This window comes from Sphingomonas sp. P3_C5 (assembly GCF_056402635.1).
This window is the reverse complement of sequence record NZ_JBFUHA010000011.1, coordinates 56,438-114,108: the sequence shown is the minus strand read 5'-3', so window position 1 is coordinate 114,108 and position 57,671 is coordinate 56,438. Positions and strand designations below refer to the sequence as shown.

The following is a 57,671-nucleotide window of genomic DNA, read 5'->3' as shown; positions in this document are numbered from 1 at the left end:
TCGTTGATCACGGTGGTGTGGGTGATGATCGTGCCGTCGTGATCGAGCACCGGGACCTGGCCTTCCGGATTGATCGCAGTGAACCATTCCGAATGCTGCTCGAACTTGTGCAGGTTCACATAGACGCTCTCGAACGCGAGCCCCTTTTCGAACAGGGGCGCCATCGATTTGAGCGAATTGGCGAGCGGTTCGGCGTGATAATATTTGAGCATTATGATGCTGCCTTCAGACGGTGAGGGTGTCGGAGCGGACAGTGCTCATCCCAGGCCGAGCACGCGCACTGCATTGTCCTTCATGATCAGCGGCAGGACGTCGTCGCGGAAACCGGCTTCGCGGGCCGCGTCGATCCATTTGTCGGGGCGGATCAGCGGCCAGTCCGAGCCGAACATCATCTTATGCTTCAGCTGGGTGTTGGCGTACTGGATCACCTGTTTCGGGAAGTATTTCGGCGACCAGCCGGACAGGTCGATGAACACATTATCCTTGTGCAGCGCCATCGAGAGGCTCTCGTCAGTCCAGGGCCAGCTTGGATGCGCGAGGATGAATTTCATGTCGGGGAAATCGACCGCGACATCGTCGATCAGGATCGGCTGACCATATTTGAGGCGGAGCCCGCCGCCGCCCGGCATGCCTGTGCCCATGCCGGAATGGCCGGTGTGGAAGATCGCGGGCAGCTTATACTCGGCGATCACCTCGTAGATCGGATAGGCCATGCGGTCGGCTGGGTGCGCGTCCTGGGCGATGCCGTGGAATTTGAACCCCTTCACGCCGTGATTCTCGACCAGATCGCGTGCCTCGCGCGCGCCGAGCTTGCCCTTGTGCGGATCGATCGAGGCGAAGGGGATGACGATGTCGTCATGCTCAGCGGCGATATCGGCGACTTCGTAATTGCTGATCCGCTTCGTCCCCATGCCGCACTCGGCATCGACGGTGAACAGGCAGAAGGCGATGTTGCGCTCGCGGTAATAAGCGATCGTCTCGGGGATCGTCGGGCGCTTGCGGTCGGCCTTGAAATAGGTCGAAGCAGCGTCGAAGAACTTCGCCATCACCGGATCCTCGGGATCGTGGCACGACACCTCGGCATGGACATGGACGTCGATCGCGACGACCTTGGTGGGATCGATCGGCATTATTTGGCTCCCTTCTCGAGTGCCTTGTCCTCATTGGCGCGGCTGATCAGATATTGGCGGATCGCCTCGGCGTCGTCAGCGGTGAGCGCCGATTTGAACGAGACCATGCCGTTCTGATGCAACGCGCCGTCGATGACGATCGAACGGATTGCCTCGGGGGCGTTGATCGCCCCTGAGTGGCGGAGATCGGGGTTGAGGCCGCCGGCCACCGCCGCGTCGCCGTGGCAGACGCTGCAATAACGGCCATAGACCTGCCCGCCATGCGCCACCTGTTGCGGCGTGCCTTTCAGCGCGGGCGGATCGAGCACCTGCTTCGCCATTGGCGGGGCTGGGGGCAGGGCGCCTTTCGCGCCGAGCTTGAAGACGAGCAGGCGGCTGATATTGCGCGTTGAGCCGGATTTTTTCGCGAGCAGGCCGGTCGCGATATCCCACACGCCGCCCCAGCCGGCGAGCACCGCGACATATTGCTGGCCGCCGATCGCATAGGTCATCGGCGCGGCGATGATCCCGGTCTGGGCCGGGAAGGACCAGAGCTTCTTGCCCTTGTCAGCGCTGTACGCGACGAACTCGCCCTGCGCATTGCCCTGGAACACCAGGTTGCCGGCGGTCGTCATCGTGCCGCCGTTCCATGGGCCGACCTGCTCGATCTGCCAGGCGGGTTTGCCGGCAATCGGATCCCAGGCGATCAGCGCGCCAGTCGTTGCCTTCATGGCGCCAGCGCGGACGGATTCGTTCGCGGGCATCGCGGTCGCCGCGCCATCGAGCGCGTTCTGGAAGCCGATCGCAGAGGGCTTCCAGTCCTTTGCCGCGGCATAGGGGAAGCCGGCGATGTTGGCGGGCAGATAGACCAAGCCGGTCTTCGGGTTGAAGCTCATCGGCTGCCAGCTATGCGCGCCGCCGGCACCGGGCAGACCGATAAAGGGCGTCGCGCTCTTCTCGTAGCGCGCGGCTGGATTGATTGCGGGGCGGCCGGTCTTCGGATCGAATCCGGTTGCCCAGTTCATCGGTACGAAGGGTTTGGCGGAGATGAATTGGCCGGTTTTGGCGTCGAGGACGTAGAAGACGCCATTCTTGGGCGCATGGAGCAGCACGTGGCGCGGCTGACCGTTCACCGTCAGATCGGCGACGGTGATCTGTGCGTCGCTGTCGAAGTCCCAGCGATCCTCAGGCGTCTCCTGGAAATGCCAGACATATTCGCCGGTGTCGGCGTTCACCGCGACGATCGACGAGGTGTAGAGAGTGTCGCCGGTGCGGCCCGTCGGCGCCGGGTTCCAGGGCTCGGCATTGCCGGTGCCGAAGAAGACGAGGTTGAGCTTGGGATCATAGGTGATCGAATCCCAGACGGTGCCGCCGCCGCCCAGTTTCCACCATTCGCCGCTCCAGGTCTTGGCGGCTGCCTCCATCGCTTTGTTTTCGAAGCCGGCGGCAGGGTTGCCCGGGACAGTGTCGAAGCGCCACGCCACCGCGCCGGTCTCGGCGTCATAGGCGGCGAGATAGCCGCGCGCCTTGTACTCGGCGCCGCCTGAGCCGATCAGGACGCGGCCCTTGACGATCCGCGGTGCGCCGGTGATCGAATAGTCGCTCTGGTTCGGGACGACGACCTTCTCCCACACGACCTTGCCGGTCGCCTGATCGAGCGCGACCAGCCGGCCGTCGAGCGTTCCGACATAGAGTTTGTCGCCGTAGAGCGCGACGCCGCGGTTTACGGCATCGCAACAGGCATGCGCGAGCGTGTCGCGCGGTACCTGTGGGTCATAGGACCATTTCGGCTTGCCGGTCGCGGCGTCATAGGCCTTGACCATGCTCCAGGCGGTCGAGACGTAGAGCGTTCCGTCATGCATCAGCGGCGTCGCTTCCTGGCCGCGCGCGGTGTCGAGATCGGCGGACCAGGCGAGGCCGAGCTGGGCGACGCTCTGATCGCTGATCTGGGTCAGCGGCGAGAAGCGCTGCTCGGCATAGTCGCGGCCATAGCTCAGCCATTCGCCATCGGGCACGGCTGCGATCAGGGCGTCGGTGACGCCGCTGGTGGCGAGCGTCGCCTGGTTTTTGTCGGGTGCCTTGCTGGCCTGGCAGGCGGCGAGCGTGACCAGCGCGCCGATCATGATTGCGCGGCAGCCATGGCCCATTGCTCGATCCATTCTCTGCATCCTCATGTCGCGCCGGATCAGTTCACCAGCCGGTCGCTGCGCCAATATTCAGTGCGCAGCGCCTTCTTGTCCATCTTGCCGGCGGCCGTGCGTGGAATCGCATCGACAAAGGCGACGCTTTTGGGCGCCTTGACCCCGCCCAGCCGCGCCTTGGCATGCGCGATGATCGCCTCTTCGCCGATCCCGTCAGCGACGACGATCGCGTGGACCGCTTCGCCCCATTTGTCGTGCGGGATGCCGATGACCGCGCATTCGCGGATCTCGGGGAGCTCAGTAACGGCGGCCTCGACTTCGGCGGTGAAGACGTTGAAGCCGCCGCTCACGACCATGTCCTTCTTGCGGTCGACGATGTAGAAAAAGCCCTGCGCGTCCCGGTAGGCGACGTCGCCGGTGTGATGCCAGCCGAATGTCCGCGCCTCAGCGGTAGCTTCGGGCAGTTCGAAATATTCCTTCGACACGAGCACGCCGCGTACCACGATCTCACCGCGCTCGCCATCGGGCAGCAGCCGGCCTTCGTCATCCATGATGCCGATCTGGACTGAGCGCGTCGCGCGGCCGCAGCTGGCCAGCCGCTCGGGATGATCACCGGCGGCGGCTGCGGCGACGATCTCGGGCGGCAGCCAGGTCGTGATCATCGGCGATTCGACCTGACCATAAGCCTGGCACATGCAGGGCCCGAACGCTTCGACCGCCTGGCGCAGCTTTTCGGGCGAGACCGGCGAGCCGACCAGGATGAAGAAGCGCAGCGATGATGTGTCCTGCCGGCCGAGTTCGGGCGAGCCGAGCAGGCCATAAAGTGCGGTCGGCGGCAGATACATGTGGGTCACTTTGTACTCGGGGATCGTGCGGAGAACTGCGTCCGCATCGAAGCCGGGCAGAATCACCTGCGTTGCGCCGAGCGCCAGCGTGCCGAGCGCGACCGGACCTGCGGCATGAGTGACGGGCGCGACGACAAGCGAGACGGGCTTGTCGACATCGCCGCCGATTGCGGCGCCGAGCGTCTCAAGCATCGTGCCCCAGCCGAGATTGGTCACCACCACGCCTTTGGACGGCCCGGTCGTCCCGCCGGTCGGGAACAGGCCGACCACGCCATCGGGGGCGCCGAACGGGTCGGAGAAATCGGGCAGCGGGGCAGGCGGCGCGGCCGCCACGAAGTCTTCGAGCGAGGGATCATTGCCGATGCGCCGGTCAAGGCAGATGACATGAGTCAGGCCGGGTACGCGTGCTCTGAGCGCGGCCACGTCGTCCGCCATGCTCGAATGGTAGAACAGCCAGCCGCAATGCACATAGTTGAGATAGGCCGCGTTGGCGTCGATCGCGTTGCGGGTGTTGACCGGCACCCACACGCCATTGGCGCGCCAGATCGCGAGCAACGCGACCATGATCGCTGCGCTGTTCGGGCCATAGAGCGCGACTGGTTGCTGGTTCTCGAACCCGGCGGCGTAGAGTGCCGCCGCGATCCGCTCGGTGCGCGCCTTCACCTCAGCAAAGGTCAGGTGCTCGCCGGCGGCGACGTCGACAAGCGCGGTGCGCGCCGGATCGAGATCGTGGCCGCGGTCGAAATAGTCGATTGAGCGCACCTCAGCCCCAGCGATTGATTTCGGGGCCGGGCGCCCAGATCGTTTCCGGGGCGGCCGTCGCGGCGAGCGACAGGGCGCGGGCCACTGAAGGCCGCGCCTTGACCCGGGCGAGCCAGGCGTTGGTCAGGGGCCTGTCCGTGAAGGCGTCGGCCACCAGCGAGGGCATGCCGGCGAGCCAGGCGTAGGTTTCGAGATCGGCTATGGTGAAATCGCCCATCAGCCAGTCGCGGCCGTCCGCCAGTTGCGCCTCGATCTTGTCGGTCGCTTGTGCGACCTTGGCGCGGCTGTCGGCGAGCTTGGCCTCGTCGAAGCGCCGCTCGACGGCTTCGCGCCAGCGTTCGGCGAGATCGATGCTGGCGATCCCTTGCGGCACCGTGGCGGGCGGCGCGGCGTGCAGGCCGAGATAGGATGCAGCGGGTGCGAGCCGCTCGATCGCGTAGCGGCACCATGCCATCATCTGCCAGCGCGCATAGGGATCGGCGGGGCGGAGCGCCGGGCCGGTGCCGACATCGTCTAGATAGCAGGCAATGAACACGCTGTCGGCCATCGGCGTGCCGTTGACGACCAGCACGGGACCTTCGCCTTCGATTGACTGATCGACTTCCATCGCGTGCGGCACCCGAGCACCGTGGCGCTCTCCGGCGACAAGATCGATCCGCTCCAGCGTCAGATCGACCTGCTTCTCGAAGGCGGCGGCGAGGATGGCGAGCGAGGGACCGTTGGGCTCACCGTGATACAGAATGCGCGTCATGCCGGCTCGCTTTCCAGGATCGCTACCCGTTTCGCCAGATCGGTCCGGCCCATTGCCCAGCATTGTTTGGTCGCTGGCCGGGCATAGATCGCGCGGAGCCAACGCAGGATATTGGGCGTCAATGCGTCGTTCGACAAATGCGGCTGCGACAAGGGCAGGGCATAAGCGAGGTTGAAGCCGTTGATGTCGGCGAGGCTGTAGCTGTCCGAGGCAAGCCATTCGCGCTTGCCCAGCGCTTCCTCGAGCAGGCCGATGCCGAGCGCGACGCGGCGCTTTGATTCAGCCATCTCCTCGGGGGAGAAATCGCCACTGATCGCCTTGCGCCACGCGACGCGGCGCTCGGGGAGCGGGATGCGTTCGATCGCCGCGTCGAGTTCGACCGGGTCGCGCTGGCGCACCGAAGGGCCGATGAACACGCTCCAGCCGATCATCGAGAAGCTCGACCCGAGCCATTGGTCCATGAACTTCATCCACCAGCGCACGCGCCATGTGTCGACAGGGTCGGCGGGCATCAGCCTCGGTCCGGGAAACGCCTCATCGACATATTCCATGATCGCGGTGGATTCGGTCAGCACCCGGTCGCCGTGAGTCATCGCCGGGATCGTGCCGAGCGGGTTGACCGCGAGATAGTCAGGCTTGTGCTGATCGAAGGACAGCAGATCCAGATAATGGCTGTCGAACGCCACGCCCTTTTCGAACAAGGTCAGCATCGGCTTGCCAGAATTCGCGTTCGGCTCCCAGTGATAGAGCGTCACGCGGCCGGTATCAGTCATAGTCATTCCCTGCGGCTGGGCAGGAAATGGCCTGTCAGCCACTCCCTGCCGCGCCCCCTTATAGCGATCAGAACTTCTTCTTGACGGTGAAGGCGAATTCCTGCGGGCTCCCCGGCCGGCCCTTGCGGAAACCGGCACCGGCCCCGCGCAGATCGAAGATCGTCAGCAGATAATATTTGTCGAAGAGATTTTGCGCCTCGACCGAGATGTCGAGGTCGCCGCGGTCATTGGTCCAGGTGATCCTGGCATTGGCAAGCGTGTAGGCCGGGATGAAGTTCAGGTAGCGCGTGCCGGCGATGACGGTCGGGCCGGTATATTGCTTGGCCTGGTAATTGACGTCGAAGCGCGGCGTCAGGCTCCCAGCGCTGCCGAGCGGGATCTTGTACTGAATGCCGGCGCTTGCCTTCCATGGCGGGACCGTCGTCGGATCATTGGCGCTGACGCCGCCCGGATTGGTCGGGTAAGCGGCCGCCGGATTGAGGCTCGATGCGTCATAGGCGAAGGTGAGGTAGCTCAGCGATGCGTCGAGCGACAGGCCGGGCACCGGGAAGGCGGTGAGTTCAGCCTCGAAGCCCTTGATCGTACCCCTGCCGGCATTCAGGCGCGCCGCGCAGGGTGCGTCCGGGCAGGTGCTGACCGGGATCTGGATGTCCTTGTACTTGTTGATGAACCCCGAGAGGTTGAAGCGCAGCTTGCGATCGAACAGATCGCTCTTCAGGCCGATTTCATAGGCATTGAGCTGTTCAGGCGCGAAGGCGATGACCTGGTTCGCGTTGAACGGTCGCGGGTTGCTGCCGCCGCCCTTGAAGCCGGTCGAGAAGCTCGCATAGACGAGCAGGGCCGGCGAGAAGCGATAGTCGGCGGTGAGGCGATAATCGACGCGGCTCGCCTTGTATTTCGCGGTGAGCCCGGTGAGCGCCCGCACGACGTCCGTGGTGCTGCCATTGTGATTGACGTCGAGCGTATCCGGCCCCGCATAGCCGGAGCCATAGGCAGCGCCGATCGGATCGACGAAGCGGTTGATGCTGCCGTTGAGGTTGTACCGATAATAGGTCTGGCTCTTGGATTCGTCGGTGTAGCGCAGGCCGCCGCTCAGTGTGAGATTCTCGACCGGCTTCCAGGAGAGATGCGCGAACACCGCCTTGGCGTCCGCGTCGGTGGGATCGGGCTGGCGGAACTGCAGCGGATAGACCGGCACATACCGGATATCCTGGGTCGAATCGTAGAGCGAATGCTGCTTGAAATAATAGCCGCCGAGCGTGAAGTTGAGCGTCTTCGCGAGCTCCACATTGGCGCGGACCTCCTGGCTGAAGCTCCAGTTGGTCAGATGGTTCTGGCCGAAGCCGTTGCTGGCGGGCGAGGCATCGTCGTCCGAATCGAACCGCGTATCGAACGCGCGGTACCCGCTGATCGAGGTCAGCGCGATCGCATCGTTGAGCTGGTAGTTGATCTGGCCGGAGACACCCCAGCCATTATACAGGCTGCGATCGGTGCCCGAAGTGGCCGCGAGCGGCGTGCCGGCCGCGCCATAGGGATCGACCGGGATCGGCGGCACCCAGACGCCGGCGGGCTGGCCGGTCGAGATGTAGTTGCAAAAGGGCCCACAGATGAAACGGCTATCATAGGGCACGCCGGGCGCCGGGTTCACGTTCGGCGAATTGATCGTCGATGTCGCGAGAAGTACTTCGCCGGCGATGGTATGCTCGTCATGCGTATAGTCGCCGATGAGGGTCACGTTGAGCGCGTCGTTTGGCTCCCAGCGCAGGATGCCGCGAACCGCCTGATAGCCGACGCCGCCGAGCTTACTGATCCGGCAATCGCCGGCGGACCGGGTCGAGGCGACGCCGCTCCCCGGGTTGGCGCAACCATAATCGAGCCGGTCGACAAAGCCGTCCTGTTGCTTGAATACGCCCGAAATCCGCGCGAACAGCGTATCGGTCAGCTTGAAATCGGCGGCGGCGCGCAGGCCGATCCGGTTGCGCGAGCCATAGGTCGCCTCGACAAAGCCGTCATTGTCGCCGTGCGGCATCTTCGAATAGATCTTGATCGCGCCGCCTTCGGAATTGCGGCCGGCGAGCGTGCCCTGGGGCCCGCGCAGGATTTCCACCCGATCGAGATCGAGCAGGTCGAACACGGCGCCGGTCAGCTGCGGATAATAGACGTCGTCGATATAGATGCCGACGCCGGGCTCATAGGCCGGGTTGAAGTCATTCTGTCCGACGCCGCGGATCGATGCGGAGATCGAGGGACCGAACGAGGCGCCTTGCGGCTTCAGCGACACGTTTGGCGCAGAGTCTGCGACCTGGGCGAGGTCGGTCTGGTTCTTCGCTTCCATCTGTGCCGCATTCACGGCCGTGATCGCGATCGGCGTGTCCTGCAGTTTTTCGCGGCGAAACTGTGCGGTGACCACGATGTCCTGCGTCGTGGATTCCGCATCGGGCGTCGCCGCCGGTTCGGTCTGGGTGCTCGCGGGCGCGGTTTGCGCCAGCGCCGGAGTGGCGAACACAAGCGCGGAAGCGGAAGCCAACAGGCCTGCCGTCAGGCGCGAACGGACAAAATGGTGCATCGAATTTCCCCTCCTGGATCAGGCCCGCCCTTGGTGGACGTGGCCTTCCGAACGGCGCGTTTGCGTGCGCCCATTGTAGGAAAGACATACGATTTCACGGCTGACAAGGAGTAGGGAAACTACCCCTATCGGCACTGCCAGCCTTGGGAACGAGCCTGTTCGAGGGGGCTTGCTCTCGGCCCATAGGCTGCGCCACACTGTGCGACAGGCATACAATTGCCGGCGGTCGGGAGCGGAAGGGCGATGGAGGCGATGATCAATTATGTCGCACGAGGGCAGGGCCGCATGCGGTATTTCGCGAACGACTCGAGTCGAGACACGGTCGTGCTCGCGCCGCAGCCGATGGTGATCCGCGAGTCGCGAGCGGAGGGCACCAGCCTCGATTGCGAAGGCTTCGCCCTGGTGCCGCATCACAGCGCGGTTGCGGATTTCGCGGATGCGGCTGAGGTGGCCCGGATCTACCCGGCCGAAATCGAGGCGCTGGTGAAGCAGGTATCGGGTGCCGACTCGGTGGTGGTGGCGGGTACTGGCGTGCTGCGCTTTGCCGAGAGGTCCGCGCAGTCGGGCGCGCTCGACAATTCGCGCCCCGCCCGGTTCGCGCATGTCGATGTGTCGGACACGACCGCGGCGCAATTCTCCCAGCGCTCGCTGCCTGACGACAGAGGCGGGGTCGCGCCCCGCCGCGTCGCCCATTACAATATCTGGCGCGCGATCTCGCCCGCGCCGCAGGACGTGCCGCTTGCCCTGTGCGATGCGCGCAGCGTCGCGCCCGAAGACCTGCTGCCCGCCGACGCCGTCTTCGATCGCGACGGGGTGGATGTCTGGTCGTTCGAGGGGCTCGTCGTCGCGCATTCGCCAGCGCATCACTGGCACTGGTTTCGCGATCTCGGGCGCGACGAAGTGATCCTGTTCAAGACCAACGACACCGATCCAGACCGCGCGCATTCAGTGCCGCACGTCGCGTTCGACGATCCCGATTGTCCGGCCGATGCGCCGCCGCGCGCGTCGATCGAGATGCGGGCGATCGCTTACTGGTTCCAGGCGCAGGCGCCGTCATGATCTCATGGCGAGGACATAGTGCGCAGTATTGGCCACGATCGTGGCGGGAGAGGAATCGATATGACCATGACCGGTAGCAAGGACCCGCGCACCATTGTCGATCAGGCGCCGATGAGCTGGCTGCAGATCGCCGCGGTGGCGATCACGGTCGGGTTGAACGCGCTCGACGGCTTCGACGTGCTGTCGATCAGTTTCGCCTCGCCCGGTATCGCCGCCGAATGGGGTGTCGAGCGCGCTGCCCTCGGCGTCATATTATCGATGGAACTGATCGGCATGGCGGTCGGCTCCGTGCTGCTCGGCGGTGTCGCTGACCGGATCGGCCGGCGGCGGATGATCCTTGCCTGCCTCGTCACGATGATGACGGGGATGGCGATGGCGAGCCGTGCGACGGGGATCACCGATCTTTCGATCTGGCGCGTGCTCACCGGGCTCGGCATCGGCGGCATGCTCGCGACGGTGAACGCAGTGACCGCCGAATTCGCCAATGCCGCGCGGCGCAACACCTGCCTCGCGGTGATGGCGATCGGCTACCCGCTTGGCGCGGTGGGCGGAGGGAAGGTCGCGGCGCTGCTGCTGAACGGCGGGGACTGGCGCGCCGTTTTCGAATTCGGTGCGATCGTTACCGCCTGCTTCATTCCGCTGGTCTGGGTCTTCGTCCCCGAATCCATCCATTATCTGGTCGATCGACGTCCGGAGGGCGCGCTGGCGCGGATCAATCGCACGCTGACGCGGATGCGTCACCCGACCGTCGATGGGCTGCCCGAGCCGACCGCCGCCGAGCGGAAACGGTCCGTCACGGACATCTTCAGCCCGGCGCTGCTGCGCACCACCATCCTCCTCACGCTCGGCTATTTCGCGCATTGCGTGACCTTCTATTTCATTCTCAAATGGTCGCCGAAGATCGTCGTCGACCTCGGCTTCATACCCAGCGCCGCGGCGGGCGTTCTGGTCTGGACCAATGTCGGCGGTGCGACCGGCGGGGCGATCTTCGGGCTGGTCGCGCAGCGCGTCGATCTCAAGCGGCTGACCTTGATTGCGCTGGGGCTGTCGAGCGTGACGGTCGCATTGTTCGGCGCGGCGGGTGCCACGATGCTGACGATGCTGTCAGCGCTTGCCTGCATTTCGGGGTTCTTCACCAATGCGGCGATCGTCGGATATTACACGATCTTCGCGCGCGCTTACCCCACGCATGTCCGTGCGACGGGGACCGGCTTTGTGGTCGGCGTCGGCCGTGGCGGCGCAGCGCTGTCGCCGATCCTCGCGGGCTTCCTGTTCGCCGGCGGCATCAGCCTGGCCGGCGTCGCGATCGTGCTGGCGTGCGGCTCGCTGGTCTCGCTGGCCGCCCTGGCGTTTACTCGCCTGCGCCTTGCCGATGTCGTGCACGGCGCAGAGGAGGTCGCGCCCGTCGCGGCCTGAGCGGATCGCTGCTTCTCCCTCTCGCGCTTAGCGAATTCGAGCGCCCCCAAAATCCTTCTCCCCTTGTGGGAGAAGGAGGGAGGAGCGAAGCGACGGAAGGATGAGGGGGAGTGAGGCTCGGTAGCGTCGACCCAAGGAAGAGTCCCCCTCACCCTTCCCACCGCTACGCGATGGGCCCCTTCCCTCTCCCACAGGGGGAGAGGGAGAAGAAGGGCGCGCGCGTTCCTCGCTGAAGACCATGGCGCCGCGTCAGGCTGCGTCCGCACGCTCCGCTTCGCTGCCGGTCATATCATAGCCCTCGCCATTATCCGGCCGCAGCACGACATGGCCGATCGCAGTATTGCTGCATGGGACATGGTAATGGCGGTGCAGCTTACGCGTACGCTTGCCGAGCGCGCCGCGCATGATCAGCCACATCACCATCTCGATGCCCTCCGATCCGGTTTCGCGGAGATATTCGATGTGCGGGATGTACCGCGCTGCATCGCTCTCGCCGATCAGTGAATCGAGGAAGCGATTGTCCCATTCCTTGTTGATCAGCCCGGCGCGCGGACCCTGGAGCTGGTGGCTCATGCCGCCCGTGCCCCAGACCTGCACGTTCAGGTCCTCCTCGAAGCTCGCCACCGCGCGCGCGATCGCCTCGCCCAGCGCCCAGCAGCGATTGCCCGAAGGCGGCGGATAGGTGACGACGTTGACGGCGAGCGGAATGACCCTGGTCGGCCAGGCCTCGGGCTTGCCGAACATCATCGACAGCGGAACGGTCAGGCCATGATCGACATCCATCTCGTTGATGATCGTCATGTCGAATTCGTCGAGGATCAGGCTCTGCGCGATATGCCAGGCAAGGTCGGGATGTCCCTCGACCTCGGGCACCTTGCGCGGGCCCCAGCCCTCATCGGCGGGCTTGTAGCGTTCGCCGCAGCCGATCGCGAAGGTCGGGATGACCTTCATGTCGAAGGCGGACGCGTGATCGTTATAGACCAGGATCACGACGTCGGGCTTTTCGGATTTCTCCCAGGCGCGGGTCCATTCGAAACCCTTGAAGATCGGCCCGAAATAATCGTCCGAATCCTTGCCGAAATCCGAGGCGACGCCGAGCAGCGGGACGTGGCTCGAGCCGACGCCTGCGGTGATACGTGCCATTTCTATCGGCCCTCCTTGATCGAGCGATTGCCCTCGGGGGACCTGCCGCCGGCGACCATCATCTTTGTGTATTCCTCGAAATTCATGTCGGTCATCGTCGAGACCGCCTGGGCGAAGCTCTGCCCGTCCGTCGAGAAGACCTTGGCGAGGAAATAGACATTGCCGCCAAGATCGAGCAGCCGGTTGTAATCGCGCTTGAGCAGCGCGTCCTTCTGCTCGGGCGTCAGTTTCCACTCGTCGATATAGGCGCTTTCGTCGGCGCGGAACCGCTCGCGATTCTCGTCCTTCATCAGGCTCATCGCGAACTGGTTGAGGTGATAGCCCTGCCGCGCGCGCTTCGCGGTGAACACGCGCGTGCCCGGGATATCCTCGAACTCGGCGAGATATGCGTGGATATCGCGAGGTCCGCTCACAACCGTCTCTCCTTCAGTCGACATCAAGCCGCGGAATGTCGCGGCGCGTTGTCCGGGAAAACGGTCGCGTGGGGCGGACCGTAACGCCAATCGGAATGCGCGTCCCGCTATTCGTTTTCCGGAATTCCGCTTCGATGACGCGCTTGTTTCGGGCGGCCTGTACCGAGATCGAGCCTATCTTGGACCCGTCTGGCGGACATAGTAAAAACTTATGGATTGGGCGCAGTACCAATTGGGTCGCCTCCGGCTCGCGGCGCTAGCCAAGGGCGAAAAGGGGAGACCGGATATGGCGCAGGCTCGTCGACCATTTGCAGCGGTTGCGCCGGGCCGATGAGCTATGCGCGTCAGGTCGAGGCGCTTGTCCGCCAGCTAAGGATCACGCCATTCCTCAATGATCTGGCCCGCGCCGATGCCGCAGCCGTCGATCTCGAGACCTGGGAAGCGATCGTCGATCAGGCGGCGCGCTTCGCTGAAGGGGTGATCGATCCGCTCGATGCGGCGCTTGATCGCCCCGGCGCGACGCTTCGCAACGGTCGCGTCGCCACGGCGCCCGGGCACCGCGAGGCCTGGGCGCGCTTCGCCGGCGATGGCTGGCTGACGCTCGCCTTGCCGCTGGATGCGGGCGGGCAGGATTTGCCGCTGCTGCTGACCAGCGCCTGCGAGGAATTGTTCAACCGGGCTTCGTCGGCGTTCACGATGCTCGCGATACCCAACCGGACCGCCGCCGCGATGCTGGCAAAGGCCGCCGACGCAGCGACGCGCGAGGCGTGGGGGCCGAAACTCGCCTCGGGCGAATGGACCGCGACGATCTGCATCTCGGAGCCCGATGCCGGTTCAGATGTGGCGCGCATCCGGACGCGCGGGACGCGTGGGGACGACGGTACCTGGCGCGTCACCGGCGAGAAATGCTGGATCAGCTATGGCGATCACGATCTCGGCGCGCGCATCGGGCATTGCATGCTGGCGCGCACCTCGGACGCGCCCGGCGTGCGCGGGTTGAGCCTGTTGTTGGTCCCCGACAGCCGTGACGACGGAAGCACCAATGGCGTCGCCGTGAGGCGGATCGAGGAGAAGCTCGGGCTGCACGGATCACCGACGTGCGTGATGGGCTTCGAGGATGCTGAGGCGATCCTGATCGGCGCCGAGGGCCGGGGGCTCCAGACTCTGTTCCATATGATGCTGCTGATGCGCCTGTCCTGCGCGCCGCAGGGTGTCGGCGTCGCCGAGGCGGCACTCGCGACCGCGCTTGGCTATGCGCAGGAACGGCGGCAGGGCGGCGATCCGGCTGCGCCGCCGGTGCCGATTACTGCCCATGCCGATGTGCAGCGCCAGTTGCTGCGTATGGCCGGTCGCGTCGAGGTGGCGCGCGGGATTGCGCTCACTTCGGCGGCGGTAATGGACCTGGCCGAGCGCGCGCCGGAAGAGGACCGCGCCGGCTGGCTGGCGCTCGCGCAGTTCCTGCTGCCGATCGCCAAGGATCTGTCGGCGCGACTGGCGTTCGACGTCTCGAGCGAGGCGCTGCAGGTGCTCGGCGGCGCCGGCTACACACGCGAATGGCCAGTCGAGCGGCGTCTGCGCGACGCACGCGTATTCGCGGTGTTCGAGGGCACCAGCGGGATCCAGGCGATCGATATGCTCCACCGCCGGCTATGGCGCGACGAGGGCGATGGCCTGAATCGCTTTCTGGCGGCGGCACGGAGTGACCTTGGCGACGATCCGGATTCGGCTGCAGTCGCGACAATGCTTGACCGGTTGGAGGCAGTGGCCGCGATGCTCGGCGCGTGGCGCGGTGAGGCGCGCGACGCCGAAGCCGGGGCCACCGCGTTTCTCGATCTGTGCGGACTCGTGGTCGGCGCCTGGATTGCGCTTCGCCTGTTGCGCTTTGCAGGCGACGACGAGGTGGCGCGGCGACTAAAGGCGGCGGCAAGCTTCCATCTCGCTGAACTGCCTGCGCGGGTCGAAGCCGAGGCCCGGCTTGCCACACTTGGCGCGGCGCGGCTCGACGGCTTCGGCGACTATATCGGCTGAGGGCGCTCAGCTATTCGTGGATACGGCGCAGCAAATTGACCAGCGTCGCGGTCTCGCGCTGCGTGAAGCGCGCCTTCAGCCACGCCTCATGTTCGAGAATGCTTTCGCGTGCGCTCACCAACGCCTCATGCCCCGTTGTCGTCAGGTGAAGCGTCTGGCGGCGGCGATCGCCGGTCGAGGCGCCGCGCTCGACAAAGCCGCGCTTCTGCAGGCGGTTGATAATCGCCATCACCGTCGCGCGGTCCATCTGCAACCGCCGCCCGATATCGGCCTGGGCAATATCGGGATGGTCGTCGATCAGCCAGAGCGTCGAGACCTGCTTCTGGGTGAGATCGAGATCAGCGAATGTCTCGGTGAAATGGCGATAGACTGCGCCATGCGCCAGGCGGATGTGGAAGCCCACAATCTCGTCGATGCCGCCAAGGTCCGGATCGGCGTCGACAGAGCCTATAGCGGCATCCTTTTTGACCGCGCTATTATGGGGGTAATTCATAGTAACGGCTTGAGCGTCTTGCGGCGCAGCGTCAATGCTTCCGCTTGAAAAATCGTTGGTCTTGCATACAATGCGCGCAAACAATGGACCTGAGAGGATCAGCCGTGGCGCAGTTTCCGGAAACCCCGTCGTTCACCGGTTTCAACACCCCTTCGCGGATCGAGGCGGATATCGCCGACCTCGACGTCAAGGGCGCGATTCCGCCCGAGCTCGACGGCGCGTTCTACCGCGTCCAGCCCGATCCGCAGTATCCGCCGCGCCTCGGCGATGACATCGCCTTCAATGGCGACGGCATGATCACGATGTTCCGCTTCCATGACGGGCGGGTCGATTTCAAGCAGCGCTGGGCGCACACCGACAAATGGAAGCTGGAGCGCGAGGCAGGCAAGGGCCTGTTCGGCGCCTACCGTAATCCGCTGACCGATGACGAGAGCGTGAAGGGGAAGATCCGCGGCACCGCCAACACCAATGCCTTCATCTATGGTGGCAAGCTCTATGCGTTGAAGGAGGATTCGCCGGCGCTGGTGATGGACCCGGCGACGCTCGAGACCGAGGGTTATACCTGGTTCAACGGTGCGATGACCGGACAGACCTTCACCGCCCACCCCAAGATCGATCCGCTGACCGGCGACATGATCGCGTTTGGCTATGCCGCCAAGGGCGTGCTGACCCTCGACATGACCTATTATGTCGTGTCGCCCGAGGGGGAGCTGAAGCAGGAATTGTGGTTCGAGCTGCCCTATTATTGCATGATGCATGATTTCGCGATCACGCCCGATTACGCGCTGTTCCATGTCGTGCCGAGCACGTCGAACTGGGAGCGGCTCGAAAAGGGCCTGCCGCATTTCGGCTTCGACACCACGCTGCCGGTCTATCTCGGCGTCCTGCCGCGCCGGCCCGATGCGACCGCCGAAGACATCCGCTGGTTCAAGCGCGACAATTGCTTCGCCAGCCATGTGATGAACGCGTTCCAGGAGGGCACGAAGATCCACTTCGATACGCCCGAGGCGAAGAACAACATGTTCCCCTTCTTCCCGGACATTCACGGCGCGCCGTTCAACGGCCCCGAGTCAGCGAGCTTCCTGACGCGCTGGACGGTGGACATGGCGTCCAACTCGGACGCGTTCGAGAGCCGTGAGCGGCTGACCAACATGATGGGCGAATTCCCCCGCATCGACGACCGGCGGACCGGGCTGCCCTATCGCTATGGCTGGCTGCTGGTGATCGACCCGACCAAGCCGGTCGAACTGAAGGGCGGCAGCCCCTCGGGCATGTTGATGAACACGCTCGGCCTGATCGACCACGAAACCGGCACCGAGCAGAAATGGTGGTGCGGCCCGCTATCCTCACTGCAGGAGCCCTGCTTCATCCCGCGCAGTGTCGATGCGCCCGAAGGCGATGGCTGGATCGTCCAGGTCTGCAACCGCCTCGAGGAGCATCGCTCCGATCTGCTGCTGTTCGACGCGGTGGATATCGCGAAGGGGCCGATCGCTGAGATACGGATTCCGATCCGGCTGCGGTTCGGGTTGCACGGGAACTGGGCGACGGCGGAGGAGATTGGGCTGAAGGAGGCGGCTTGATCCTGGGCGTCGCCTCAAATGGCTTGAGCGGTGAGCCAATAAATTGGGGATTCCAGTCCGCGTGGTTAGCTTCTTTTGCGCTTTGGCCTAGCCAAGGGGTAAAGCCATCTTGCGTGGAAAGGGTTGCAGACCCCGGTCTGGATTTCAGCCAATCGCGACCGGCCGCCGCCATCCGCCTCGCCCAACGAAAGATCGAGCGCGACGGTCAATCAGGTCTGATTGCATGGATGTCTCGCAGAGCACTCTGTTGGGCTATTCAGCACATCGAATCACGGGCGGTTAGCCAGTGCAGGCAAAATCCTCCTCCTTTCACGTAAGTCGAAGCGGATCAGTCCATCAAACGCACATTGACACTCGCTTCAGAAGGGCCACATACAATCTACTATGACAGCCAATGAACAAGCGGCCCAATCGTCGGTTGAGCAGCCAGACTCCGTTCAGCTGTTACCTGTCGTTCGAGATGCAAGCTTCGTCCGGATTGCCGCCGACGACATAATCGTCGTTCACCGGAAACGTGATGTGCAAATCAGTTTGATCGTTACGGGGCCAGACCCAATCAAACAGGCTATTCCTGGCGAACGGAAAAATGGTTTTGCGGTTCAAGAGATCCAATTGGCGCAAAGCTTTACCGAGATTGCTCGTGTTGGACTACCATCCGGGACTGCTTTCAATATGGCGATGAATATCATCGAGTCAGCGGTGCAATCAGGCAACGTCCCGATTGGCAGATTCCGTGATCGGTTTCTGGCCATGCTTGATGAGCACGAAAGCTCTGGCGAAAAGCAACCGGCGAAAGCGGCCGCTTCACGGCGGAAGCAATAAATGGCGACAGCAATCAAGGAATTCGCTGAAGATTGGATCGAAGCTCCGTCGCCCGAGGATTCTTGGACGCGCCAATCGTCGGTGGAAGCTGAGCCTACCACTTCTCGCGATGAATTCTTATTTATCATTAAGCGGCCAGCTTCTGAGAAGCAGTCAAGTCCGAGGTTGGGACATGATCGTGGACTGTGGAAACGTCAGCTTCTCCGCGATTATCTTGTCCTGCCGGCAAATCGCGATGATCCGAACTACGATGCGATAGAAGCGCAAATTCAAGAACTACGTCAGCACGCGGATGAGGAAGGCGAGGAATTTTCAAGCGAGTCCGCGACCGCGGCGCTACGATTCTGCCACGATCTTGCCGCGGATCATGAACCCGCAATCTTTCTCATGGCCAACGGCAATTTAAGGGCCGTGTGGCAAAATAAGCTGCGAGATCAGATTGGCATTCAGTTCATGCCGAATGGCCTCCTTCAATATGTGATCCTGCGCGATCGAGATGGCGCAACCTTGAAGGCCCTCGGCGAGGATGTCAGCTATAGCAAGGTCAGATACACGGTCGAGGTCCAAGAACTCATGGGACTTTGGTTCTGTGGCCAAGGGTGACTCCGTTGATACTAGCGAAGACGTCGTACGCCTAATCCGACACATCGATTTTAAGAACGGGATCGTCGGTGCCAGCGCCTTCGACCGTCCGGAGAAAGACCATGATGGCCTGTCGGTATCCCGCCGTCGCGTGTTCGCCCGAGACGATGAGGCCGATCTAAAGCGCATTCGCGAGGTGTTAGGCGCTTGGCGGACGCTGAAGGCAAGCAATCGATTGGCGCAGATCTGTGTTGCCGACATCCTGGCTGCAGGCGAGGAGGCAAAGCGTGCGCTCGCGGTCGTTGAAGACCCGATCGAGGCAGAGCCGCCTAAGCCCGCGAATGAAGCACACGCGCTGATCTGTGGGTTGCCGTTTGCGGGATCCGAGGAAGGAACTCTCGATGCGGTGACTGCAGGCGACCTGCTTGCGCGTAAGATTGACCCACAGAATATCTTCCCAGCTATTGAGCCAGCTGCTTAAACACAGGTAGCCCGTTCCATCAGCGCATCCTCGTCCCGCTACGCGCGCCCGGCGATCACCAGCATCAACACGACGATGGGAATCCCCACCGCATTGATGCTGAGCATCGACCAGCGCAGATCGCCCGTCGCATCCGACAGCAATCCGACGATAGAGGGGCCGATCGCAGAGATCCGCATTCGATTCGCCTGCGGTTCGGGCTGCACGGCAACTGGGCGACGGCCGAGGAGATTGGGCTGACGGAGACGGCGTGATCCGGCATTCGCCTGATTAGCGAACGCATAAGGCAGGAGCGTCGGATTCTAATGGCGAACGGATTCAGGAGATTTGCCTGGTTGGCTGATTAACCGAATATTCGGCGGGCAATCACAAACTCTTACTTGCCCTTGGGGGGGCGCGCGGGCTACCAGACAAGCACGCATTTACCGGGGGGGAATCATGAAGACACTATTGCGCGCGACCGTTCTGGTCGCTGTCGGCGCCTGCGGCGCTGCCGCGAATGCAAAAGACGTAAGCCCACAGAGCTATATCGCCGAGACAACGCGCGCAACGCCGGGCAGTGTCGCAGTGAGGGTCGAGGTCGCCCAGGGCGAGATCAAGTCGGACATCAATCCGTCCAACATTGCAGTCGCAACGGGTGGCGGTCTGTTCGGCGCGCTTGTTGGTATCGCGGTCGACTCTGCGAAGGCCAAGAAGGCAGAAATACTTATTACGCCTGTGCGGAATGCTTTGACCGGGTTCGACGTCGATGCGCTTGCGATTGATACGACCAAGGCGGAAACGGCCGATATCGCCTGGATGAGCCAGGACACGGCCACCTTTTCGAAGGACACGTCAACGGCTAGCGACAGCGCTTATCTTGATACGATCGTCGGGAACAAGCTCGCCCTGGTAAGCTATTCCTATGATCTTTCGCCCGATTTCGCGAGCGTCAGGGTCGTCGAGCACATTTCGATAGTCCGCAAGACCAGCACCAACAGCGCCGGCGCGGCTATCAAGCCTGTCGATCGCCTGTCCTACCGTAATCTGGAGTATAACCAGTCCGTGACCAGCGTAGTGACGCTGGCCAACGCGACGAAAGACAAGGATGCGAATGTCGCCTTGTGGGCAGCCGATGGCGGAAAACGGGCGCGCGCCGCGCTGGTTACTGCCTTTGCAGAAGTGAATCGCCTGGCCCACAAATCGCTGAGCCTCACGCCGGACACCATCAAGGCGATGAACGGCAAAGAGAATCAGCGCATCGTCGCAGGCGGTTATACGGGGCGCCAGGTCGCGGGCGAGGCTAACGGTACCACCCTCATCTGGGCGCCGGGCTTTGTGTCTGAACAGATGGCTGTCGACAGCACCACCAAATGAGCGCGCCTGCTCGGTTTGAAAAATGGGCGCGGTTGCGGCCAGGCAAGGGCGCGTTGCTCTTGTTGGCCGTTGCCGCGCCGGTCGCCACTTATGCCGCGACCCGGCCGGTGATGTTGGACCAGACCTATGTCGAGCCGACCCCGGTCGTCTCCGTCCTCGGGAAAAATGCTCCGCCTTGCGGCGTCCATATTGTGGAGCTTGTCGACGCTCGCCGGTCACCGGAAATGATCGGGATGCTGGGAGGGAAGCCGGTGTTGGCGCCGCAGGACAGAACGGCCTGGCTGATTTCCATCATCAGCGGACTAAAGGGCCGCGGCATTGCGGTGGATTTCAATAACCCTACCGTCGAGAGCCCCGAGACCGTCAACGCCCACATAACACTGCAAACGGCCTGGATTAATCCAGTCCAGGTCAGCTTTGATGCGAGTGTGGTTTTCAAGGTCCAGGCCAAAGGCACGGACACGAGAACGATCGATCAATATTATCGTGGCAGTGCTTCGCGTACGAACTGGGCTTCTGGAAACGGTGAAGTAAAAAACAATGTGAACATCGCCTTTTCGCGCGCGCTCGACGCCATGGCGCGCGATTTGGTGCGATTATGCGACGCGCAGAAAACATAGGCCCGTAATATTTTGTAGTCCGCTGACCGCCCGTGAATGAGGGATTCGTGTCGAAAAAGGGAAGCCTCCGCCGGGGCGGGCGAGCAGGATAAGCCGGCGTGCCGGACGCCCGAGACACTCCGAAACGGCCAGTGTGTCACTGCTTTAGCGCCCGATCTGTACATAGTTCTGTACATCGTGAAAAGTGTCACGATCCTCATGACATTTCCAACCGAAGCCGGTGCTGCGTCCGTTGCCGATCCTTCGATTCAACCGAAACCGCGTCCGCGCTATCCGGCATCCATCGCGCCGTAAAATCGCTGTCTCTCTGCTCATTGGTAGCGACAGAAATGTGGATCGACCTCGCGCATGAAACCGCCAAGCCCATATCAGCCGGCTACCACCGGTGAAGGAATCGAGGCGCAGCGCCGGTCAGCCACGCAGGGACTGCGCCGATTTTACCTGTGTCGCGCCGTCGCTACCTGCCGCGCTGCGCCCACCGCTGGTCTAGGCGCTGCCGGCCCGCTCGATCAGCGCATCCTCGTCGCGTTGCGCCCGCCGAGCGATCACCAGCATCAGGATGACGATGGGAATCCCCACCGCGTTGATGCTGAGCATCGACCAGCGCAGATCGCCCGTAGCATCCGACAGCAGCCCGACGACATAAGGGCCGATGCCCAGGCCGAGGATGGTCATCACCAGCAGGTACAGGCTCGATGTCATCCCGCGCATGCGTGGCAGCACCTGATCATAGAGGATCGCGTAGAGCGGCGGCAGCCAGCCGGTGAGCACCAGGCCGTAGAAGATGAAGCGGAAATAGAAATCGCCCACGCTCGGCGCGAGATAGACCCAGAAGGACAGGATCGGCGACAGCCCCATCGCGAACAGCGCGACCCAGGCGCGGCCGGCGCCCGGAAAACGCCGCTGCAGCAGATCGGAGAGCGGGCCCCAGACCAGCGGGCCGACGATCCCCATCACCGCCGCGAGCAGGCCGAACTGCCACGCCGTGTCCTTCATCGACTGGTGGTAGTAGCGGATGATGAAGCTCGGGTTGAACGCCATCATCCCGTAATTGATCACCGACTGGAGCGCCCCCACCATCATCGCCATCAGCAGGGTGGGCGACTTGACGATGACATTGAACGCCTGCGTGTCGGAGAGCCGCATCGACTGTACGAGGTTGACGATCACGAACAGCCCGAAGCCGATCACGCCCCATTGAAGCGCGTGCGCGCTGATCGTCACGCCGAGGAGCGAAAGCGGCGGTCGTGGCGAAAGGCCGTTCGCGACACGGGTGAGGACCATCATCGCGACGACGATCACCAGAAGGGCGCCGAGATTGAACAGCCAGCTCGACCGCGGCGCGTTCCGCCTGCGCATGCTGAGCCAGTGTGCGCCGGGCAGCACCGCGGCGAGAACCGCGCCGCTGGCGAGGAACGGGTGCGGATCGGGCGCGGTATCGATGCCATCCATCTCGCCGCGCACGGGCTCACGCAATCGCCACATCAGCAGCGAGAGCGCGAACCCCGGCATTGCGGCTACGATCAGCGCGAACTGCCAGCCGTGCATTGGCACCGGCGCGCGACCGGCTTTGGCCAGCCCGTCCCACCATTCGGCCGCGATCCCGCCGAGCATGAGCGAGCCGCCGATGCCGAGCGCGATCGCCGAGGCGATCACCGACATCACGAAACCGCGGCGGCGCTTCGGCCAGTAATCATAGATCAGGCTTGTGCCGGCGGGCTGGCTCGCCGCCTCGCCAATGCCGACGCCGAGGCGCGAGATGGCGAGCACCCCGAAACTGTTCGCCAGCCCGCCAAGCGCGGTCGCCGCCGACCAGAACAGCAGCGAGATCGCCAGCAGCCTTGTGCGGATCCAGCCATCGGCCAGCCGCCCGAGCGGAAGCGAGAACAGGGCGTAGAACAGCGCGAAGACGGTGCCGAACAACAGGCCCATCTCGGCATCGCCGACGTGCAGGTCCATCTTGATGGCGGGGGCGAGGATCGCGAGGATCTGCCGGTCGAGCAGGCTCGCCGCATTGGTCAGCGCGACCAGCGCCAGCGCATAGCGCGCGCCCTTCGGCACCAAAGTCGGTGGCGTGCGGGGCGAGGCGGCGACCCCAGGCTCGGTCACAGCTTGAACACGCGCTCGGCGTTGGTCTGCATCAGCTTCTTCTTCGCGCTGTCCGAAATATCGAGCAGGTCATGAGTCCGCACCTCGTCAGCGACATATTGGTACGGATAATCCATCGCGTACATCACGCGGTCTTCGCCCATCACCTCGAGCATCAGCTTGATCGCGGGCGGGAAGGGCAGGCCGCTGGTGGTCGCGAGGACATTCTCGCGCATGCAGGTGGGGATGTCCTTCCTGAGCGGCTTGAGCCGCGCATAGCGTTGCGACGCGACGCCCGCCTTGTGCATGTAATCGATGCGCGCGAGCCAATAGGGGACCGCCTCGCCGCCATGCCCAACCGCGATCTGGAGATCGGGATAGCGATCGAAGATGCCGGTGGTCATCAGCCGCAGCAGATGCATGGCCGTCTCGACGGCGAAGCCGAAGATCGCGCCGTCGAGGCCGGCGTCGATCAGCCCGCCGATCATATCGTCGGGCAAGGTCTGCGGGTGGATGTAAAGCGGCTGGCCGGTGTCGGCCAGCGCGCGGAAGATCGGGTCGAACTGCGGCTCGTCGAGATAATGGCCATGGGTATGGCTGTTGACCATCACGCCCTTGAAGCCGAGCTCGCTGGCACCCCGCCGGATTTCGCCGGCCGACCATTCTGGGTCCTGCGGCGCGATCGAGGTCATGCCGACATAGCGCGTCGGATATTTCGCACAGGCGTCAGCCAGCGAATTATTGGCGCGCGACACCATCGCCTTTGCCTCGTCCACATCGAACAGGGGCTGCACGCCGGGCGAGGTGAGGGACAGGATCGCGACATCGATCCCGGTCGCATCCATATCGGCGATGCGGCGCTCGCCGAGGTCGAGCAGCCGCTCGATGATCTCGGTCGCGCGCTTCGACGGCGACCTGGCGTAAAAGCCCCAAAGCGAGGTCATACCCTTGTCGGCGGTGCCGTCGGCGACCATCCGCAGAAAGGCGTCGATCTGCTCGCGCGTCGCAAAGGCTTCCTCGGTCGCGATGCGCAGATAGCCGCGGTCACCGCCGGTTTTCAGGTCGTGGCTCATCCTGGCTCCTTTCAGCCTTCTTCCCTTGGGTCACGGGATTCAGGCACTGTGAGGCGCCCCTTCTTCCCCTCTCCTTGCAGGAGAGGGGCAAGCTGCGCAGCAGCGCGGGGTGAGGTTGAGGGCGAGACGCTCATTGTCGTCACCCTCACCCTTCCCACCGCTTCGCGGCGGGCCCCTTCCCTCTCCCGCTGGGAGAGGGAGAAGACGCGCTCCGCGAGATGTGCATCCTCTCGCCTACAAGGGGAGAGGGGTTGTAGTTTATCCCTCATGGACTGCCTTGGTGACGAGGCAGGCCTCAACGCCCTCGGGCCCGTCCTCGGACCCGTGGCCGGACCATTTGACGCCGCCGAACGGCGCATCCGCGCCGCCGATCATGCCGGTGTTGATGCCGATCATACCGCTCTCGATTTCGCGCGCCAGGCGCCGCTGGCGTTTCGCGTCGGCGGTCCAGGCATAGGCGGCGAGGCCGTAGGGCAGGCGGTTCGCCTCGGCGATCATCGTCTCTTCGCCGGCGAAGCGGTTGATCAGCGCGACCGGCCMGAACGGCTCCTCGTTCATGATCTCGGCATCGAGCGGAATGTCGGACAGGACGGTCGGCTGGTAGAAGAAACCGCGATTGCCGATGCGTTCGCCGCCGGTCTCGAGCTTCGCGCCCTTCGACCTCGCCTCGCCGATCAGCCGCTCCATCGCGTCGGGCCGGCGCGGATTGGCCATCGGGCCCATGCCGGTCGCCGGATCAAGCCCGTCGCCGACGACGATCTGGCCCGCGCGCTCGATGAAACCGTCGCGGAAGCGCTCGAACACATTCTCCTGGACGATGAAGCGCGTGGGCGAGACGCACACCTGACCGGCGTTGCGATATTTGCCCTGCACGACCGTATCGAGCACCTGCCCGACATCGACATCGTCGAACACCAGGACGGGGCCATGCCCGCCAAGCTCCATCGTCGTGCGCTTGCAATCATCGGCCGCGAGCTTGGCGAGATGCTTTCCAACCACCGTCGAGCCGGTGAAACTGAGCTTGCGGATGATGGGCGATCCAAGCAGGTGGCGCGACACTTCATCGGGCACGCCGAACACCGCCTGCGCCACTTCCTTCGGCAGTCCGGCGTCGAGCAGGCACTGCAGGACACCGAGGGCGGAGGCCGGGGTTTCTTCAGCCGCCTTGAGGATCACCGAACAGCCCGCCGCGATCGGCCCGCCGAGCTTGCGGCCTGGGTTGCCGAGCGGGAAGTTCCACGGTGCGAAGGCGGCGACCGGCCCCACCGGCTCCTTGGTGACGGTCGAGCGCATGCCGGTGGGGCGAACCAGCGTGCGGCCATAGAGCCGGAAAACCTCGCCCGCATAGAAGTTGAAAAGGCCGACATTCATCAGCACTTCGATCCGCGTCTCGGCGAGCGGCTTGCCCTGCTCGAGCGTGGCGACCCGGGCGAGTTCCTCCTTCCGCTCGAGCATCAGCCGCGCCGCGCCCTGGAGCACGGCGGCGCGCTGCTGCGGCGTCGAATCCCGCCAGAGACGGAAGCCGCGCTGCGCGGTTTCCAGCGCCCGATCGAGATCGGCGGCGTCGGCCAGCGGGAGCTCAGCCAGCGTTTCCGCGGTCGCGGGATTGACCACCTTGTGCGTGCGCCGCCCGCCGCCCGAGATGCGTTCGCCATCGATGATCATATGGAGGGAAGGGTAGGTCATCGGGATTCCTTCGAGCGTTTATGTACGCCGGCACTTCTATTTGCCTACCCGGCGAAGGCCGGGGCCCAGTTGGGGGACGATCGTGGTGACACGCTGCGCACCGTTACAACGACCTTTCCAACTGGGCCCCGGCCTCCGCCGGGGAAGAACGAGATTAGTCAGGATCAGCCGAGCTCAGGCCCCGACCTTCTCCGCCTTCGCAGCCTTCTCGCGGTCGATATCGCCCTGCCAGCGCTCGGCGACAATCTCCTTGCCGGTCACCGGGTGCTTCATATGGAACGGTACCAGCTTGTGCGTAGGCCACAGCCAGTGATCCTCGATCAACGCGTCGGGGCCGGTCGGGTCCTCGGGCCAGGTGACCTTCGGGAAAGGCACATACTCGGCCTTGGTATTCATCCAGCCGCTTTCGAAATCGGCGTGCCATTGCGGCATGTAGTTGAGGATCTTGAACCGCCAGACGCCGTCCACCTTCTGATAGGTGTTCTCATAGATACCGCCTTCCCACCATTGGCGCGCGCCGAGCATCGGGTTCGACGGATCGGTGTAATCCTTGTGCCGCCCGGCCTGCATCATGGATCGCGCGCGGGCATAGGCGATCTCGCCGTTCGGCTCGACGTCGATGATGTCCTGGAGCTGCGGGTGATCGAGCAGGAAGCCGTCGATTGGGCCGTTGGTGCCGTGGGTGAATCGCTTCTGGAACCGCTCGACATAGAGACGCCTGATGCCTTCCTTGCCCTTCCAGATGCCGCCGAAGAAATGCACCTCGCCATCATCGGTGAACAGGTCGACCGTCTCGTTGTAGAGGCATTTGTCGATCAGATAGCCATAGAGGTGCTGGAGCTTTCGGATATCGAGCTCGTCCTCACGCTGCTGCAGCCGGCGGGACAGGTTTTCGACGGATTTCTCCAGCGTCGCGATACGATCTGCGTCTGCCATGACTCTCTCCTAATTGTATGTCTTGCGTACATTCTGCGACGCGCGGGCGCGCCTGTCAACGGCCCTCCGCCTCAAGCATTTCAACTTCTTCGCGATAGGGTCGGATCGCGCCTACCATGCACAAGGTGGCGATCGGCAGCAGGACTGAAGCGGTCAGCACCAGCGTCTTCCACAGCTGGCTTTCGTCGCCGATCACAAAGTCCTGGACCAGCCCCACGACGAAGCTGCCCAGCGCGCCGAAGAAGGTGAACATGAACAGGTAGATCGCGGTCACCTGCCCCCGCATCGCGTTGGGGGCGACGCGCTGGATCGCTGCGTTCTGCGGCACCGCGCCCGCGATTCCAAACATCGAGCCAAGGCTCATGACCGCGAGCGAGGCATAGCCATTGGGCATCAGCGGCGAGGCGATCGAACAGATCGTGACGCAGCCAAACAGGATCGCGGCGGCACGGACATTGGCGTCCTTGTGGCGCTTGGCCAGCCACTCGACGAATATACCGCCGAGGAACAGCCCGAGCAGCGAGGAGACGAGAATCATGCCGCCCATCACGCCGCCGATCTGCTGCTCGGTCCAGCCAAAGGTGCGGATCATGAAGGGGACGCGCCAGAATTGCAGCCCGAATACCTCGATAGCGCTCAGCGCCAGCCCGGCGAACAGCGGGAAATAGACCCGGCGCTTGATGTAGATCGCCTTGGCCGCGTCGAGCCCGGTAAAGGTCAGAATGCGTCGGCCGAGCGGCGCGTCTCGCGGCGGCTGGACCGCATCTTTATGCGGCGCGAGACGCGGCGGCTCCTTCACCGTGAGGAACAGCAGGGCGACGAGAATGCCGGGCAAGCCGACCCAGACCATGATCCATTGCCAGGCGAAGATGCGCAGCCCGGCAAACTCCGTCGGCGCCCAGTGCGAGGTCATCCCGATCAGCATGCCGCCGACGATCGGCCCAAGCGTCACCCCGCCGATGAACCCGAACTGGAGCAGCGCGAACGCGCGGGTCAGGGTGCGCGGCGGAAAGGCGTCGGCGAGCAGCGAATAGGAGGCGGGAGCGTGCGCCGACCCGCCGGCCGCGAGGAACACGCGGCTGCCGACGAACTGGGTGAAGGTCTGCGCGATCCCGCCAGCCGCGGTGATCAGCCCGATGACTGCCACGCCTGCGGAGAGCACGAATTTGCGCGGGAAGATGTCGGCGAGGCGTGCCAGCGGAATGCCGACGAACAGATAGCAGATGATGCTGGCCGGGCCCGCGAGGAAGCCGAGCTGCGCGTCGGTCAGCCCGAAATCGATCTTGATGCGCTGGGCGAGCATGCCGAACACGACCTGATCGAAAAAGGTGAGGAAGGTCGCCAGGATGATCACGAACAGCGCCCAATAGGCAGCGCCCGTCGAGGGCCATTCGCGCACCGGGTGCGGCGTGTCGGGCGCTTCGGCCACAGCCTCGCCCGCCATCATCTCGTCGGCAACGGCCACGGGTCCGATCGCCATATCTGATCCCTCCTAAGGCGCGCATCGCTCAGGCAATGCGTCGTTTTTGTGCTTGGCAAATAGTATGTGTCGAATACAAATTGATGCAATAGAATTCCGCATCGCGGAAATGTCCGGCACGTGCAGGAGAGGCAGAATGAAGGATTTTTCGGGCCGGACGGCCTTTATCACCGGCGGCGCGAACGGGATCGGCCTTGGCCTGGCGCGTGCGCTGCTCGCTGAAGGGTGCAAGGTCGCGATCGCCGATATTCGTGAAGACTCGATCGCGGCGGCGCTCAAGACGCTCGACAACAGCGAAGTGATCGGCGTGCCGCTCGACGTGGCGTCGCGCACCGGCTTCGCGGCGGCGGCGGACGAGGTGGAGGCGCGGCTCGGCCCGGTCAGCCTGGTGTTCAACAATGCCGGGATCAACCTCTTTCAGACGATCGACGACTCCTCGTTCGACGATTGGGACTGGCTGATGGGGGTCAACCTCAACGGCGTCATCAACGGGGTGATGACGTTCGTGCCGCGGATGAAGGCGAATGGCCTCGGCGGCCATGTCGTCAATACGGCATCGATGGCCGCTTTCCTGTGCGGGCCGCAGCCCGGCATCTACAACACCACCAAATTCGCGGTGCGCGGGCTGAGCGAATCGCTGCGCTACAGCCTCGCGCCGCATGGCATCGGGGTTTCGGTGCTCTGTCCCGGTCTTGTGAAGAGCCGCATCCATGCCGCCAACGATATCCGGCCCGAGGATCTCAAGGCTGGCGCTAAGCCTATCAATGCCGAAATGACCGCGCGGATCGCACAGGTCCATCAGTCCGGCATGGAACCCGATGTCGTCGCTGCGCGCGTCATCGAGGCGATCCGGGCGAATCGCTTCTACATCTTCTCCCACCCCGAATTCCGCGATGAGCTGGGCGAGCTGTTCGATGAGATCATCGCCGAGTTTCGCGATTATCCCGAGGATGAGGGCTATGCGCAGCGGCTCGGCTTCGAAAAGGGGCGGCGTGAAGGCTATAAGGCAGCGCGGGCGGCTTCGCGCGGGGAGGGCTGAGCGAGCCCCCACCGCCTCAGTCCGCGGCGACGGTGACGCGCACCGCGGCAAGCCCGCGGGCCAGCGCCTGCGGCTTCTTCACCGATACGACCGCCTCGCGCACTGGCCCAAGCGCAAGGCAGCGCTCGGCAAGGGTGCGCGCGAACACCTCGATCATCCCGATATGCCCGGTCGCGAGCGCCTCGGCTTCGGCGACGATGCGGCGATAATCGACGCTGTCGGCGAGCGTGGCCCCACGCGCGCCGTCGGCCAGCGTGAGATCGACGGAGACGATCAGCACCTGCTCCCGCCCCACCTCGTCCGGGTTGATTCCGATCCTCGCCGAAAGCGGCAGGTCCGATACGCTGACAATCGTCGCCACCCGCTCAGCCCTGACTAGCGAGCGTAGCCGCGCGCACGGTGTTGGCGAGCAGGCACGCAATCGTCATCGGCCCGACGCCGCCCGGAACCGGCGTCGCGGCACGCGCATGCGCTAGTTCGTCAAAGGCTGTATCGCCGACCAGCCGCGTCCGCCCGTCCTCGCCCGTAACCCGAGTGATGCCGACGTCGATCACGACCGCGCCTGTCTTCACCCAGTCGCCGCGCACCAGCCGCGGTGCGCCGGCCGCCGCCACGACGATGTCGGCGCCGCGCACGATATCGGCCAGGCCGCGTGTCGCGATGTGAGTCACGGTCACGGTGCATTCGCGTTCGAGCAGCAGCATCGCCACGGGCTTGCCGACAATGTTGGACTTGCCGATCACCACTGCGTTCAGCCCGCGATAATCCTCGATCACGCTGTCGAGCAGCAGCATGCAGCCAAGCGGCGTGCACGGCACCAGCCCGCCCGTGCCCGAGGAAAGCCGCCCGACATTGACCGGGTGGAAGCCGTCGACGTCCTTTTCGGGCGCGATCCGATCGAGCACACGGCCAGCTTCGATCTGGTCCGGCAGGGGCAGCTGCACCAGGATGCCGTGAACCGCCGGATCTGCGTTGAGTGCGTCGATCAGCGCGAGCAGCACCGCCTCGGCCGTGTCGGCAGACAGGCGATGCTCGAACGACCTGATCCCGACCCGCGCCGTCTCCGCCATCTTGCGCGCGACATAGACTTCGCTCGCCGGATCATGCCCGACAAGCACCACCGCGAGCCCGACATCGAGCCCGCGCCCGGCAAGCGCCGCCACCTCAGCCGCCGTCTCCCGCGACAGCGCAAGCGCCATCGCGCGACCATCGATCGGTGTCATGAGATCAGCGGAAAACGACGGTGCGCGTGCCGTTGAGAAACACCCGGTCCTGCAGATGATAGGTGACTGCCTGGGCGAGCACCCGGCGCTCGATGTCGCGGCCCTTGCGGACCAGATCCTCGGGCGTGTCGGCATGGGTGATGAACTCGGCGTCCTGCGCGATGATCGGCCCTTCGTCGAGATCGGCGGTGACATAATGGGCGGTCGCGCCGATCATCTTCACGCCGCGCTCATGCGCCTGATGATAGGGCTTCGCGCCCTTGAAGCCGGGCAGGAAGCTGTGATGGATGTTGATGCAGCGCCCCGACAGGAAGGTCGAGAGATCGTCCGTCAGGATCTGCATATAGCGCGCGAGCACGATGAGATCGGCCTGCGTTTCGTTCACGATGCGCTTGATCTCGCCTTCCTGCTCCGCCTTGGTGTCCTTGGTCACCGGCAAATAATGGAAGGGGATGTCGCCGATCATCGTGATATGCAGCGCGCGCTGGGGATGGTTCGAGACGATCCCGACCACCTCCATGTCGAGCTCGCCGATGCGGTAGCGATAGAGCAGGTCGCCCAGGCAATGATCGAATTTGGAGACCAGCAGCAGCACGCGCTGGCGTTCACCAGCGCCGCGCAGCGTCCATTCGGCATCGATCGCCTCGGCGAGAGGCGCGAAGGCTGCGCGTACCGTCTCGGCGCTCTTCTCGATCTCGAAAATGACGCGCATGAAGAAGCGCCCGGTCAGCCGGTCGTCGAACTGCTGCGCATCGACGATATTGCCGCCCTCTGTCGCCAGGAAGCCGGCGACCTTGGCGACAAGGCCGGGCCGGTCGTGGCAGGACAGGCGAAGCGTCAGGGTCTCGGTCATGCGTTGCGCGCCTCATAATCGTTGATCCATTCGACGGTGCGGACGAGCCCGCCGAACGGGTAGAAATGGAGCCTGACCGGCCCGTGCGCCGGCGTCAGCCGCTCGGCAAGCCGGTCGACCAGCGCGTCGGGGCCGGCGGTGCCGAGCAATTGCGTGATCGAGATGCCGTATTTGCGCAGCACCGAGGTCGATGCGCCCACCCCGCACCGCGCGGCGAAGCGCAGCAGAGTCTTGATGCCCGCCGGGCCCGGAACGCCGATCCGCACCGGCGCATCGATCCCGCGCGAGCGCAGTTCCTCGAGCCAGGTGATGAACGGATCGGCATCGAAGCCGAACTGCGTGACGATCAGCGTCGCCATGCCACGCTTTGTGATCTCGTCACGCTTCATCTCGAGCGCGTCCCAGCAGGCCTGTTCGCTCATCGCGGGATGGCCCTCAGGGTGTCCGGCGATGCCGATCGCCTGGAGGCCATTCGCCTCGAACAGCCCGGTCCGGAGCAGCGCCATCGTATCTTCGAACGGCCCGGCGGGCACCGGCGGATCGCCCGCGACGAGGAACATGCGCCGCACCCCGGCTTCGGCAACGGTGCGACGGACGGTCTCAGCCAGCTCGTCGTGCGAGAGGATACGACGTGCCGACAGATGCGCCATCGGCTCGAACCCGAAGGCGCGGACATCGGCGGCGGCGGCGATCCGCGCATCCACCGACTCGCCGGGGAGAAAGGTGACCGCAACCGGTGTTTCCAGCGCGATCTTTCCCTTCGCCTCAGCCAAAGCCGGGCGGTCCTTGGCGGTCATCTCGATCGAATAGCCGTCCGTCATGCCGACAGGCGCGCGCGACCAGTTGGGATGGAGGGCGGGAATGGCCATCGAAAATCCTCTCGCATGCTCAGGCGGTCGCCACGCCACCCCCTCAGCGGCTGGTCGAAATCGCTCTAGCGCCGGCTCTTTCATTCGTATAGATGAATTATTCATGGACGCGAAGAATATCAACCCGGCCGATACAGGCGAGCAGCTGCTCATGCTGCCCGGCCTGATCTGCGATTCGCGCACCTTCACGTCACAGTTCCACGCCTTTGATCGCGCCATGCCGGCCGCTGACTATGGCGATGCCGATGATCTCGGCGAGATGGCCGCGGTCGTCCTCGCCGATGCGCCGCCGCACTTCGCGCTGCTCGGCCATTCGATGGGCGCGCGGGTAGCGCTCGAGGTTGTGCGGCGCGCGCCAGAACGCGTCACCCGGCTCGCGCTGGTCAGCACCGGCGTTCATCTGCCGTCGCCGACCGAGGCGCCGAACCGCCACGCGCTACGCGATATCGGCCGGGCGAACGGCATGGCCGCTCTGGTCGATGCGTGGCTGCCGCCGATGGTCGCGCCATCCCGCCGCGACGATGCTGCCTTCATGGCGCCACTCCGCGCGATGTGCATCGAGGCCGGGCTAAGCCGCTTCGAGGCGCAGATCGCCGCGTTGCTCGACCGCCCGGAAGTCGAAAGCCTGCTCCCGCAGATCGCCTGCCCGGTGCTGGTCGCGGTCGGCCGCGAGGATCGCTGGAGCCCGCCCAGCCAGCATGAGGCGATCGCCGCGCTGATCCCAGATGCGCGGCTCGTGATCGTTGAAGGCGCCGGCCACATGCTTCCGCTCGAGGCACCGAACGCGCTCAATCACGCCATTGCCGGGTGGCTCACCCAGCCGGCCCAACCCAAATTATCCAAGGAGATGAGAGAATGACCGACAGCCTGCAGCACCTGCTCGACGCCAGCGGCGACATCGTGAAGCTGCTCCGCAACCAGCAGAGCGGCCCCAACGTCTATCCCGGCGTGCCGGCTGAATATTCGAACTGGCGCAGCGAGCAGCAGGCCTGGGCCAACACGGCGGTGCTGTTCAACCAGTCCTTCCACATGGTCGATCTCGCGGTCGAAGGGCCGGACGCGTTCGCGATGCTCAACCATCTCGGCATCAACAGCTTCAAGGGTTTCGTGCCGGATCGCGCCAAGCAGTTCGTGCCGGTCACGCCCGAGGGTTATGTCATCGGCGACGTGATCCTCTTCTATCTCGAGGAGGAGAAGTTCAATCTCGTCGGCCGCGCGCCGACGATCGAGTGGATCGAATATCACGCCGCGACCGGCGACTGGAACGTCACCGTCTCGCGCGACGAGCGCACCGCGGTCCGGCCCGATCCCGAGAACCGCCGCTCCTATCGCTTCCAGCTCCAGGGCCCGAACGCGATGAAGACGCTGGAAAAGGCGATGGGCCAGACCCCGCCCGACTTGAAATTCTTCCACATGACCCGGCTCAACATCGCCGGAAAGGAAGTCCGCGCACTACGCCACGGCATGGCCGGCCAGCCGGGCTATGAGCTGTTCGGCCCATGGGCGGATTATGATGTGGTCCGCAACGCGCTGATCGCGGCCGGCAAGGATTTCGGCCTGACGCTCGTCGGCGGCCGCACCTATTCGTCGAACACCATCGAATCCGGCTGGATTCCCTCGCCATTGCCCGCGACCTATAGCGGCGAAGGCACGCGCGAATACCGCGAATGGCTGACGACCAACAGCTATGAGGCAAAGGCGTCGATCGGCGGCAGCTATGTCCCCGACAGCGTCGAGGGCTATTATCTGACGCCCTGGGATCTCGGCTACGGTCCCTTCGTCAAGTTCGACCACGACTTTATCGGCCGCGAGGCGCTCGAGCGCATGGCAGGCCAGCCGCACCGCAAGAAGGTCACCCTCGCGCTCGACAATGAGGATCTGATGCGCGTCGTCAGCTCGCAGTTCACCAAGGGGGACCGCGCCAAATATATGGAGTTCCCCTCGGCGGTCTATTCGATGCACCCCTATGATCAGGTGCTGAAGGACGGCAAGCTGGTCGGCCTCTCGACCTGGATCGCCTACAGCGCCAACGAGGGCCGGATGCTGACGCTGGCAATGGTCGACGCTGATTTCGCCGAGCCCGGCACCGAGGTGACTTTGCTCTGGGGCGAGCCGAATGGCGGCACCAGCAAGCCAACGGTCGAGCGCCACGTCCAGACCGAGATCAAGGCGGTGGTGGCGCCGGTGCCCTATTCCGAAGTCGCCCGCGACGCCTATGCCGAGAGCTGGCGGACCAAGCAGACGGCGTAAAGCGGGAGGGGCGCGGCACCTGTTGATTTGTTCAGCCCCTCCCCTTCAGGAGTTGTCGGACGAGCCGGGTAAACCATGCCCCCGGCATGGTTTAGGGATTGCCGGGGGCAATCCCGACCCGGCTCGGCCGACAACTGGGTAGGGGGGTGGGGGCGCGCGTCTGCGCGCTCAAAAAGAATCCATCGCCAAGATCAAAGCGTCGAGCGAGGCATCGAGCCTCGCCCGCCGCTGCCCCACCCCAACCCCTCCCCTGAAGGGGAGGGGCTTGAGCCTCTGCGCCCATTCATCGTGGAAAAGGGGTCAGAGTCATTTACGCAGACGGCGTAAAAGGGGAGGGGCGCGACGCCGGTCGCGCCCCGCCTCCTTCTGCCCCACATCACATCTCCGACAAACAGCGGTTGCGCTGGCGGAGGCAGCTTGCCAGTCTCCGGGCTTTCCTGCTCCCGGGGTTACAACCATGCGTCGAATGATCCTTGCGTCACTGCTGGCCGCCACAGCATCGATGGCGACTGCGCCCTTCGCCCTCGCCGAGCCCACGCCCAAGGAGCAGTTGCTGACGGCGCCCGCCGGCGCGCGCCACTTCACGATCAGTTCGATCGCCGGAAAACATGGCGATATCTGGTCGTGGACGATGCCCGATGGGCGCGTCGCCTATCGCATGTCGATGTCGCTGCGCGGCTGGGTCACCGAGACCGACGAGGTGTTGACGCTCGCACCGGACCAGCGGCCGACGGCGATTGCCATTCGCGGCTTCACCGATTCAGGCGACGCGACCGAGACGTTCGACGTCGACGCCGGCGGTGTCGCGCATTGGAAGACCGTTATCGATTCCGGCTCCGCGCCCTTCGCCGCCCGGCGCTACAACAGCTATGGCGGCCCCTGGCTCGCCGGCGAACGCGATGTCGAGGCGCTTGTCGCGGCGGCGAGCAAGGGCATCGATCTTTTGCCGTCGGGCCATGCCAGCATCGCCATCGGGCAACCGGTGCAGATCGCGGGACCGCAGGGCCCGAAAACGGTCAAGCTCGCCTTCATCACCGGCTTTGGCTTTTCACCCTCACCGGTATGGCTCGACGCGGACAACCACTTCTTCGGAAACGCCGGAACCATCTCGCTGCTGCCCGAAGGCTATGAGAAGGCCGGCCCCGGCCTGAAGGACCTTCAGGACAAGGCCACCGCTGAGATGGTGCGGGGCATTGCCCACCGCTTTCTCAGCCCCGCCAATCGCACGCCGACCTTGATCGACCATGTGCTGATGTTCGATTCGGTTGCGGGCCAATATCTGCCGGACCGTGCGGTGCTGATCGCCGGCGGAAAGGTCGCCGCTGTGGGCGCGGGCGGATCGATCAAGGCGCCGGCCAGCGCCACCGTAATCGACGGGCACGGCAAGACCCTGTCGCCCGGCCTGTGGGATTCGCACCAGCATGTAGGAGACGACTGGAACCTGCTGCAGAACCTCGCGACCGGCATGACCAACTATCGCAGCCCCGGCTCGATGATCGATGAGTCGCTGAGCATCTACAAGCGCCGCGCGGCTGGCGATCTGCTTGCGCCCGACGGCAAGATTTCGGTGATCATCGATCGCAAGGACCCGCTGGCCGCGCAGGGCGCGCTCACCGTCTCCTCGCCGGCGGAAGCGATCGCGGCGGTCGACAAGATCAAGGCGGCGGGCCTGTGGGGCGTCAAATTCTACACATCGATGAACCCAGCATGGATCGCGCCGGCCGCCGCCGAGGCGCACAAGCTTGGCCTTCATGTGCATGGGCATGTGCCCGCCGGCATGCGCCCGCTCGATGCGGTCCGTGCGGGCTATGATGAAGTCACCCACATCAACTTCATCATGATGCAGGCAATGCCGCAGGAGGTCGTCGACAAGGCCAATACCGCGGCGCGGCTGGAGGGGCCTGCCAAATACGGCAAGGATGTGGATCTCGATTCCCCCGCGATGAAAGCCTTCTATGCCGAACTGGCGGCGCGGAAGACGATCATCGACCCGACCCTCACTGTCTGGGAGCCGTTGATGACGTCCGACGGCAGCGCCATTTCGCCCGAATATGCGCCCTTTGCCGATATCGCGCCGCCAGCGGTTGCGCGCGGCTGGAAGATCGGCGGCTACCCCTTGTTCGGTGGCGTAACCCGCGACGATTTCCGCAAGAGTTTTGCAAAGATGGTGGAGCTGACCGGCAAGCTTCACAAAGCCGGTGTCCGGATCGTCGCAGGCACCGATGGCTATGGGCTGGAACTGGTGCGCGAACTCGAGCTCTATCAGCAGGCCGGCCTCAGCAACGCGGAAGCGCTGCAGACCGCGACCATTATCCCGGCACGGATGACGGGCATGGACGCCCGCACCGGATCGATCGCCCCCGGCAAGACAGCGGACATCATCCTGGTGGACGGCGATGTCTCGAAGGACATCACCAACCTGCGCCATGTCGATACCGTGTTCCTGGACGGCTACCGGCTCAACGGCGCGGCCCTGCGTCAGGCGAGCGGCCTTAGCGGGATGCCGAAATAAACGGCCAGATCTCTCACCCCGCCAACATCGCGCATGCCCCGCCCGAAAAGTGAGGGGCCAGTAGCGGACCACGGAACTCTATGGCACGCTCACTGACAGCGACACTGGGTTCAATGTTGGTGCAACCACCAACGGTGTCGACCGCGCGTCGATACAGGCGCGCATAGATGGAGGGGGCAGATGATATTTGCAGCGGCAGCATTGCTCTATGGCGGGCGAACTGAAAACCTAAGCCTCCGCCCGTTCCTCATCATGATCGTCGCGGCCCTGGCATATTCCTATGCGCTGGCCCTTTTATACGCCCGGCCATTAGGATTGAACACGCTGCTGAACGCGGCGATGTATTTCGGCATCGGCCTCGTCTTGTTCGTTCTTGGCCATTTGGCGGTCAACCGCTTCGGCAGAAACACGGACTCAATGTAGCGGGCCATCGAACTCTGTGTCACCTTCGGCGGCAGCCAATGCCCACCTTCGCTGGAATGTCCTGGCCGAAAGACGCAAGGGAAATGAATGCGCTACTCGTTACGTTTTGCTGCGGCTGCACCTCTACTTCTCTGCCTTGTGGGCACCGCATGCGCCCCCACCAACCAGGGTGAGACAGCAAAGGTCGAAGCGATAATCGCGCGCAGTAAGCTCACACGAGCGACATACGCGGCCTATTTCTGGGACAAGATGCAACATCCTGAGCAGCCGGCCGTCGAGAAATGGTCTGCGGAGTTTAACTCTGGCAGCCTTCATAGAGTTGAGACGTCGCGTGATCGGGTAATCGCAGATTGTGCCGTACAGAAAGGAATGCATCTTTCCCTGTCCGATGGAAATATCGTCTCTGGTCCTCAAGTTGCTGCCGAAGCCTGTGGCATAAACACGAACCACCAGTTCCTGGCAGAAGAGTCGCTGGGACGTATCAAGACCCATTTTGGCGAGGCGGACCGTGTTCGCGTTACGGACTCGGGCAATATCAGGACATATGACATCTCCGATGACGGGATCATCCTGCACACCGTCTACGAGACAAATGACGCCAGGCACCTGAAGGTACTCGACATCGAGGCGATCGAGGTTTCGCGCAGCCTTCCCGGTTCTGACATGTTTGACCAGGCGTCGTTGAAGGCGAGCTTCGTCCCCGACGTTTTCAAGGTAGCGCCCAAAGCGCACCGATAATCCAGCGTCACGAAGCCGACGATCACTCGCCAGGCAAAGCCCTGTTGCGCGCCTCGACCGGCTCTATTTCATGCCGGAACAGTAACGATCCGAAGGCGGCGCAAAGATCATATTCCAAAAGAGAGTGGGGTCGCTTGCGGCATACCCCGATTCAGGGCGCACTCGGTCGGGAGGGCTTCGGTAGAGAATTGACGCTGACCCATCTCCCATGACTCTCGGAACCCTAATTGGCGTTACCCGGTTGCGCGGTGGCTTGTGGCCGGCTGGCATTGCCCTGTGCCGGCATTACGGTAGGCGTCATTAAAAAGGTGATCACGAACAGCGCTAGCGCGCCCGTCGCGCGAATGGCCATACCCTTAGTGTTGACAGCGATGTGGAGAAATCCCGGGATCGCGGCACCCAGGCACGCCGTGCAGAAGCTCAGGAGGACGCGGATGATCACCACCAGATTGGGGTCTTCGATTTTCTTGTTATTGACCACTAGATAGATCATCAGGGCCAACAGGGCGCCGGCAGCGCAATACATCACCACCTTTTCCCATGGCTGCGGACCGGTAATCGGTTCCTTGTCGTGCGTCATGGCGGCCCCCCTCTCGAATGACTGGCTGTAAGGTTGATCCAAAGCGGCTGAAGTGGCTTCCCATCGCCTGCGGCCTTCATCGACTAGCCCGTTGAGCAACTCGCGAACATCATAGTCGCGCTGCAAACGCCCGACGAACATCTCGGCGCGGCCGGAACGCTCGTGACCCAGTAGCTCTTTGTAATCAACTGTCACTTGTGGAGCGTCTGGCAACGGCACCAGTTCGCTGACGGATAGCGCTTCGAACGATGCATGGATTTCGGCGAACGCCTGTCGAATGCTGGTGAAGAAATCCCTGCCGCCAGCACCGACGACCTCGATATAGATCCGCTTGGCGGCATCATCTGCCTTTACCATCGCCGTCGCGCTGGAGGTCCGGCGCAAGATGGTCCCCGTGCGCCAGCACATTCCCCGATAGATGTCCTTGCTAAACCGAACGATGAACCGGGCGATGACTGACTTGGGTAGATATTCATACTCGAAGATGAATCTGATCGGCGACACGTTCTTGTCAAAGGAATAATCGGGCTCCTGTCTGTCCAAGAGATCGGGAAAGAGGAATTGGTTCCCATCCATTTTGTAGCATAGCTCAAACTTGAGCATGAGCTCGATTAGGTAACTATATTTGTCCTTGGGATAAGTGAATTCGCTAGATGCACCGGCAGCCAGAATGTCAGCGAGGTCCGCAACATCGAGCACGCCCTTCTTCGCGGCGAGGATCTTGGAATTGATGATCCTGTACACACCCTCAGTAACCCATCTCGGGTTGAGCACATGGGTGTCGAGAAGGTTCATATCCTTGAAATGGACAACTATGCCTAGATCGTGCAGAAAGTCCACCAAGACCTCCTGACTCTCCGGGTCGTTGATACCTTCCTTTTCGCACAATTCCGTATATCCACCGAGGGAGATATAAGGCTTATCCGCCGCATAGTTCTCTAGTTGCTGTTTGACCTGAAACCAGCTACGTGGCCACCTTGTTTCGTGCATGGGTGCCTTTTGTATCGCGCCCTCCACTGCTGTCCGAAAATCTTCAATCCCGATATTATTTTTACATGACAGTCGGTAATATCCAACAATGTTATTGTACTTCTCCGTGATAAAGCGTCGGTTTACGTCGAACGAGGGGTTTTCATCAATTTTGTTAATTGCAACAAGTACTGGCGAGTCTCCACCAAAAACCTTTACATGCTGTAGCCAGTATTCAGCATCTTCTTCCTTTCGTCCATCAAGCAGTACGACATAAACGCTGCGCTTCGATAGAAAGAATTGGTGCGTGGAATGCATAATCTCCTGGCCCCCGAAATCCCACAGATTGACTCTGATGGGTTCGTGGTCGGGCGGAGCCGTCCATTGGCGGATATTGATGCCATGGGTCTGCTGCTCGTCCGCGCGGAAATGATCGCCGACCAGGCGCTTGACCAAGGACGTCTTGCCGGCGCCTCCATCCCCCACGAAAATGACCTTCACCTCATTCAGCGGCCTGCCCGCGTCCGTGCCAAAACTGGCAAAATATAGTCGGAGCGCGTCGGCTCCCTTTTGAACAATCTCCGCCGGCGGAGTTTCGGATTCTGTGCTTAAATATACCCCAGTAATAGATGCAGATGCAGAGCGGAATTTGGGATTTTTGCTGATTAGTTCAGCTAGAGTGTTTTCTTGTTCAGTAGAAAGATCTGTATCTGCATCTACAGTTCTACTCAATACCGAGGCTGGTTCACGTACTTCTACAGAAGTATCTGTAATTTTCTCTCGATATATATCATACAGCTCCTGTACTTTTCCGAGATTCGAGCGACGTAATTCTTCTTCTCCAGCGAAAATAGGGAGATTCAAATTCGCAATATCCGCAGGTATTGTACGGCACTTCCCCGCAAGCCAGATGAATTTTAGATTGTTCTGTTTTAACACAGATGTTGGAAAATCGAATTTAGGATGGTTAAGATAAAGTACGAGTCTCTGTAAATAAATTGTCGAAGTTAGCATATTAAATAGGAAATCGAGATCACGATCGTCGGCTCTTTGCAACCCAACTTTAAGGCCGATGAGTCTTTTTTTTCCGTCAACAGCAAAGCCACTCTTACCCAACGGCAGAATTGCTTCGATTGGAACCTCACTGAGGTCGAGTCGTCGAATGATATCCATTGACAGGTCTTGCATCGACGCCTCCACGGCAGGCCCTCGCATATGCGAGGGCGGTCAAAGCGTAGGTTCACACAGGCGGGTGCGGCTCGCAAGTATTTGCTGTCGGGGTTGCACTCAAATACTACAAGCGCTGATTGGCCAAACCGCAGGCGACGCACCTGCGGAGAGGATGGCTTTATGCCTAACCCTCACATGCTCTTGTTCCCACAAACGTTAGTTTCATGGAGTTTGCACTTGAATATTGAGAGAGCGAAAAGATCGCTTAGAAAACCACCGGGGAAACTGTTGGCTCGGCAATTTGGCTAGTAGGCTATAGTTGCCTCACCTGAGTGGCCGCTTCCGCACATAGCCTTCCCAAGGCGGAGCTCGCGTTAGCTATCACGAGGCTCCGTTTCGAAGGCCTTGGGCGGGCGGAAATTGGCAAGAGCAGACGCCGGGGTTTCGAGATTGGAAAAACCTGGACCGGAGGTCCACACTAAATATCTAAGCCAATTGCGGCTATACGCAGCCATTTCGCAGGCACCCCTCGCGTTCAGGCCGCGCAAGCGCCCGCGCGAACATAAAACAGCGCCGCCCCCTCCAGCCGTCACTCCTCGATTCAACCGCAACCCAAATCGTAGCACTGTGCAAACCGGCCGGGTGCAAACCTGCCGCGCTCTTTCACATGACGGTCGAATTCCCGGCGTTTTCTCCCGTCCCTGTTCCTGCACAGTCGCTCCCTGTACCCGGGTACGGCTCTCCCTGTTATTTCCAACACCTCTCCCTGTTATCTCCAACACGCCTCCCTGTTATTGAATAACAGGGAGGGCGCCTTCCAAGCCACTGAATAAGCGCGTTAAATTTGTCGAAAAAATCCAACAAAAGGGGCCAAAACAGGGAGAAAAAATAAAATCCTCCCTGTTAATCGCCAATAACAGGGAGAAACTGCCGTTTTCGGCCCAGCCGAATCAGCCCACCAGCAACCCGCACGTCTTGGTCAGCAACTCGGCCACCCGCCGCTCCACCCCGGCATCAAACCGCGCCGTCGGGATCGCCACGCTGAACGCGCCCAGCGTCTCGCCTTCGATGATGACCGCGCGGGCCACGCCCTGGATGCCCGGCGTATGCTCCTCGCGCGTGCGGGCGATGCCGGTGCTGCGGATCGTCGCTATCTCGCGGCGCAGATCTTCCGCGGCAGTGATCGTCGTCGCGGTGAAGGCGGCGCGCTCGGTGCCGCGCAGATAGGTCTCGATCTCGGCATCGGGGAGCGCGGCGAGGATCGCCTTGCCCGCGGCGAAACCGTGCATCGGCGTGCGCGTTCCCATCTGCACGGCGTAGCGCAGCGCATGGTCGCTGGTCTCGGTGACGAGCGCCTCAACCTCCCAGCCGTGCCGCACGAAGAAGCTCGCGGTCTCGTTGAGCTGCACGCGCAGCGCCCGCACCAGCGGCGCGGCGCGCTCCTCGAGCGAGAAGCCGTGCGCGCGCGTCTGGAGCCGTTCGAGCCCCGGCCCAGGCGTATAGCGCCGCCCTTCGCGCGCGAGATAGCCGCGATCGACCAGCGTATTCAGCAGATAGGAGAGGCTGCTGACCGGGATCGCCAGCGCGACGGCAATCTCCTGCGCAACCACCGGCGCATCGCGCGCGACGACATACTCGACAATGTCGAGCGTCCGCATCGCGGATTTGACCGGGTTGTTGGCGGCGTCTCCCATCGGGCGACTATATCGTGCGATCCGCGCGCCGCCAGCGCGGTTCGCCAGTCACTGTGCGGCTCAGAGCCGCGCCCCCGCGATATCGGCGCCTTCCCGCAGCGATCTGAGCTTGGCCCAGGTCACCGCCGGATCGATCTTGCCATAGCCGGCAAAGGTCCCGAACCCGCAATCCGTGCTGGCGACCACTCGGTCAGCGCCGACCAGGCCGGCAAAGCGCTCGATCCGCTGCGCGATCAGCTCGGGATGCTCGACATAGTTGGAGCAGGTGTCGATCATCCCCGGCGCGAGGATCTTGTGGTCGGGCAGGGCGGCGTCGCGCCACACGATCCATTCATGCTCGTGGCGCGGGTTCGCCGCCTCGAACAAGACGGTCGCCGGGCGCGCCCTGATGACGATATCGATGATCCGCTCGAGCGGAATGTCATGGTCGTGCGGGCCTTCATAATTGCCCCAGCACAAATGCATCCGCATCTTTTCGGGCGGGATATTGGCGGTCGCCGCGTTGAGCGCCTCGACATTCGCCGCGATCGTCCTGAGGAACTCGGGCTCCTCCATCTCCTGATAGCCGGTGTGCCGCGACATTGCGAGATCGGGGCAGTCGAGCTGTAGCTCGAACCCGGCCTCGACGATCGCCTCATATTCGGGCCGCATCGCATCGACCAGCGCGGCGAGATACGCCTCATGGTTCGGGTAGAAGGCGTTCTTCTGGAACGAGGTGATCAGCCCCGGCGAGGCTGCGTTCATGAAAGCGCGGCTGCCCTTGCCATGGCGATCGAGCGCGCCCTTGAAGCGGCGGATATCGTCATGGAGCGGCTGGAGGTTCACCAGCTTCACCTCGCCGATGCACGAGGCGCGGGTGAACTCCTGAGAGCCCATGATATGCGCGAGCTTGGCGCGCAGATCGGGCAGGGGCGCGAGATCGAGCGCCGACATCCGCTCGACGTGCCCGCCAAAGCCCGACAGCCGCTCGATCATATAGGTCGAATAGCCGACCTTGCCGAGCTCGCCATCGCTGATGATCGTCACGCCCGCCGCGACCTGCGCCGCCACCGCCTCATCGACCGCCGCCTGGACCAGCGAGTCGAACTCTACGGCATCATAGGGGTCGCCATGGTCGCGCGCGAGCAGCACCGGGGTGAGTTGCGGGCCGCGCGGCAGACTTCCGACATGGGTCGTGGCGATCGTCGGCATGGGCATTCCTCTTCCGCATATTATCGGAGGATCATGCCGTCATTTCGCGATTGTGTATAGATCATATATGCGAAGACAAGCAAAGCCCCTCCCCTTCAGGGGAGGGGTTKGGGTGGGGGACTCCGCCACAGTCACGACGTCGCTTGAGGCACTGCCCCACCCCCAACCCAGTGTCAGGTCGGACATGCTCCCAGCATGTCCTGAACAGCGCGGGGCGCTGTTCACCTGACACTCCTGAAGGGGAGGGGAGAAGAAGATCAAGCCTCCTGGTACGCCACCGCATTGATAATATGCGGCTGCGTATATTCATGCAGCCCCGACTCCCCAAGCTCACCACCAAGCCCCGACTGCTTCGACCCCCGGAACGGAATGTTGGCGTCGATCGCCAGATACTGGTTCACCCACACAGTCCCGGTGTCGATCCGCTTCGCAACCGCGGTCGCGCGGTCGAGATCCCGGCCCCAGACGGTGCCGCCAAGCCCCATGTCGCTGTCATTGGCGCGGGCGATCACATCCTCGATCTCGGTATATTTGAGCACCGGCAGCACCGGGCCGAACTGTTCCTCACGGACCAGCGGCGCATCGTCGTCGAGATCGCGGACGATCGTCGGCGGCATGAAATAACCGGGCCGATCAAGTGCTTCCCCGCCGGCGATCACGGTGCCCCGTGCCTTGGCATCTTCGAGCAGCGCCTTGACCTTTTCGAACTGCATCCGGTTCTGGATCGGGCCGACCGTCGTGCCCTGCTTGGCGCCGTCATCGACCACTGCAGCCTTGGCGAGTGTGGCCAGCTCGTCGCAGAAATCCTCGTACATCGAAGCCGGCACATAAGCCCGCTTGATCGCGACGCAGATCTGGCCGGCATTGGCCATCGCCCCGCCATAGACTTTCCGCGCGACCTGCCGCGCGTCGACATCGTCGAGCACGATCGCCGCGTCATTGCCGCCAAGCTCGAGCGTCACGCGCTTCACGCCCTCGGCGGCCGATGCCATCACCTTCTTGCCGGTCGCGGTCGATCCGGTGAAGGCGACCTTCGCCACGTCCTTGTGGCTGGTCAGCAGCGCGCCCAGATCATTCTGGTCGCACACAACGTTGACGACGCCGGCGGGCAGGATCTTCGCGCAGACCTCGCCGAGCAGCAGGGTCGTCAGCGGCGTGGTCGGCGCGGGCTTGATCACCATCGTATTGCCGGTGATGAGCGCCGGGCCCATCTTGTTCATCACCAGGATGATCGGGAAATTCCACGGCGTGATCGCAGCGACGACACCCAGCGGCGTGCGATGCTCGGTCACGGTATTGCCGTTCGCCTCGCGCAGCGTCTTGGGGTCGATCCGCATCTCGGCAAAGGCGCGCAGCGTGAAGACGCTGCCCATCACTTCATACATGGCCTGGTCGAGCGGCTTGCCCTGCTCGCTGGTGAGCAGGCTGGCGAACTCGCCGGCGCGCGCCTCGATCGCATCGGAGATCTGACCGATCAGCGCAGCGCGCTCCTCGATCGGCCGCGCCGCCCATGCCGGGAAAGCCTGTTTCGCCGCGGCGACGGCGCGGTCGATCAGCGCAGCATCGGCCTTGGGGCACTGCGCGAACGACTCGCCCGTAGCCGGATTGATCACGTCGAAGCTGCTCGCGCCATCGACCAGCTCGCCACCCACCAACATCTTGAATTGACGGTCCATCATCGCTCTCCTTGCAGGCGTGGTCGCGCCGCGCCGTTGCGTGCATCACACTTCGCTCTAGTTTTTGCCGCCGGGTTCGGGAAGAACCTTGCGGACACGGGCGCTAATGTGCGCCAAGCATACAATCTTGGCAAGGCGGCATTGGCCCATCATGAAGCATGACAGCGATCTCGACACCCTTCTCGGCTATCAGATGCAGCGCGCCCATCTGACCATGACGGGCGACGCGCGCCGCGTGCTCGAACCCTATGGACTGACCCCGGCCAAGCTCACCGCGCTGCTGCTGATCCGCGCCAATCCCGGGTGCGACCAGACCGCGCTCGGCAGTGCCCTCAGCATCAACCGGTCGAGCGCGATGAAGCTCGTCAACGCCCTGGTCGCCGGCGGCTTCATCGAGCGTCGCGCCGGGCGCAACCTGCGCACCAACGCGCTCCATCTGCTGCCGCATGGCGCGGGGCAGCTCAGCGATCTGATCGAGTCGCTGCGTCAATCCGATCGCGAGATGAGCGCCCGCCTGACCGAGACTGAACGCGCGACGCTGTTCGCACTGCTCGGAAAGGTCGGTCCGGTTCGCGCGCGCCGCACGCTGCAGGAGCTCGCGGAATAAGGCCGGTCGGTGAAACGCGTGCACTAAGACTTGCGATAATTGTATGCTTGGCGCACAATTGCCAAGACGGGGCCAATTCAGACGGAGAGATATGTGGACGAGCATCAAGTGATCGAGCGTGCGGCTTCGATGGATCCGGCCGCCCCGCGTTCACTGGCCCCGCGCTCGCTTGATCGCCTGTTGCGGCCGAAATCGGTCGCGATCATCGGCGCGTCGGACAAGCCCGGCGCGCTCGGCGCCTCGGTGCTCGCCAACCTCGAACGGCAGGGGTTCGATGGCGCGATCCATCTCGTCAATCCCAAGCGCAGCGATATCGGCGGCCGGCCCTGCGTCGCGTCAGTCGATGATCTGCCCGATGGCGTGGATGCCGCGGTGCTCGCCATCCCGCGCGCCGGCGTGCTCGACGCGGTCCGCGCGCTGGCCCGGCGCGGGGTCGGCGCGGCCGTGGTCTTCGCCGCCGGTTTTGCCGAGGACGGGCCGCAGGGCCTCGCCGATCAGCAGGAGATCGGAGCCATCGCCGCCGCATCGGGCATGGTGATCGAAGGGCCGAATTGCCTCGGCCTCGTCAACTTCATCGACCGTATCTCGCTGACCTTCATTGAAATGCCCGAGGCCCGCGCCGAGGGCAGCGCTCGGGTCGGTATCGTCTCGCAATCGGGCGCGATGGCGGCGGTGCTGGCGACGACGATGATCACCCGCGAAGTACCGCTCAGCTGCTACATCTCGACCGGCAATGAGGCGGCGAGCGGGGTCGAGGATTATCTCGCCTATCTGGTCGATTCGCCCGATACGGCGGTGATCGCGATGGTCGTCGAGCAGTTCCGCTCGCCCGCGCGCTTCCTCGCCGCGGCCCGCGCCGCGCGTGCGGCCGGCAAGCAGATCGTGCTGCTCCACCCCGGCCGCAGCGCCGCGGGCGCAGCGAGTGCCGCGACTCACACCGGCGCGATGGCCGGCGATTATGCGGTGATGAAGGTCCTTGCCGAGCATGCCGGCGTGATCGTCGTCAACTCGCTCGAGGAGCTCGGCGACGTGGTCGAGATCGTCGCCCGGTGCAAGGCGATGCCGGCGGGCGGCACTGGCGTGGTCGCCGAATCCGGCGCGTTCAAGGCAATGATGCTCGATCTGTCGGAAGAGCTCGGGCTGGTCCTGCCCAAATTATCCGACGACGACAGCCCGGCGTTGCGCGCGGCGCTCCCCGATTTCGTTCCCGTCTCAAACCCGCTCGATGTGACCGCGCAGGGGCTGGTCGATCCCGCGCTCTATGGCCGCACGATCGCCGCGCTGGTCGAGGACGATCGGGTCGGCGCGATCCTGGTGACGCTCATCCAGACCACCACCGCCACCTCGAGCATCAAGTTCAACGCAGTCGCGGGCGCGCTCGAGTTGCTCGACGTCACCAAGCCGGTGGTCGTCGCGGGCGTCGATGAAGGCGGCGAGGTGCGTGCCGAGGACGTCGCGCGGCTTCGCAAGCTCGGCATACCCTATCTGCCGACCGCCGAGCGCGCGGTGCGGGCGCTGGCCCGGATCACCGGCCATAAAGTGCGCGCTGACGATGCTGCGACCGCCCTGGGCGAACCGCTGCAGGATCTGCCTGTCGGGGGTGAGACAGTCCCTGAATATCGCTCCAAGGCACTGCTGGGCGCACGCGGCATCGCCTTCCCCCGCCACGAGCTCGCGACGACCAAGGCGGAGGCGCAGGCAGCGGCCGAGCGGCTCGGTTACCCGATCGTGCTCAAGGCGCAGGCCGCGGCGCTGCCGCACAAGAGCGACGCCGGCGGGGTGATCGTCGGGCTGGCCGATGCCGATGCCGTGGCGGCTGGCTGGGACAAGCTCCACGCCAATATCGCCGCCGCCCGGCCCGGCCTCGTGCTTGACGGCGTGCTGGTCGAGGGCATGGCCGAGCGCGGCGTCGAGCTGATCGTCGGCGCGCGCAACGATCCTGCCTGGGGTCCGGTGATCCTGGTCGGTTTCGGCGGCGTCGCCGCGGAATTGCTGCACGACGTCCGGCTGCTGCCCACCGGCCTGTCGCAGGACGAGATCGCGGCCGAGATCCGCCAGCTCCGTATGGCGCCTTTGCTCGACGGCTTCCGCGGCGCGCCGCCAATGGATGTCGCTGCGGTGGCGAGGATCGTAGCTGCGCTAGGCGAGGTAGTCGCCGCGACGCCTGCGATCCGCGAGATCGATCTCAATCCGGTGCTGGTCTATCCAGAAGGGCAGGGCGCGATCGCCCTGGACGCCCTGATCTCAACTTGAGAATTCCCCTCCCGCTTGCGGGAGGGGCTAGGGGTGGGCGCCCGCCCTCAGCGAGCGCACCGCTTGTTGGAAACGCGAGCCCACCCCCAACCCCWCCCGCAAGCGGGAGGGGAGTAGAAGTCACCCGGCCTTCGACAGATCGTACGAGCCCAACCCAGGCTTGTAGCTCTTCTCGTCGATAAACTGCCGGATCCCTTCCTTCCGCCCATCAGTCTTGTCGTGGAAGTTCGCGGCTTCCTGCATGCGCACGAGATAGTCCTCGGCCTCGTCATAGGTCATCGTGCCGACACGACGCACCGCGTCCTTGGCGAATTTGAGCGCGACCGGGTTCTTCTTGAGCAGCAGCTCGGCCACCGCACGCACCCGGGCTTCCAGCTGGTCGAGCGGCACGCTCTCGTTCACCAGCCGCATCTCGCTCGCCTTCTTCCCGTCGATCAGCTCGCCGGTCAGCGTCAGCCACATCGCGTCGCGCATCGAGACCAGGTCGACCACCACCTTGGTCACGCCGCCGCCGGGCAGGATGCCCCAGTTGATCTCGCTGAGCCCGAACTGCGCCTCGTCAGCGGTGATCGCGAGGTCACAGGCGAACAACGGCCCGAAGCCGCCGCCGAAGCACCAGCCGTTCACCATCGCGATCGTCGGCTTCTGGAACCAGCGCAGCCGGCGGAACCAGCCATAGCTTTCGCGCTGCGACTTGCGCACGCCCTTCAGCCCCTGCGACTCGGTCTCGCGAAAATATTCCTTGAGGTCCATGCCCGCCGACCAGGCAGTGCCTTCCCCGCCGAGCACCAGCACGCCGACATCGTCGCGATATTCGAGCTCGTCCAGCACTTCCATCATGCGGCGGTTGAGCGTCGGGCTCATCGCGTTCCGCTTCTCGGGCCGCGCGAAATACACCCAGGCGATGCGGTCCTCGACACGGTACTTCACGACATCCGATTCACTCATCATTCTCGCTCCCTTGCGTGGCGGTGCCAGCATTTGTATCACTGGCATACAATAGCATTGTGCGCCGGCCCGACAAGAGCCAAACAGGCCATCAGTTTGGATGAGGTTCGGATGAGGAGCGGAGCGATGCCCGAAGGCCTGACGGAGGAAGCGCGACGCGCGATCGAATGGGACTGTGCGACGCTGATCAATCTCTACGCGACGCTCAACGATGCGGCGCGCTGGGCCGAGGTCGCCGCGCTCTACACCGAGGATGGCAGCATGACCCGGCCGAGCGCACCCGATGCGCCGATCGTCGGCCGTGATGCGATCCTCGCCGCCTTCGAATCGCGTGCGGCACGCACCACGCGGCACGTCACCGCGAACATCGTCGTGACCGTACTCGACGCCGACACCGCCACCGCGACCAGCGCGATGCTGCTGTTCACCGCGGCGGATGCGCCGCCTCTGGTCGGCGGATTCGCTGACCTTCTGCACCGCGTCCCGGGCGAAGGCTGGCGCTTCGCCGAGCGGCGCGGATCACTGACTTTCGCATGAGCCGATGGGGGCGCATATCTGATGGAGCGAGTCTCTTGATCGATTGGACCGCGCAATGTTCCGGATAGAGAGCAAGGACTGAATGCAGCCGAATTCGCACTTTACCGCCGCCTCGCAGGCGGAGATCGAGACGCTCGCCGCGCGCCATGTCGGCGAACGCGGCGGGCTGCTGCCGCTGCTACATGCGATCCAGAACGCACTGGGCCATATGCCCGCAGAGGCGGTTCCGATCGTGGCTGAAGCTCTCAACCTGAGCCGCGCCGAGGTTCACGGCGTCATCAGCTTCTATCACGATTTCCGGTCGGCCCCAGCAGAGGGTCAGATCGTGAAACTGTGCCGCGCCGAAGCCTGCCAGGCACGGGGCGTCGATGCTGTGGCCGCCGCGCTCGAACGCGACGGCGTGGCCACCGAGGCGATCTATTGTCTCGGCCTGTGCGCAATTGGTCCCTCGGCGCTCGTCGATGGCCAGCCTGTCGCTGGCGTGCGGAATGCTGCCGACCTCGCACCCCGCGCTGCGCCATCCCCGGCACGGGCGATCACCACACCAGCGCCGCGTGTGTTCGTCTCAAGTGACATGGCCTCGGTCGCGCTCGGATCGGACGCTGTTAGCGCAGCGCTCGCCGCTACGGGCGCGGCGGTGGTGCGCACCGGCAGCCACGGGCTGTTCGCGATCGAGCCGCTCGTCGAGGTCGAAACCCCACAGGGGCGCATCGGCTACGGCCCGGTCGCTGCGGAAGAAGTTGGGCAGGTGCTCGATGGCACCCACCCAAACCGCCTCGGCGATGTAAGGGCGCTGCCCTTCTTCGCACAGCAGCAGCGCTTCACCTTCGCGCGCTGCGGCATCACCGATCCGTTGAGCCTTGCCGATTATGAAGCGCATGGCGGCTGGGCAGGGCTCGATGCGGCGCGCGATATGTCGCCACAGGCGGTGGTCGACGCGGTCAAAGCGTCCGGGCTGCGTGGGCGCGGCGGCGCCGGCTTCCCCACGGGCATCAAATGGCAGACGGTGCTCGACACGCCCTCCTTCGAGAAGTTCATCGTCTGCAACGCCGATGAGGGCGACAGCGGCACCTTTGCCGATCGCATGCTGATGGAGGGCGATCCCTTCTGCCTGATCGAGGGCATGGCAATCGCGGCGCACGCCGTCGGCGCCGACTATGGCTATGTCTATATCCGCTCGGAATATCCGTTCGCGATCCGCACGATGCGCGCCGCGATCGAGGCCGCGGCGCACCGCATCGCGCCCTTCGCGCTCGAAGTGCGGGAGGGCGCCGGCGCCTATGTCTGTGGCGAGGAAACCGCCATGCTCGAATCGATTGAGGGCAAGCGCGGCCAGGTCCGCGCCAAGCCGCCACTGCCCGCGATCAGCGGCCTGTTCGGCCGGCCGACGGTGATCAACAATGTGCTGAGCCTCGCCGCTATCCCCTTCATCCTCGCCGAAGGGCCGGAGCGTTATGCCGAAATCGGCTTCGGCCGCTCGCGCGGGACGATGCCGATCCAGCTTGCCGGCAACGTGAAGAATGGCGGACTGTTCGAGATCGGCTTCGGCATCACGCTCGGCGAACTGGTCAATGATATCGGCGGCGGCACCGCGAGCGGCCGGCCGGTGCGCGCGGTTCAGGTCGGCGGTCCGCTCGGCGCCTATATCCCGCCATCGCGCTTCGACATGCCCTTCGATTATGAGACCTTCGCCGCCGCGGGCGGCCTGATCGGCCATGCCGGGATCACCGTCTTCGACGACAGCGTCGACATGGCGAAGATGGCGCGCTTCGCGATGGAGTTCTGCGCGGTCGAAAGCTGCGGAAAATGCACGCCGTGCCGGATCGGCTCGATCCGCGGCGTCGAGTTGATCGACCGCATCATTGCGGGAGCAGGGCGGCAGGGCGATCCGCTCGAGAGGATGCCGCAGATACGCAACGTCCGGGCAAAGCCCCGTAGCGTCGCGGATGAGGTCGTCTTGCTGCGCGATTTGTGCGATACGATGAAGCATGGCTCGCTCTGCGCGCTGGGCGGGTTCACGCCCTATCCGGTGCTGAGCGCGCTCGATCATTTTCCCGAGGATTTTGGGGCGCCTCTCATCGAGGCTGCGGAGTAGATCATGGCCTGGATCAGCGAAACCGACCTCGGCACCAAGGCGGTGCCAGCCGCACCCTTGGTGACGCTCAGCATCGACGGGGCTGAAGTGCAGGTCCCCGCAGGCACGTCGATCATGCGCGCCGCCGCGCTCGCCGGCACCAGCGTTCCAAAATTATGCGCGACCGACAGCCTCGAAGCCTTCGGGTCTTGCCGCGTCTGCCTCGTCGAGATCGAAGGCCGCGCTGGCTTCCCCGCCTCCTGCACTACACCGGTCGCGCCGGGGATGAGCGTGCGCACCCAGACCGAGCGGCTGACTCAGCTCAGGCGCGGTGTGATGGAGCTCTATATCTCCGATCACCCGCTCGACTGCCTGACCTGCTCGGCCAATGGCGATTGCGAGTTGCAGGATGTTGCGGGCGCAGTCGGCCTGCGCGACGTGCGCTACGGCTATGAGGGCGCGAACCATCTCGAGGGGTGCAAGGACGAGAGCAACCCCTATTTCACCTTTGATCCCGCCAAATGCATCGTCTGCTCGCGCTGCGTGCGCGCCTGTGACGAGGTGCAGGGCACGTTCGCGCTGACGGTCGACGGCCGAGGCTTCGCCAGCCACATCGCGGCGAGCCAGGACGAGGAGTTCCTGGCTTCCGAATGCGTGTCGTGCGGCGCCTGCGTCCAGGCCTGCCCGACCTCGGCGCTGATCGAGAAAGAGGTGGAGAAGGTCGGCACGCCCGATACCGCGATCGTCACCACCTGCGCCTATTGCGGCGTCGGCTGCACCTTCCGCGCGGAGATGCGCGGCGAGCAGCTCGTCCGGATGGTGCCGTGGAAAGAGGGCAAGGCCAATCGCGGGCATAGCTGCGTCAAGGGCCGCTTCGCCTGGGGCTATGCCAATCACCGCGAACGCATCCTCAACCCGATGATCCGCGAGTCGATCGAGCAACCCTGGCGCGAAGTGAGCTGGGACGAGGCGATCGCCCACACCGCGTCCGAATTCCGCCGCATCCAGGCGAAATACGGCACCCGCAGCGTTGGCGGCATCACTTCGTCGCGCTGCACCAATGAAGAGACCTATCTCGTCCAGAAGCTGATCCGCCAGGGCTTCGGCAACAACAATGTCGATACTTGCGCGCGCGTCTGCCATTCGCCGACCGGCTATGGCCTGAAGACGACCTTCGGCACCTCCGCGGGCACGCAGGATTTCGACAGCGTGATGCAGGCCGATGTGATCCTGATCATCGGCGCCAACCCGACTGACGGCCATCCGGTCTTCGCCAGCCGCATGAAGCAGCGCATCCGCCAGGGCGCCCGGCTGATCGTCGTCGACCCGCGCCGCACCGACATCGTCCGCACGCCGCATATCGAGGCCGACCATCATCTGCCGCTCAAGCCCGGCACCAATGTCGCTGTGCTGACCGCGATGGCACATGTCGTGGTGACCGAGGGGCTGGCCGATGAGGATTATATCCGCGCGCGCTGCGACTGGGACGAATACGCCGAATGGGCAGCGTTCGTCGCCCAGCCCGAGCGCTCGCCCGAGGCGACCGAGGCGCTGACCAACGTCCCCGCCGCCGACCTGCGCGCAGCCGCGCGGCTCTATGCGACCGGGGGCAGGGCAGCGATCTATTACGGGCTAGGGGTCACCGAGCACAGCCAGGGCTCGTCGACCGTCATCGCCATCGCCAATCTCGCAATGGCGACGGGCAATGTCGGCATCGAAGGCGCCGGCGTGAACCCCCTACGCGGCCAGAACAACGTGCAGGGCGCCTGCGACATGGGCAGCTTCCCACACGAATATTCGGGCTATCGCCATGTCTCCGACACCGCCGTGCGCGAGATGTTCGAAAAGGCATGGGGCGTCGCGCTCGATCCCGAGCCGGGCCTGCGCATTCCCAACATGCTCGATGCCGCGACCGAGGGCGCGTTCAAGGCGCTGTTCATCCAGGGCGAGGACATTCTCCAGTCAGATCCCAACACCCAGCATGTCGCCGCGGGCCTCGCCGCGATGGAATGCGTGGTCGTCCAGGACCTGTTCCTCAACGAGACCGCCAATTACGCGCATGTCTTCCTGCCCGGCTCGACCTTCCTCGAAAAGGACGGGACCTTCACCAATGCCGAGCGCCGCATCCAGCGCGTGCGCCAGGTGATGCGGCCGAAGAACGGCTACGCCGATTGGGAGATCGTCCAGAATGTCGCGCATGCGATCGGCCTTGAGTGGAACTATGCCCACCCGTCCGAGATCATGGACGAGATCGCCGCGCTCACCCCGACCTTCGCCCGCGTCAGCTACGCTGCGCTCGACCAGCACGGATCGCTGCAATGGCCGGCGACCGATGCGATGCCCGACGGTACGCCGACGATGCACATCGATGGCTTCGTGCGCGGCAAGGGGCATTTCGTGGTTACTGACTATGTCCCGACCGACGAGAAAACCGGCCCCCGCTTCCCGCTGCTGCTGACCACGGGGCGCATCCTCAGCCAGTATAATGTTGGCGCGCAGACCCGGCGCACCGACAATGTCGTATGGCATCCCGAGGACCTGCTCGAAATCCACCCCGTCGATGCCGAGAATCGCGGCCTGCGTGACGGCGACTGGGTCCTGCTGCGTAGCCGCGCCGGCGAGACGACGCTGCGGGCGCAGGTTACCGAGCGCGTCGCGCCGGGTGTGGTCTATACGACCTTCCACCATCCGGTGACCCAGGCCAATGTCATCACCACGGATTATTCGGACTGGGCGACCAATTGTCCTGAATACAAGGTCACCGCGGTGCAGGTCTCAGCCTCGAACGGCCCGTCCGACTGGCAGGAAAGCTATGCCCGGCAGGCCGAACATTCGCGGCGGATCGCGGCGGTCGCGGCGGAATGATGTCCCCGGCGGAGCGGCTGGTCTATATGGCCAACCAGATCGCGCGCAATTTCGCCGCGCAGGGGACGGATGTGGCCGCGCTCGCGGTGGCGGATCACATCGCTGCCTTTTGGGACCCGCGGATGAAGGCGCAGATCTTCGCGATGGAAAGCCCGGCGCTGGAGCCAATTGCGGCGCGCGCCGTGGCGTTGCTGCGCGATCGCGGCGCGCCGCCACCGCAATCGGCCGCGACTCAATTCGCATCGCCCGGGGCGTCGGGCGGCTCCGACGCCGGCTAAGTGCCCTCGCGAGAGCAAGGGCCCGGCTACTTTGCTTTCGCGCCTAGATCATCGGAAACCGGGTTGGCTCAGCGATCAGCACTTCGTGGAGCAGCATGCCGTGCCACGACATCACATGCTTGTCGTCCAGCAGTCCACGCGACACATCGGCTTCGCCGACCGCGCCGGAATGGAGCGACAGCGCCGCGCCGCCGCCACCGCCCAGGATGACGTCGCCGGACTGGAGCTGCGCGGTGAGGAACGCGCTCAGCGTCACGCTGTCGCCATTGCCCAGCTCGATCACCGCACTGCCGCCGACATCGTGGCTCGCCGTCTGGACTTGCTCGAAGCTGGTGAAGAACGCCGAGAGATCGAGCTTATCGCTGCCCGAGACGAAATCGCCGACGCTGTCCTGCCCCGTGCCGGTGCCGAACGCGAATACGTCGTTGCCGCCGCCGCCGAACAGCGTGTCGTTGCCGCCAAAGCCGCTGATCGTCTCGTTGCCCGCGCCGCCGGTCAGGACGTTGGCGCCGGCATTGCCGTCAATCACCAGCGTATGGTCGTTACCGGTCAGGTTGATCGCGGTGGTCGCCGCCGCATCGATCGTGCGCAGCGTCTCGACAAAGGCACCCGCAGCGATCGTGTAGCTGACCGCCGCTTTGGCGATATCGCTGCTGCCCGGGACGTTGTCCTCAACGATCCGGTCGTTCGCGTCGCGGACGATATAGGTATCGTTGCCCAGATCGCCCCGCATCACGTCGCCGCCGCCGCCGCCGTCGATGACGTTGTCGCCGCTATTGCCGATCAGTTTGTTGACCTGGGTATTGCCCGTAACATTGATGTTGTCGGTGCCGGTCAGAATCACACGCTCGATATTGAATTGACTTGCGATCGAATAATCGATCGACGCCAGGATCGTGTCGCTCCCTTCGTCGGCATTTTCGATGACTACATCGTCGGCACTGTCCACGACATATGTATCGTTGCCCATTCCGCCGATCAGCGTATCAGTCCCGCCGCCGCCGGAAAGATAATTGTCGCCCGCGCTGCCGGTCAGGACGTTGCTGTTCCCATCGCCATGTGCATCGATGTTGGCGGTCCCCGTCAGCGTCAGATTCTCCACGTTCGGCGCGTTTGCCAGATCGTATGTAATCGACGACCGGATCGTGTCGGTGCCGCCGTTGGGGTTTTCGTACACGTGATCTTTGACGTTATCGATCGTGTAGGTGTCGTTGCCATTCGTGCCAAAGAAGCTGTCGCCGCCCGAATTGCCGAACCGGAACACGACAACTTGCGGGTCGTGGTCGGTCGGCCGGCTGCCACCGAATTGCGAATTGAGATGGACCGCGTCGTAGTTCGTCGCGGCCGCCAGCAGGTGCTTGCTGACCAGGATATTGTCGATCTGCTGCGCATTGCCGTCGAACAGATACGAATAACGCTCTTCGGGCCTGAGCAGGTAATTGACGTTGGTCAGCTGTCCGCCCTGCGCAGGCACGGTCAGCTGGGTCTGCGCCGGTTCGAAATAGAAGCCGTTCCAATCGCCGAGCACGGCGATGTTCAGCTTGGGATTATCGGCCAGATGCGCGTTGACATAGGCGTTGACCCCGGCCGCCTGCGCGGTGCGCTGTGCGTCGCCCGCGGCATCGGCGGGCTGGTCGTTGCCGCGCAACGGCTCGCTGCCGCCGCGCGAGGTCGAATGGACATCGATCGTGGTGATGCTCTGGCCGTTGAACAGCCAGGTCGCGACCAGCGGGTTGCGGCTGCCGTTATAGGCCGATCCGGTGATCAGTTCGGCGCTGTTCGCGACGTACGTCACGCGGTCCATATTGTAGAAATAGCCGTTGCGGATGTTGCCGTTGGGCTCGCCGCCCGTCGTGTTGGCGACGGTCGGCGCGATCTCGACATAACCGTAATGCAGGCCGGTCAGCGCGGTGATCGCGTCGATGATCCCCTGCGCGTTGCTGACGCCCGACAGATCGGAGCCGCTGCCCGCACCGTCGGCGTCCTGCACTTCCTGCACCGCCAGGATGTCGGGCGCGCGGAGGCTGTAGACAATGTCGTTCGCCAGTATGTCATACTTGTTGTCAGATGGGTCGAGATTTTCGAGGTTGTAGGTGGCGAGGCTGAGATAGTCGCTATTGCCCTGCAACGTCGTCATCTCGCGCGTCAACGTCACGTCGTTGGTGACAGTGACAGCTTCGGTCACCACGACTTCGTAATTGTCGAACGAATAATTGACGATGCCGGTCACGCTGCTCAGCTGGTCGCCGACAGAGTAGTTCGGGTGGAAGCCCGAGAAGATGCCGCTATCGTCGTCGATCTGAATCATTTCGGGATTGTAATCAACGGTGCCGTCGCCATTTGGCGAGATGGTGATCCCGCCGCGATCGTTGACGCCGGTGGCGCCAACGCCGTGCGAGGCGATGACGAAGGTTTCGCCGAGTGTGGTGGTATTCGACACCGCCTGCGGCGCGTCGATCGTCACGCGCATGCCCTCCAGCGATTCCCAGAAATCGAGGCCGTCATGTGCCGGATCGTAGACGGTCAAATGATCGTCATCGAGATTCTGGGCCGGCGGCAGAATTCCGCCGGTACCGATCAGGATCGCGGTCGGCAGTGCATTGCTGTGCGAATCGATCGCGACGGTCGGGCTGCTGATTTCAGTCACCGTCAGCCCCTGCGCATCGCCGGCGAATTCGGTGACCGTGCCGCCAACCGTCACGCCGTCGCCGACCACGAC

Annotated in this window: 47 protein-coding genes and 1 pseudogene (2 of these 48 running past the window's edge); 22 read left to right on the top strand and 26 right to left on the bottom strand. The window is 63.8% G+C overall.

Translation table 11 applies throughout. The features are described from left to right. The 7 genes from AC1DVS_RS22550 to AC1DVS_RS22520 all read right to left on the bottom strand — a co-directional run. Positions 1 to 212 carry the 5' end (the start) of a glutathione S-transferase family protein gene (locus AC1DVS_RS22550; protein WP_478026567.1) on the bottom strand. It extends 550 nt beyond the left edge of the window, so only the first 212 of its 762 coding nucleotides appear in the window; it begins with the start codon at positions 210 to 212; its stop codon lies off the left edge, out of view. Between the two features lie 45 nt (positions 213 to 257). After that, positions 258 to 1,130, bottom strand: coding sequence for an amidohydrolase family protein (locus AC1DVS_RS22545; RefSeq protein WP_478026565.1), 873 nt, complete (start codon positions 1,128 to 1,130; stop codon positions 258 to 260). Further along, on the bottom strand, positions 1,130 to 3,268 hold the full coding sequence (locus tag AC1DVS_RS22540; RefSeq protein WP_478026563.1) for a PQQ-dependent dehydrogenase, methanol/ethanol family: 2,139 nt from the start codon (positions 3,266 to 3,268) through the stop codon (positions 1,130 to 1,132). The genes AC1DVS_RS22545 and AC1DVS_RS22540 overlap by 1 nt, the downstream gene beginning before the upstream one ends. 26 nt (positions 3,269 to 3,294) lie before the next feature. Continuing rightward, entirely contained in the window at positions 3,295 to 4,857 is a 1,563-nt protein-coding gene (locus AC1DVS_RS22535; protein ID WP_478026561.1) for a class I adenylate-forming enzyme family protein, read from the bottom strand. 1 nt (position 4,858) lies between these two features. Then, positions 4,859 to 5,608: a glutathione S-transferase family protein gene (locus AC1DVS_RS22530; protein ID WP_478026559.1), complete on the bottom strand. Its 750-nt coding sequence runs from the start codon at positions 5,606 to 5,608 to the stop codon at positions 4,859 to 4,861. Beyond that, on the bottom strand, positions 5,605 to 6,381 hold the full coding sequence (locus AC1DVS_RS22525; protein WP_478026558.1) for a glutathione S-transferase family protein: 777 nt from the start codon (positions 6,379 to 6,381) through the stop codon (positions 5,605 to 5,607). The genes AC1DVS_RS22530 and AC1DVS_RS22525 overlap by 4 nt, the downstream gene beginning before the upstream one ends. A 67-nt stretch (positions 6,382 to 6,448) precedes the next feature. Beyond that, a complete protein-coding gene (locus AC1DVS_RS22520; RefSeq protein ID WP_478026556.1) occupies positions 6,449 to 8,947 on the bottom strand; it encodes a TonB-dependent receptor in 2,499 nt (832 codons plus the stop codon). Positions 8,948 to 9,199: 252 nt separating this feature from the next. On the opposite strand from AC1DVS_RS22520, the gene AC1DVS_RS22515 reads away from it, so the two are divergent. Both AC1DVS_RS22515 and AC1DVS_RS22510 read left to right on the top strand, forming a co-directional pair. After that, positions 9,200 to 10,006, top strand: coding sequence for a CmcJ/NvfI family oxidoreductase (locus tag AC1DVS_RS22515; RefSeq protein WP_478026554.1), 807 nt, complete (start codon positions 9,200 to 9,202; stop codon positions 10,004 to 10,006). A 60-nt stretch (positions 10,007 to 10,066) separates the two neighbouring features. Next, positions 10,067 to 11,422, top strand: coding sequence for an MFS transporter (locus tag AC1DVS_RS22510; protein WP_478026552.1), 1,356 nt, complete (start codon positions 10,067 to 10,069; stop codon positions 11,420 to 11,422). A 249-nt stretch (positions 11,423 to 11,671) separates the two neighbouring features. Here the strand turns inward: AC1DVS_RS22510 and AC1DVS_RS22505 are convergent, their stop codons facing one another. Both AC1DVS_RS22505 and ligA read right to left on the bottom strand, forming a co-directional pair. Then, on the bottom strand, positions 11,672 to 12,565 hold the full coding sequence (locus AC1DVS_RS22505; protein ID WP_478026550.1) for a class III extradiol dioxygenase subunit beta: 894 nt from the start codon (positions 12,563 to 12,565) through the stop codon (positions 11,672 to 11,674). A gap of 2 nt (positions 12,566 to 12,567) precedes the next feature. Next, positions 12,568 to 13,002, bottom strand: coding sequence for a protocatechuate 4,5-dioxygenase subunit alpha (ligA, locus tag AC1DVS_RS22500; protein ID WP_478026548.1), 435 nt, complete (start codon positions 13,000 to 13,002; stop codon positions 12,568 to 12,570). Positions 13,003 to 13,308: 306 nt separating this feature from the next. On the opposite strand from ligA, the gene AC1DVS_RS22495 reads away from it, so the two are divergent. Next, a complete protein-coding gene (locus AC1DVS_RS22495; protein ID WP_478026546.1) occupies positions 13,309 to 15,006 on the top strand; it encodes an acyl-CoA dehydrogenase in 1,698 nt (565 codons plus the stop codon). Between the two features lie 10 nt (positions 15,007 to 15,016). Here AC1DVS_RS22495 and AC1DVS_RS22490 read toward each other — a convergent pair whose 3' ends face one another. Continuing rightward, positions 15,017 to 15,499 carry a MarR family winged helix-turn-helix transcriptional regulator gene (locus AC1DVS_RS22490; protein WP_478026544.1) on the bottom strand — a complete coding sequence of 161 codons (483 nt, stop codon included), beginning with the start codon at positions 15,497 to 15,499 and terminating at the stop codon, positions 15,017 to 15,019. Between the two features lie 104 nt (positions 15,500 to 15,603). Here AC1DVS_RS22490 and AC1DVS_RS22485 point away from each other — a divergent pair, with 104 nt between their 5' ends. The 4 genes from AC1DVS_RS22485 to AC1DVS_RS22470 all read left to right on the top strand — a co-directional run bounded on the left by AC1DVS_RS22485 (position 15,604) and on the right by AC1DVS_RS22470 (position 18,964). Then, positions 15,604 to 17,079, top strand: coding sequence for a carotenoid oxygenase family protein (locus AC1DVS_RS22485; protein ID WP_478026542.1), 1,476 nt, complete (start codon positions 15,604 to 15,606; stop codon positions 17,077 to 17,079). Between the two features lie 384 nt (positions 17,080 to 17,463). After that, positions 17,464 to 17,901, top strand: coding sequence for a hypothetical protein (locus tag AC1DVS_RS22480; protein ID WP_478026540.1), 438 nt, complete (start codon positions 17,464 to 17,466; stop codon positions 17,899 to 17,901). Beyond that, positions 17,902 to 18,504, top strand: coding sequence for a hypothetical protein (locus AC1DVS_RS22475; RefSeq protein ID WP_478026539.1), 603 nt, complete (start codon positions 17,902 to 17,904; stop codon positions 18,502 to 18,504). Continuing rightward, entirely contained in the window at positions 18,491 to 18,964 is a 474-nt protein-coding gene (locus tag AC1DVS_RS22470; RefSeq protein WP_478026538.1) for a hypothetical protein, read from the top strand. Before AC1DVS_RS22475 ends, AC1DVS_RS22470 begins: the two co-directional genes overlap by 14 nt. Before the next feature lie 38 nt (positions 18,965 to 19,002). Here AC1DVS_RS22470 and AC1DVS_RS22465 read toward each other — a convergent pair whose 3' ends face one another. Beyond that, on the bottom strand, positions 19,003 to 19,143 hold the full coding sequence (locus AC1DVS_RS22465; RefSeq protein ID WP_478026536.1) for a hypothetical protein: 141 nt from the start codon (positions 19,141 to 19,143) through the stop codon (positions 19,003 to 19,005). 388 nt (positions 19,144 to 19,531) lie between these two features. Here AC1DVS_RS22465 and AC1DVS_RS22460 point away from each other — a divergent pair, with 388 nt between their 5' ends. Both AC1DVS_RS22460 and AC1DVS_RS22455 read left to right on the top strand, forming a co-directional pair. Continuing rightward, positions 19,532 to 20,320, top strand: coding sequence for a hypothetical protein (locus AC1DVS_RS22460; protein WP_478026535.1), 789 nt, complete (start codon positions 19,532 to 19,534; stop codon positions 20,318 to 20,320). Then, the gene (locus AC1DVS_RS22455; protein WP_478026534.1) at positions 20,317 to 20,940 is read left to right on the top strand and encodes a hypothetical protein; all 624 of its coding nucleotides are present in this window, start codon (positions 20,317 to 20,319) and stop codon (positions 20,938 to 20,940) included. The genes AC1DVS_RS22460 and AC1DVS_RS22455 overlap by 4 nt, the downstream gene beginning before the upstream one ends. 486 nt (positions 20,941 to 21,426) lie before the next feature. Here AC1DVS_RS22455 and AC1DVS_RS22450 read toward each other — a convergent pair whose 3' ends face one another. From AC1DVS_RS22450 to AC1DVS_RS22430, 5 genes are all read right to left on the bottom strand, one after another. Then, positions 21,427 to 23,049 (bottom strand): MFS transporter, encoded by a 1,623-nt coding sequence (locus AC1DVS_RS22450; protein WP_478026532.1) that lies wholly within the window; start codon positions 23,047 to 23,049, stop codon positions 21,427 to 21,429. After that, positions 23,046 to 24,101, bottom strand: coding sequence for an amidohydrolase family protein (locus tag AC1DVS_RS22445; RefSeq protein WP_478026530.1), 1,056 nt, complete (start codon positions 24,099 to 24,101; stop codon positions 23,046 to 23,048). The genes AC1DVS_RS22450 and AC1DVS_RS22445 overlap by 4 nt, the downstream gene beginning before the upstream one ends. A gap of 258 nt (positions 24,102 to 24,359) precedes the next feature. Beyond that, entirely contained in the window at positions 24,360 to 25,787 is a 1,428-nt protein-coding gene (locus AC1DVS_RS22440) for an NAD-dependent succinate-semialdehyde dehydrogenase (RefSeq protein WP_478026529.1), read from the bottom strand. 174 nt (positions 25,788 to 25,961) lie between these two features. Further along, positions 25,962 to 26,723, bottom strand: coding sequence for a nuclear transport factor 2 family protein (locus AC1DVS_RS22435; protein ID WP_478026527.1), 762 nt, complete (start codon positions 26,721 to 26,723; stop codon positions 25,962 to 25,964). A gap of 55 nt (positions 26,724 to 26,778) precedes the next feature. Then, the gene (locus tag AC1DVS_RS22430; RefSeq protein WP_478026525.1) at positions 26,779 to 28,203 is read right to left on the bottom strand and encodes an MFS transporter; all 1,425 of its coding nucleotides are present in this window, start codon (positions 28,201 to 28,203) and stop codon (positions 26,779 to 26,781) included. Positions 28,204 to 28,339: 136 nt separating this feature from the next. On the opposite strand from AC1DVS_RS22430, the gene AC1DVS_RS22425 reads away from it, so the two are divergent. Then, positions 28,340 to 29,242, top strand: a complete 903-nt coding sequence (locus AC1DVS_RS22425; RefSeq protein WP_478026524.1) for an SDR family NAD(P)-dependent oxidoreductase — start codon at positions 28,340 to 28,342, stop codon at positions 29,240 to 29,242. 16 nt (positions 29,243 to 29,258) lie between these two features. Here AC1DVS_RS22425 and AC1DVS_RS22420 read toward each other — a convergent pair whose 3' ends face one another. The 4 genes from AC1DVS_RS22420 to AC1DVS_RS22405 are packed head-to-tail and all read right to left on the bottom strand — an operon-like array spanning position 29,259 to position 32,187. Then, entirely contained in the window at positions 29,259 to 29,603 is a 345-nt protein-coding gene (locus tag AC1DVS_RS22420; protein WP_478026522.1) for a dihydroneopterin aldolase, read from the bottom strand. A gap of 4 nt (positions 29,604 to 29,607) precedes the next feature. After that, a complete protein-coding gene (locus AC1DVS_RS22415; RefSeq protein WP_478026520.1) occupies positions 29,608 to 30,465 on the bottom strand; it encodes a bifunctional 5,10-methylenetetrahydrofolate dehydrogenase/5,10-methenyltetrahydrofolate cyclohydrolase in 858 nt (285 codons plus the stop codon). Between the two features lie 4 nt (positions 30,466 to 30,469). After that, entirely contained in the window at positions 30,470 to 31,318 is an 849-nt protein-coding gene (gene purU, locus AC1DVS_RS22410) for a formyltetrahydrofolate deformylase (protein ID WP_478026518.1), read from the bottom strand. After that, positions 31,315 to 32,187, bottom strand: a complete 873-nt coding sequence (locus AC1DVS_RS22405) for a methylenetetrahydrofolate reductase (protein WP_478026517.1) — start codon at positions 32,185 to 32,187, stop codon at positions 31,315 to 31,317. The genes purU and AC1DVS_RS22405 overlap by 4 nt, the downstream gene beginning before the upstream one ends. Before the next feature lie 103 nt (positions 32,188 to 32,290). Between AC1DVS_RS22405 and AC1DVS_RS22400 the strand changes: the two genes are divergently transcribed. The 5 genes from AC1DVS_RS22400 (at position 32,291) to AC1DVS_RS22380 (ending at position 38,110) form a co-directional block, all read left to right on the top strand. Next, positions 32,291 to 33,046, top strand: a complete 756-nt coding sequence (locus AC1DVS_RS22400) for an alpha/beta fold hydrolase (RefSeq protein WP_478026515.1) — start codon at positions 32,291 to 32,293, stop codon at positions 33,044 to 33,046. Beyond that, positions 33,043 to 34,437, top strand: coding sequence for a syringate O-demethylase (gene desA, locus AC1DVS_RS22395; protein ID WP_478026513.1), 1,395 nt, complete (start codon positions 33,043 to 33,045; stop codon positions 34,435 to 34,437). Before AC1DVS_RS22400 ends, desA begins: the two co-directional genes overlap by 4 nt. A gap of 457 nt (positions 34,438 to 34,894) precedes the next feature. Then, entirely contained in the window at positions 34,895 to 36,949 is a 2,055-nt protein-coding gene (locus tag AC1DVS_RS22390) for an amidohydrolase family protein (protein ID WP_478026511.1), read from the top strand. A 180-nt stretch (positions 36,950 to 37,129) separates the two neighbouring features. After that, complete coding sequence (locus tag AC1DVS_RS22385; protein ID WP_478026509.1) at positions 37,130 to 37,372, top strand: hypothetical protein; 243 nt, start codon at positions 37,130 to 37,132, stop codon at positions 37,370 to 37,372. A gap of 87 nt (positions 37,373 to 37,459) precedes the next feature. Next, positions 37,460 to 38,110: a hypothetical protein gene (locus AC1DVS_RS22380; RefSeq protein WP_478026508.1), complete on the top strand. Its 651-nt coding sequence runs from the start codon at positions 37,460 to 37,462 to the stop codon at positions 38,108 to 38,110. A gap of 223 nt (positions 38,111 to 38,333) precedes the next feature. Here AC1DVS_RS22380 and AC1DVS_RS22375 read toward each other — a convergent pair whose 3' ends face one another. The 4 genes from AC1DVS_RS22375 to AC1DVS_RS22360 all read right to left on the bottom strand — a co-directional run bounded on the left by AC1DVS_RS22375 (position 38,334) and on the right by AC1DVS_RS22360 (position 45,390). Next, the gene (locus AC1DVS_RS22375) at positions 38,334 to 40,847 is read right to left on the bottom strand and encodes a COR domain-containing protein (protein WP_478026507.1); all 2,514 of its coding nucleotides are present in this window, start codon (positions 40,845 to 40,847) and stop codon (positions 38,334 to 38,336) included. Between the two features lie 932 nt (positions 40,848 to 41,779). Then, positions 41,780 to 42,523: an IclR family transcriptional regulator gene (locus AC1DVS_RS22370; RefSeq protein WP_478026505.1), complete on the bottom strand. Its 744-nt coding sequence runs from the start codon at positions 42,521 to 42,523 to the stop codon at positions 41,780 to 41,782. Between the two features lie 60 nt (positions 42,524 to 42,583). Further along, a complete protein-coding gene (locus AC1DVS_RS22365) occupies positions 42,584 to 43,714 on the bottom strand; it encodes a cobalamin-independent methionine synthase II family protein (protein WP_478026503.1) in 1,131 nt (376 codons plus the stop codon). 257 nt (positions 43,715 to 43,971) lie between these two features. Next, positions 43,972 to 45,390, bottom strand: coding sequence for an aldehyde dehydrogenase family protein (locus tag AC1DVS_RS22360; RefSeq protein ID WP_478026502.1), 1,419 nt, complete (start codon positions 45,388 to 45,390; stop codon positions 43,972 to 43,974). A 151-nt stretch (positions 45,391 to 45,541) separates the two neighbouring features. Between AC1DVS_RS22360 and AC1DVS_RS22355 the strand changes: the two genes are divergently transcribed. Together AC1DVS_RS22355 and AC1DVS_RS22350 are read left to right on the top strand one after the other, a co-directional pair. Next, positions 45,542 to 45,997, top strand: a complete 456-nt coding sequence (locus tag AC1DVS_RS22355) for a MarR family winged helix-turn-helix transcriptional regulator (RefSeq protein ID WP_478026500.1) — start codon at positions 45,542 to 45,544, stop codon at positions 45,995 to 45,997. A gap of 129 nt (positions 45,998 to 46,126) precedes the next feature. Then, entirely contained in the window at positions 46,127 to 48,250 is a 2,124-nt protein-coding gene (locus tag AC1DVS_RS22350) for an acetate--CoA ligase family protein (RefSeq protein WP_478026651.1), read from the top strand. 120 nt (positions 48,251 to 48,370) lie between these two features. Here the strand turns inward: AC1DVS_RS22350 and AC1DVS_RS22345 are convergent, their stop codons facing one another. Then, positions 48,371 to 49,198 carry a p-hydroxycinnamoyl CoA hydratase/lyase gene (locus AC1DVS_RS22345; RefSeq protein WP_478026498.1) on the bottom strand — a complete coding sequence of 276 codons (828 nt, stop codon included), beginning with the start codon at positions 49,196 to 49,198 and terminating at the stop codon, positions 48,371 to 48,373. 126 nt (positions 49,199 to 49,324) lie between these two features. On the opposite strand from AC1DVS_RS22345, the gene AC1DVS_RS22340 reads away from it, so the two are divergent. From AC1DVS_RS22340 to AC1DVS_RS22320, 5 genes and pseudogenes are all read left to right on the top strand, one after another. Further along, positions 49,325 to 49,735, top strand: a complete 411-nt coding sequence (locus tag AC1DVS_RS22340; protein WP_478026496.1) for a nuclear transport factor 2 family protein — start codon at positions 49,325 to 49,327, stop codon at positions 49,733 to 49,735. 82 nt (positions 49,736 to 49,817) lie between these two features. After that, positions 49,818 to 50,201, top strand: a pseudogene (locus AC1DVS_RS22335) (NAD(P)H-dependent oxidoreductase subunit E); the annotation flags it as partial. A 108-nt stretch (positions 50,202 to 50,309) separates the two neighbouring features. Beyond that, positions 50,310 to 51,830 (top strand): NADH-ubiquinone oxidoreductase-F iron-sulfur binding region domain-containing protein, encoded by a 1,521-nt coding sequence (locus tag AC1DVS_RS22330; RefSeq protein WP_478026649.1) that lies wholly within the window; start codon positions 50,310 to 50,312, stop codon positions 51,828 to 51,830. A gap of 3 nt (positions 51,831 to 51,833) precedes the next feature. Further along, complete coding sequence (gene fdhF / locus AC1DVS_RS22325) at positions 51,834 to 54,674, top strand: formate dehydrogenase subunit alpha (protein ID WP_478026494.1); 2,841 nt, start codon at positions 51,834 to 51,836, stop codon at positions 54,672 to 54,674. Next, positions 54,671 to 54,952: a formate dehydrogenase subunit delta gene (locus AC1DVS_RS22320; protein WP_478026492.1), complete on the top strand. Its 282-nt coding sequence runs from the start codon at positions 54,671 to 54,673 to the stop codon at positions 54,950 to 54,952. The genes fdhF and AC1DVS_RS22320 overlap by 4 nt, the downstream gene beginning before the upstream one ends. 43 nt (positions 54,953 to 54,995) lie before the next feature. Here AC1DVS_RS22320 and AC1DVS_RS22315 read toward each other — a convergent pair whose 3' ends face one another. Next, positions 54,996 to 57,671, bottom strand: the 3' portion of a protein-coding gene (locus AC1DVS_RS22315) for a Calx-beta domain-containing protein (RefSeq protein WP_478026491.1). The gene runs 2,592 nt beyond the window's last position; 2,676 of the gene's 5,268 nt are visible here — the last part of the coding sequence; the start codon falls outside the window, past its right edge; the stop codon is at positions 54,996 to 54,998.

Excerpts from the sequence above, each read along its gene's own strand:
- AC1DVS_RS22545 (WP_478026565.1), bottom strand. The coding sequence starts at position 1,130 with ATGCCGATCGATCCCACCAAGGTCGTCGCGATCGACGTCCATGTCCAT.
- AC1DVS_RS22540 (WP_478026563.1), bottom strand. The coding sequence starts at position 3,268 with ATGGATCGAGCAATGGGCCATGGCTGCCGCGCAATCATGATCGGCGCG.
- AC1DVS_RS22530 (WP_478026559.1), bottom strand. The coding sequence starts at position 5,608 with ATGACGCGCATTCTGTATCACGGTGAGCCCAACGGTCCCTCGCTCGCC.
- AC1DVS_RS22525 (WP_478026558.1), bottom strand. The coding sequence starts at position 6,381 with ATGACTGATACCGGCCGCGTGACGCTCTATCACTGGGAGCCGAACGCG.
- AC1DVS_RS22520 (WP_478026556.1), bottom strand. The coding sequence starts at position 8,947 with ATGCACCATTTTGTCCGTTCGCGCCTGACGGCAGGCCTGTTGGCTTCC.
- AC1DVS_RS22515 (WP_478026554.1), top strand. The coding sequence starts at position 9,200 with ATGATCAATTATGTCGCACGAGGGCAGGGCCGCATGCGGTATTTCGCG.
- AC1DVS_RS22510 (WP_478026552.1), top strand. The coding sequence starts at position 10,067 with ATGACCATGACCGGTAGCAAGGACCCGCGCACCATTGTCGATCAGGCG.
- AC1DVS_RS22505 (WP_478026550.1), bottom strand. The coding sequence starts at position 12,565 with ATGGCACGTATCACCGCAGGCGTCGGCTCGAGCCACGTCCCGCTGCTC.
- ligA (WP_478026548.1), bottom strand. The coding sequence starts at position 13,002 with ATGTCGACTGAAGGAGAGACGGTTGTGAGCGGACCTCGCGATATCCAC.
- AC1DVS_RS22495 (WP_478026546.1), top strand. The coding sequence starts at position 13,309 with ATGAGCTATGCGCGTCAGGTCGAGGCGCTTGTCCGCCAGCTAAGGATC.
- AC1DVS_RS22490 (WP_478026544.1), bottom strand. The coding sequence starts at position 15,499 with ATGAATTACCCCCATAATAGCGCGGTCAAAAAGGATGCCGCTATAGGC.
- AC1DVS_RS22480 (WP_478026540.1), top strand. The coding sequence starts at position 17,464 with ATGACAGCCAATGAACAAGCGGCCCAATCGTCGGTTGAGCAGCCAGAC.
- AC1DVS_RS22475 (WP_478026539.1), top strand. The coding sequence starts at position 17,902 with ATGGCGACAGCAATCAAGGAATTCGCTGAAGATTGGATCGAAGCTCCG.
- AC1DVS_RS22465 (WP_478026536.1), bottom strand. The coding sequence starts at position 19,143 with ATGCGGATCTCTGCGATCGGCCCCTCTATCGTCGGATTGCTGTCGGAT.
- AC1DVS_RS22455 (WP_478026534.1), top strand. The coding sequence starts at position 20,317 with ATGAGCGCGCCTGCTCGGTTTGAAAAATGGGCGCGGTTGCGGCCAGGC.
- AC1DVS_RS22445 (WP_478026530.1), bottom strand. The coding sequence starts at position 24,101 with ATGAGCCACGACCTGAAAACCGGCGGTGACCGCGGCTATCTGCGCATC.
- AC1DVS_RS22435 (WP_478026527.1), bottom strand. The coding sequence starts at position 26,723 with ATGGCAGACGCAGATCGTATCGCGACGCTGGAGAAATCCGTCGAAAAC.
- AC1DVS_RS22430 (WP_478026525.1), bottom strand. The coding sequence starts at position 28,203 with ATGGCGATCGGACCCGTGGCCGTTGCCGACGAGATGATGGCGGGCGAG.
- AC1DVS_RS22425 (WP_478026524.1), top strand. The coding sequence starts at position 28,340 with ATGAAGGATTTTTCGGGCCGGACGGCCTTTATCACCGGCGGCGCGAAC.
- AC1DVS_RS22415 (WP_478026520.1), bottom strand. The coding sequence starts at position 30,465 with ATGACACCGATCGATGGTCGCGCGATGGCGCTTGCGCTGTCGCGGGAG.
- purU (WP_478026518.1), bottom strand. The coding sequence starts at position 31,318 with ATGACCGAGACCCTGACGCTTCGCCTGTCCTGCCACGACCGGCCCGGC.
- AC1DVS_RS22405 (WP_478026517.1), bottom strand. The coding sequence starts at position 32,187 with ATGGCCATTCCCGCCCTCCATCCCAACTGGTCGCGCGCGCCTGTCGGC.
- AC1DVS_RS22400 (WP_478026515.1), top strand. The coding sequence starts at position 32,291 with ATGGACGCGAAGAATATCAACCCGGCCGATACAGGCGAGCAGCTGCTC.
- desA (WP_478026513.1), top strand. The coding sequence starts at position 33,043 with ATGACCGACAGCCTGCAGCACCTGCTCGACGCCAGCGGCGACATCGTG.
- AC1DVS_RS22390 (WP_478026511.1), top strand. The coding sequence starts at position 34,895 with ATGCGTCGAATGATCCTTGCGTCACTGCTGGCCGCCACAGCATCGATG.
- AC1DVS_RS22385 (WP_478026509.1), top strand. The coding sequence starts at position 37,130 with ATGATATTTGCAGCGGCAGCATTGCTCTATGGCGGGCGAACTGAAAAC.
- AC1DVS_RS22380 (WP_478026508.1), top strand. The coding sequence starts at position 37,460 with ATGCGCTACTCGTTACGTTTTGCTGCGGCTGCACCTCTACTTCTCTGC.
- AC1DVS_RS22375 (WP_478026507.1), bottom strand. The coding sequence starts at position 40,847 with ATGCAAGACCTGTCAATGGATATCATTCGACGACTCGACCTCAGTGAG.
- AC1DVS_RS22370 (WP_478026505.1), bottom strand. The coding sequence starts at position 42,523 with ATGGGAGACGCCGCCAACAACCCGGTCAAATCCGCGATGCGGACGCTC.
- AC1DVS_RS22365 (WP_478026503.1), bottom strand. The coding sequence starts at position 43,714 with ATGCCGACGATCGCCACGACCCATGTCGGAAGTCTGCCGCGCGGCCCG.
- AC1DVS_RS22360 (WP_478026502.1), bottom strand. The coding sequence starts at position 45,390 with ATGGACCGTCAATTCAAGATGTTGGTGGGTGGCGAGCTGGTCGATGGC.
- AC1DVS_RS22355 (WP_478026500.1), top strand. The coding sequence starts at position 45,542 with ATGAAGCATGACAGCGATCTCGACACCCTTCTCGGCTATCAGATGCAG.
- AC1DVS_RS22350 (WP_478026651.1), top strand. The coding sequence starts at position 46,127 with ATGGATCCGGCCGCCCCGCGTTCACTGGCCCCGCGCTCGCTTGATCGC.
- AC1DVS_RS22345 (WP_478026498.1), bottom strand. The coding sequence starts at position 49,198 with ATGAGTGAATCGGATGTCGTGAAGTACCGTGTCGAGGACCGCATCGCC.
- AC1DVS_RS22340 (WP_478026496.1), top strand. The coding sequence starts at position 49,325 with ATGCCCGAAGGCCTGACGGAGGAAGCGCGACGCGCGATCGAATGGGAC.
- AC1DVS_RS22330 (WP_478026649.1), top strand. The coding sequence starts at position 50,310 with ATGGCCTCGGTCGCGCTCGGATCGGACGCTGTTAGCGCAGCGCTCGCC.
- fdhF (WP_478026494.1), top strand. The coding sequence starts at position 51,834 with ATGGCCTGGATCAGCGAAACCGACCTCGGCACCAAGGCGGTGCCAGCC.
- AC1DVS_RS22320 (WP_478026492.1), top strand. The coding sequence starts at position 54,671 with ATGATGTCCCCGGCGGAGCGGCTGGTCTATATGGCCAACCAGATCGCG.